At 63.6% G+C, this 56,085-nt stretch carries 56 protein-coding genes and 3 pseudogenes (2 of these 59 only partly in view); 33 read left to right on the plus strand and 26 right to left on the minus strand.

What is annotated here, in order from left to right:
* A pseudogene (locus OKW38_RS31025) lies at positions 1-761 on the minus strand (LysR substrate-binding domain-containing protein) (its annotated part extends 28 nt beyond the left edge of the window); the annotation flags it as partial.
* Between the two features lie 93 nt (positions 762-854).
* On the opposite strand from OKW38_RS31025, the gene OKW38_RS31030 reads away from it, so the two are divergent.
* From OKW38_RS31030 to OKW38_RS31040, 3 genes are all read left to right on the plus strand, one after another.
* Positions 855-1,010, plus strand: coding sequence for a hypothetical protein (locus tag OKW38_RS31030; protein WP_244144748.1), 156 nt, complete (start codon positions 855-857; stop codon positions 1,008-1,010).
* A gap of 187 nt (positions 1,011-1,197) precedes the next feature.
* The gene (locus OKW38_RS31035; protein ID WP_090808007.1) at positions 1,198-2,460 is read left to right on the plus strand and encodes a multidrug effflux MFS transporter; all 1,263 of its coding nucleotides are present in this window, start codon (positions 1,198-1,200) and stop codon (positions 2,458-2,460) included.
* 55 nt (positions 2,461-2,515) lie between these two features.
* Complete coding sequence (locus tag OKW38_RS31040) at positions 2,516-3,925, plus strand: DHA2 family efflux MFS transporter permease subunit (RefSeq protein ID WP_429364713.1); 1,410 nt, start codon at positions 2,516-2,518, stop codon at positions 3,923-3,925.
* 23 nt (positions 3,926-3,948) lie between these two features.
* Here the strand turns inward: OKW38_RS31040 and OKW38_RS31045 are convergent, their stop codons facing one another.
* On the minus strand, positions 3,949-4,668 hold the full coding sequence (locus OKW38_RS31045; RefSeq protein ID WP_429364714.1) for an SDR family oxidoreductase: 720 nt from the start codon (positions 4,666-4,668) through the stop codon (positions 3,949-3,951).
* A gap of 82 nt (positions 4,669-4,750) precedes the next feature.
* On the opposite strand from OKW38_RS31045, the gene OKW38_RS31050 reads away from it, so the two are divergent.
* Both OKW38_RS31050 and OKW38_RS31055 read left to right on the plus strand, forming a co-directional pair.
* Entirely contained in the window at positions 4,751-5,701 is a 951-nt protein-coding gene (locus OKW38_RS31050) for a LysR family transcriptional regulator (RefSeq protein ID WP_187614303.1), read from the plus strand.
* Positions 5,702-5,784: 83 nt separating this feature from the next.
* The gene (locus tag OKW38_RS31055) at positions 5,785-6,189 is read left to right on the plus strand and encodes a DUF3224 domain-containing protein (RefSeq protein ID WP_429364716.1); all 405 of its coding nucleotides are present in this window, start codon (positions 5,785-5,787) and stop codon (positions 6,187-6,189) included.
* Between the two features lie 88 nt (positions 6,190-6,277).
* Here OKW38_RS31055 and OKW38_RS31060 read toward each other — a convergent pair whose 3' ends face one another.
* Entirely contained in the window at positions 6,278-8,545 is a 2,268-nt protein-coding gene (locus OKW38_RS31060) for a beta-glucosidase (RefSeq protein WP_429364718.1), read from the minus strand.
* 224 nt (positions 8,546-8,769) lie between these two features.
* On the opposite strand from OKW38_RS31060, the gene OKW38_RS31065 reads away from it, so the two are divergent.
* From OKW38_RS31065 to OKW38_RS31075, 3 genes are all read left to right on the plus strand, one after another.
* A complete protein-coding gene (locus OKW38_RS31065; protein WP_429364720.1) occupies positions 8,770-9,789 on the plus strand; it encodes a helix-turn-helix domain-containing protein in 1,020 nt (339 codons plus the stop codon).
* Positions 9,790-9,796: 7 nt separating this feature from the next.
* Positions 9,797-10,411: a hypothetical protein gene (locus OKW38_RS31070; protein ID WP_429364722.1), complete on the plus strand. Its 615-nt coding sequence runs from the start codon at positions 9,797-9,799 to the stop codon at positions 10,409-10,411.
* Positions 10,412-10,816: 405 nt separating this feature from the next.
* Positions 10,817-11,422, plus strand: a complete 606-nt coding sequence (locus OKW38_RS31075) for a hypothetical protein (protein ID WP_187614296.1) — start codon at positions 10,817-10,819, stop codon at positions 11,420-11,422.
* 81 nt (positions 11,423-11,503) lie between these two features.
* Here OKW38_RS31075 and OKW38_RS31080 read toward each other — a convergent pair whose 3' ends face one another.
* Together OKW38_RS31080 and OKW38_RS31085 are read right to left on the minus strand one after the other, a co-directional pair.
* The gene (locus tag OKW38_RS31080) at positions 11,504-12,814 is read right to left on the minus strand and encodes an MFS transporter (protein WP_429364724.1); all 1,311 of its coding nucleotides are present in this window, start codon (positions 12,812-12,814) and stop codon (positions 11,504-11,506) included.
* 177 nt (positions 12,815-12,991) lie between these two features.
* Positions 12,992-14,086 carry a tartrate dehydrogenase gene (locus tag OKW38_RS31085; protein ID WP_429364726.1) on the minus strand — a complete coding sequence of 365 codons (1,095 nt, stop codon included), beginning with the start codon at positions 14,084-14,086 and terminating at the stop codon, positions 12,992-12,994.
* A 124-nt stretch (positions 14,087-14,210) separates the two neighbouring features.
* On the opposite strand from OKW38_RS31085, the gene OKW38_RS31090 reads away from it, so the two are divergent.
* The 7 genes and pseudogenes from OKW38_RS31090 (at position 14,211) to OKW38_RS31120 (ending at position 19,083) form a co-directional block, all read left to right on the plus strand.
* The gene (locus OKW38_RS31090; RefSeq protein ID WP_429364728.1) at positions 14,211-15,140 is read left to right on the plus strand and encodes a LysR substrate-binding domain-containing protein; all 930 of its coding nucleotides are present in this window, start codon (positions 14,211-14,213) and stop codon (positions 15,138-15,140) included.
* Between the two features lie 205 nt (positions 15,141-15,345).
* Positions 15,346-15,827: pseudogene (locus OKW38_RS31095) on the plus strand (DUF2778 domain-containing protein).
* Positions 15,824-16,102, plus strand: coding sequence for a hypothetical protein (locus OKW38_RS31100; RefSeq protein WP_184057796.1), 279 nt, complete (start codon positions 15,824-15,826; stop codon positions 16,100-16,102). The pseudogene OKW38_RS31095 and the gene OKW38_RS31100 overlap by 4 nt, the downstream one beginning before the upstream one ends.
* The gene (locus OKW38_RS31105; protein WP_429364730.1) at positions 16,092-16,562 is read left to right on the plus strand and encodes an Hcp family type VI secretion system effector; all 471 of its coding nucleotides are present in this window, start codon (positions 16,092-16,094) and stop codon (positions 16,560-16,562) included. Before OKW38_RS31100 ends, OKW38_RS31105 begins: the two co-directional genes overlap by 11 nt.
* Positions 16,563-16,741: 179 nt before the next feature.
* The gene (locus OKW38_RS31110; RefSeq protein ID WP_090808027.1) at positions 16,742-18,040 is read left to right on the plus strand and encodes a TAXI family TRAP transporter solute-binding subunit; all 1,299 of its coding nucleotides are present in this window, start codon (positions 16,742-16,744) and stop codon (positions 18,038-18,040) included.
* A gap of 235 nt (positions 18,041-18,275) precedes the next feature.
* Positions 18,276-18,479, plus strand: a complete 204-nt coding sequence (locus OKW38_RS31115) for a DUF3562 domain-containing protein (protein WP_090808029.1) — start codon at positions 18,276-18,278, stop codon at positions 18,477-18,479.
* 142 nt (positions 18,480-18,621) lie between these two features.
* Positions 18,622-19,083, plus strand: coding sequence for a GNAT family N-acetyltransferase (locus tag OKW38_RS31120; RefSeq protein WP_018423974.1), 462 nt, complete (start codon positions 18,622-18,624; stop codon positions 19,081-19,083).
* 95 nt (positions 19,084-19,178) lie between these two features.
* Here OKW38_RS31120 and OKW38_RS31125 read toward each other — a convergent pair whose 3' ends face one another.
* The 14 genes from OKW38_RS31125 to OKW38_RS31190 are packed head-to-tail and all read right to left on the minus strand — an operon-like array spanning position 19,179 to position 32,583.
* Complete coding sequence (locus OKW38_RS31125) at positions 19,179-20,582, minus strand: MFS transporter (RefSeq protein ID WP_429364732.1); 1,404 nt, start codon at positions 20,580-20,582, stop codon at positions 19,179-19,181.
* Between the two features lie 25 nt (positions 20,583-20,607).
* Positions 20,608-21,873, minus strand: coding sequence for an NAD(P)/FAD-dependent oxidoreductase (locus tag OKW38_RS31130; protein WP_184057786.1), 1,266 nt, complete (start codon positions 21,871-21,873; stop codon positions 20,608-20,610).
* Positions 21,866-22,831, minus strand: coding sequence for a VOC family protein (locus OKW38_RS31135; RefSeq protein WP_429364734.1), 966 nt, complete (start codon positions 22,829-22,831; stop codon positions 21,866-21,868). Before OKW38_RS31135 ends, OKW38_RS31130 begins: the two co-directional genes overlap by 8 nt.
* Positions 22,832-22,852: 21 nt before the next feature.
* Positions 22,853-24,343, minus strand: a complete 1,491-nt coding sequence (locus OKW38_RS31140; protein WP_429364736.1) for an aldehyde dehydrogenase — start codon at positions 24,341-24,343, stop codon at positions 22,853-22,855.
* A 42-nt stretch (positions 24,344-24,385) separates the two neighbouring features.
* A complete protein-coding gene (locus tag OKW38_RS31145) occupies positions 24,386-25,216 on the minus strand; it encodes an aspartate dehydrogenase (protein WP_184057780.1) in 831 nt (276 codons plus the stop codon).
* Positions 25,209-26,867, minus strand: coding sequence for a thiamine pyrophosphate-binding protein (locus OKW38_RS31150; protein WP_429364738.1), 1,659 nt, complete (start codon positions 26,865-26,867; stop codon positions 25,209-25,211). Before OKW38_RS31150 ends, OKW38_RS31145 begins: the two co-directional genes overlap by 8 nt.
* Positions 26,860-27,669 carry an SDR family oxidoreductase gene (locus OKW38_RS31155; RefSeq protein WP_090808043.1) on the minus strand — a complete coding sequence of 270 codons (810 nt, stop codon included), beginning with the start codon at positions 27,667-27,669 and terminating at the stop codon, positions 26,860-26,862. Before OKW38_RS31155 ends, OKW38_RS31150 begins: the two co-directional genes overlap by 8 nt.
* Positions 27,669-28,553, minus strand: a complete 885-nt coding sequence (locus tag OKW38_RS31160) for an IclR family transcriptional regulator (protein WP_429364739.1) — start codon at positions 28,551-28,553, stop codon at positions 27,669-27,671. Before OKW38_RS31160 ends, OKW38_RS31155 begins: the two co-directional genes overlap by 1 nt.
* Positions 28,550-29,455: an alpha/beta fold hydrolase gene (locus OKW38_RS31165; RefSeq protein WP_429364741.1), complete on the minus strand. Its 906-nt coding sequence runs from the start codon at positions 29,453-29,455 to the stop codon at positions 28,550-28,552. The genes OKW38_RS31160 and OKW38_RS31165 overlap by 4 nt, the downstream gene beginning before the upstream one ends.
* Before the next feature lie 49 nt (positions 29,456-29,504).
* Complete coding sequence (locus tag OKW38_RS31170; RefSeq protein WP_429364742.1) at positions 29,505-30,035, minus strand: cupin domain-containing protein; 531 nt, start codon at positions 30,033-30,035, stop codon at positions 29,505-29,507.
* 26 nt (positions 30,036-30,061) lie between these two features.
* A complete protein-coding gene (locus tag OKW38_RS31175) occupies positions 30,062-30,829 on the minus strand; it encodes an SDR family oxidoreductase (RefSeq protein ID WP_429364744.1) in 768 nt (255 codons plus the stop codon).
* A complete protein-coding gene (locus tag OKW38_RS31180; RefSeq protein ID WP_429364746.1) occupies positions 30,822-31,907 on the minus strand; it encodes a Rieske 2Fe-2S domain-containing protein in 1,086 nt (361 codons plus the stop codon). The genes OKW38_RS31175 and OKW38_RS31180 overlap by 8 nt, the downstream gene beginning before the upstream one ends.
* A 48-nt stretch (positions 31,908-31,955) precedes the next feature.
* Complete coding sequence (locus OKW38_RS31185; protein WP_429364748.1) at positions 31,956-32,267, minus strand: recombinase-like helix-turn-helix domain-containing protein; 312 nt, start codon at positions 32,265-32,267, stop codon at positions 31,956-31,958.
* A gap of 1 nt (position 32,268) precedes the next feature.
* Positions 32,269-32,583, minus strand: coding sequence for a non-heme iron oxygenase ferredoxin subunit (locus OKW38_RS31190; protein ID WP_429364750.1), 315 nt, complete (start codon positions 32,581-32,583; stop codon positions 32,269-32,271).
* A gap of 442 nt (positions 32,584-33,025) precedes the next feature.
* Here OKW38_RS31190 and OKW38_RS31195 point away from each other — a divergent pair, with 442 nt between their 5' ends.
* Positions 33,026-34,099, plus strand: coding sequence for a porin (locus OKW38_RS31195; RefSeq protein ID WP_429364752.1), 1,074 nt, complete (start codon positions 33,026-33,028; stop codon positions 34,097-34,099).
* A 108-nt stretch (positions 34,100-34,207) separates the two neighbouring features.
* Here OKW38_RS31195 and OKW38_RS31200 read toward each other — a convergent pair whose 3' ends face one another.
* Positions 34,208-35,182, minus strand: coding sequence for an IclR family transcriptional regulator (locus OKW38_RS31200; protein ID WP_429364754.1), 975 nt, complete (start codon positions 35,180-35,182; stop codon positions 34,208-34,210).
* A gap of 160 nt (positions 35,183-35,342) precedes the next feature.
* On the opposite strand from OKW38_RS31200, the gene OKW38_RS31205 reads away from it, so the two are divergent.
* The 11 genes from OKW38_RS31205 (at position 35,343) to OKW38_RS31255 (ending at position 45,138) form a co-directional block, all read left to right on the plus strand.
* Entirely contained in the window at positions 35,343-35,639 is a 297-nt protein-coding gene (locus OKW38_RS31205; RefSeq protein ID WP_184057758.1) for a hypothetical protein, read from the plus strand.
* A gap of 101 nt (positions 35,640-35,740) precedes the next feature.
* Positions 35,741-37,453: an acid phosphatase gene (locus tag OKW38_RS31210; RefSeq protein WP_429333188.1), complete on the plus strand. Its 1,713-nt coding sequence runs from the start codon at positions 35,741-35,743 to the stop codon at positions 37,451-37,453.
* A 217-nt stretch (positions 37,454-37,670) separates the two neighbouring features.
* A complete protein-coding gene (locus tag OKW38_RS31215; protein WP_090808065.1) occupies positions 37,671-38,030 on the plus strand; it encodes a DUF3564 domain-containing protein in 360 nt (119 codons plus the stop codon).
* A 320-nt stretch (positions 38,031-38,350) separates the two neighbouring features.
* A complete protein-coding gene (locus OKW38_RS31220) occupies positions 38,351-39,100 on the plus strand; it encodes a DNA/RNA non-specific endonuclease (protein WP_090808067.1) in 750 nt (249 codons plus the stop codon).
* On the plus strand, positions 39,093-39,353 hold the full coding sequence (locus OKW38_RS31225) for a hypothetical protein (RefSeq protein WP_184057752.1): 261 nt from the start codon (positions 39,093-39,095) through the stop codon (positions 39,351-39,353). Before OKW38_RS31220 ends, OKW38_RS31225 begins: the two co-directional genes overlap by 8 nt.
* Positions 39,354-39,662: 309 nt before the next feature.
* Entirely contained in the window at positions 39,663-40,778 is a 1,116-nt protein-coding gene (locus OKW38_RS31230) for a SpoIIE family protein phosphatase (RefSeq protein ID WP_429364756.1), read from the plus strand.
* Positions 40,779-40,790: 12 nt separating this feature from the next.
* Positions 40,791-41,354 (plus strand): SiaB family protein kinase, encoded by a 564-nt coding sequence (locus tag OKW38_RS31235; protein ID WP_090808073.1) that lies wholly within the window; start codon positions 40,791-40,793, stop codon positions 41,352-41,354.
* A gap of 19 nt (positions 41,355-41,373) precedes the next feature.
* Positions 41,374-41,769: a DUF1987 domain-containing protein gene (locus tag OKW38_RS31240; RefSeq protein WP_090808074.1), complete on the plus strand. Its 396-nt coding sequence runs from the start codon at positions 41,374-41,376 to the stop codon at positions 41,767-41,769.
* 1 nt (position 41,770) lies between these two features.
* A complete protein-coding gene (locus OKW38_RS31245) occupies positions 41,771-42,496 on the plus strand; it encodes a GGDEF domain-containing protein (protein WP_184073471.1) in 726 nt (241 codons plus the stop codon).
* Complete coding sequence (locus OKW38_RS31250) at positions 42,423-44,627, plus strand: putative bifunctional diguanylate cyclase/phosphodiesterase (RefSeq protein ID WP_429364758.1); 2,205 nt, start codon at positions 42,423-42,425, stop codon at positions 44,625-44,627. Before OKW38_RS31245 ends, OKW38_RS31250 begins: the two co-directional genes overlap by 74 nt.
* Positions 44,628-44,775: 148 nt before the next feature.
* On the plus strand, positions 44,776-45,138 hold the full coding sequence (locus OKW38_RS31255; protein ID WP_429364760.1) for a hypothetical protein: 363 nt from the start codon (positions 44,776-44,778) through the stop codon (positions 45,136-45,138).
* Positions 45,139-45,418: 280 nt separating this feature from the next.
* On the opposite strand, the gene ltrA is transcribed toward OKW38_RS31255, so the two are convergent.
* On the minus strand, positions 45,419-46,669 hold the full coding sequence (gene ltrA / locus OKW38_RS31260; RefSeq protein ID WP_429359465.1) for a group II intron reverse transcriptase/maturase: 1,251 nt from the start codon (positions 46,667-46,669) through the stop codon (positions 45,419-45,421).
* Positions 46,670-47,265: 596 nt separating this feature from the next.
* Between ltrA and OKW38_RS31265 the strand changes: the two genes are divergently transcribed.
* Entirely contained in the window at positions 47,266-47,583 is a 318-nt protein-coding gene (locus OKW38_RS31265) for a hypothetical protein (protein WP_090808082.1), read from the plus strand.
* Here OKW38_RS31265 and OKW38_RS31270 read toward each other — a convergent pair.
* Positions 47,580-47,888, minus strand: a pseudogene (locus OKW38_RS31270) (Crp/Fnr family transcriptional regulator); the annotation flags it as partial. The gene OKW38_RS31265 and the pseudogene OKW38_RS31270 overlap by 4 nt on opposite strands.
* 36 nt (positions 47,889-47,924) lie before the next feature.
* Here OKW38_RS31270 and OKW38_RS31275 point away from each other — a divergent pair.
* Positions 47,925-48,452, plus strand: a complete 528-nt coding sequence (locus OKW38_RS31275; RefSeq protein ID WP_090808084.1) for a DUF962 domain-containing protein — start codon at positions 47,925-47,927, stop codon at positions 48,450-48,452.
* A gap of 1 nt (position 48,453) precedes the next feature.
* On the opposite strand, the gene rarD is transcribed toward OKW38_RS31275, so the two are convergent.
* Positions 48,454-49,350, minus strand: coding sequence for an EamA family transporter RarD (gene rarD, locus OKW38_RS31280; protein ID WP_187630216.1), 897 nt, complete (start codon positions 49,348-49,350; stop codon positions 48,454-48,456).
* Positions 49,351-49,910: 560 nt separating this feature from the next.
* Here rarD and egtD point away from each other — a divergent pair.
* Positions 49,911-50,894, plus strand: a complete 984-nt coding sequence (gene egtD, locus OKW38_RS31285) for an L-histidine N(alpha)-methyltransferase (RefSeq protein ID WP_184052776.1) — start codon at positions 49,911-49,913, stop codon at positions 50,892-50,894.
* A 103-nt stretch (positions 50,895-50,997) separates the two neighbouring features.
* On the opposite strand, the gene OKW38_RS31290 is transcribed toward egtD, so the two are convergent.
* Positions 50,998-51,291 (minus strand): acylphosphatase, encoded by a 294-nt coding sequence (locus OKW38_RS31290; RefSeq protein ID WP_090808088.1) that lies wholly within the window; start codon positions 51,289-51,291, stop codon positions 50,998-51,000.
* 138 nt (positions 51,292-51,429) lie between these two features.
* On the opposite strand from OKW38_RS31290, the gene hpnA reads away from it, so the two are divergent.
* Positions 51,430-52,440, plus strand: coding sequence for a hopanoid-associated sugar epimerase (hpnA, locus tag OKW38_RS31295; protein ID WP_184057734.1), 1,011 nt, complete (start codon positions 51,430-51,432; stop codon positions 52,438-52,440).
* Between the two features lie 134 nt (positions 52,441-52,574).
* Positions 52,575-53,141, plus strand: a complete 567-nt coding sequence (locus OKW38_RS31300; RefSeq protein WP_429364762.1) for a hypothetical protein — start codon at positions 52,575-52,577, stop codon at positions 53,139-53,141.
* A gap of 94 nt (positions 53,142-53,235) precedes the next feature.
* Here the strand turns inward: OKW38_RS31300 and OKW38_RS31305 are convergent, their stop codons facing one another.
* Together OKW38_RS31305 and hpnC are read right to left on the minus strand one after the other, a co-directional pair.
* Positions 53,236-54,408, minus strand: a complete 1,173-nt coding sequence (locus OKW38_RS31305) for a glycosyltransferase (RefSeq protein ID WP_429364764.1) — start codon at positions 54,406-54,408, stop codon at positions 53,236-53,238.
* Positions 54,408-55,274 carry a squalene synthase HpnC gene (hpnC, locus tag OKW38_RS31310; protein ID WP_429364766.1) on the minus strand — a complete coding sequence of 289 codons (867 nt, stop codon included), beginning with the start codon at positions 55,272-55,274 and terminating at the stop codon, positions 54,408-54,410. The genes OKW38_RS31305 and hpnC overlap by 1 nt, the downstream gene beginning before the upstream one ends.
* Positions 55,275-55,650: 376 nt before the next feature.
* Here hpnC and ispH point away from each other — a divergent pair, with 376 nt between their 5' ends.
* Positions 55,651-56,085 carry the 5' end (the start) of a 4-hydroxy-3-methylbut-2-enyl diphosphate reductase gene (ispH, locus tag OKW38_RS31315; protein ID WP_429333181.1) on the plus strand. 510 nt of this gene lie beyond the right edge of the window, so only the first 435 of its 945 coding nucleotides appear in the window; it begins with the start codon at positions 55,651-55,653; its stop codon lies off the right edge, out of view.

Here is a 56,085-nt window from a genome sequence, read left to right on the forward strand (position 1 = left end):
TCGAGCACATGCTGAGTCGGACGCTCCACGGGACCCGCGCGAAAGGCCAGGCCCAGCTGTCGCCATAACGCAGGGCGCAGCGCCCGTGTGACGATGCGCGCGTCGGCCGACGAGCGGCTCGGTTCCTGCGGCAGCAGCGCGGCGCCGTATCCCGCTGCGACGAGACTCTTGATCGCATCCGAGTAGTTGAGCTGGATGCGCGGCGTGGGGTGCTGCCCCGCCGCGCTGAACCATTCCGTCGTCAAACGCGAAAGCCGTGTGGTCGCGTCGTTCAGAATCAGCGGCTTCGCAGCGATCCATTGCGGCGTGATGCGAGCTGGACACGTCCACCCGGCCGGCATGAACGCGACCACCGGATCGCGGCGCCATGTTTCGATCGATAGCCCTCGTAGCAGCGCTTGCGGCAGCGCCACGACGCCCACGTCGAGCGACTCCTGGGCGAGTCGCGTCAGCGTTTCCTGCGAAGTCAGCACGGCGATTTGCACATCGATGCCGGGATGCCCGGCGGCCAGTCGTTCCAACGCCTGCGGCAGCAGATTCGCGATGGCCGCGGTGGAAGCGCCGAGCCGAACCCGTCCGCCGAGCCCTTCCACCTGTCGCCGCACGTCCTCCAGTGCCTGCTCGGCATTGGCCAGCATCTGACGCGCATAGGCCACCAGCGTCTCGCCGATCGCCGAGGCCCGCACCTGACCGCGTTTGCGCGACAACAGCGGCGCGCCGACGCGGCTCTCGAGATCCGCGATATGCATTGCGGGCCGCGGGCGGCTTCGCATCGGCTAGACGCAATATCGGACGACGCCAGGTCCTTACTGCTCGGGCTCGTCTTTACAGGCGTCGTGCTGGCTTTCGCCGTGATGGCGATGATCTGGACGGCGTCTCGCCCCCCGCTCAAAGGCAAGGACTGCTCCGGCCGCATCGCAAACGACGAGCATGCGAGCTTCGTCGCGTTCTTCCAGGACCCGGCAGACCAGGGCGCGTTGCTGCGGTCGATCGAGGACTGCGCGAAATGAGCCTCGTTGCGGCGGGATAGCGCGCTCGTCGGCCGCGCCATTCCACACCCCCGCCAGGGACTATCCCACTTCCTGCCATACGACGGGCACAATACCCGGCGATAATGCCGGGGGCATTCGCGCCTTTTCCGTTCGATATCCGAACGCATCGATGCCCGCGCCGCCAGTGTTCCCTTTCGATGCGCCCATGAGCCACGCCACCGCCGACCACCCCGCTTCCGCCGACTCCGCCCCGAACTCGCCGCGCTTCCTGCTATTCCTGATCTGCCTGTTCGCGTCCGCCGGACAGCTCGCCATCGACATCTACGTGCCCGCGCTGCCCGCGATGGCGCGCTACTTCGGCACCTCGCCGCAAGCGATCCAGATCAGCGTCACCGGCTACATGGCCGCCTACGCGTTCGGTCAGCTGATCTTCGGTCCGATCGCCGACGCGTATGGCCGCAAGCGCGTGCTCGCGTTCGGTCTGACGGTCTATACGGTCGGCTGCCTGCTGTCGCTCGCGGCGCCCAATCTCGAGACGTTCATCCTCGCCCGCGCACTGCAGGGCTTCGGCATCGCGAGCACGAACCTGCTGGCGAAGGCGATCATCACCGATTCGTTCGCGGGTCAGGCCTTGCTGCATGCGTTCACGTACATGTCGATCGCGTGGGGGCTCGCGCCGATCGTCGCGCCGGTGATCGGCGCGCATCTGCAGACCGCGTTCGGCTGGCGCGCGTGCCTCGTGTTTCTGCTGATCTATTCGCTGGTGATGTGGGCGCTGCTGTGGCGTTATCGCGAGACCTTGCCGAAGCCCGTCCATCTCGAACCGCGCACGCTGACCGCGAACGCGCGCAAAGTGCTCGCGAGCCCCGTGTTCCAGAGCTGCTTCCTCGCGCAGGGCCTGTGCTACAGCATCCTGCTGGTGTTCAACATCGTCGGGCCGTTCATGGTGCAGACCACGCTGCACAAGCCGCCGACCTTCTTCGGCTACCTCGCGCTCGGCATCGGCATGATGTACTTCCTTGGCGGTCTGTCGAATCGCCTGCACGGTCCGGGCCTGCCGAGCGCCGAGCAGCGGCTGCGCATCGGCGCACGGCTGATGGCGGCCGCGTCGCTTGCGATGCTGCTGCTCGCGCTGACGGTCGGTCTGCGCGTGTGGACGCTCGCGACGCCTGTGCTCGTGATGGGCTTCTGCGCCGGCGCGATGTATCCGACGCTGATGGCGAAGGGCAACTCGCTGTTCCCGCACATCGCGGGTCTGACGAGCGCGATTCTCGGCTGCGCGCTGCTGCTGGTTTCATCGGCGATGATGGGGTTGGCCGGCTTCGTGTCGGTGCAGGTGCTCACACCGCTCGCGCTGTTCTTCGTGGTCCTCGCGTTCGTCGTCGTTGTGATGGTGACGAAGCTGCTGCGCCATCTCGAGCAGGTACAGCCTGCGGCCGCGGCGAGCGCGAGCGGCAAGGCAGCGTGAGCCGGCACATGAGCTCGACCGAACGCCAGACCTTCATCTGTACACGCGCGGACCGATGAGCGGCATGCGCGAGCGCGCCTGCGCATCCGCTTCCACGCGGATCGATCCGACCGTGTGGAAAGTCGCGGCGGTCGTGTCGATCGGCTCGTTCATGTCGCAGATGGACTCGACGCTGGTCAACGTGTCGCTGTCGGCGATCGGCCATACGCTCGATGCGTCGATCGCTACCGCGCAGTGGATCGTCAGCGGCTACCTGCTCGCGATGGCGTTGATGTTGCCGCTCAACGGCTGGCTGGTCGACCGCATCGGCGCGAAGCGGCTGTACCTGTTCTGCTTTTCGACGTTCACGATAGCGTCGATGCTGTGCGGCGCGGCGCAGACGATCGGCGAGCTGATCGGCGCGCGCATCTTCCAGGGCCTCGTTGCCGGTGTGCTCGGGCCGATGGCACAAATGATGATCGGACGCGTGGCCGGCAAGAACCTCGAGCGGGTGATGGGCTACACCGCGCTACCCATTCTGCTTGGTCCGATTCTCGGCCCGGTGCTGGCCGGCCTCGTGCTCGCGCACGCGAGCTGGCCCTGGCTGTTCTTCGTCAACGTTCCGGTGGGCGCTTTCGGCGTCGCGATGGCGGTGTTGCTGCTGCCGCGCGATACCACCGAGTCGCAGAAGCGATCGTTCGATTTCACCGGCTTTGCGTTGATCTCCCCTGGGCTCGTCGCGCTTGTCTATGGACTTCAGGACGCGTCGCGAGCGGTGGGCTTGGCGTGTCTGCTCGCGGGCGTCGCGTTTCTCGCCGGCTTCGGGCTGTACGCGGCGCGCAAAGGCCACACCGCGCTGATCGACGTGCGCCTGTTTGCGACACGTACGTTCTCGGTCGCCGCACTCGCCCAGTTCTTCGCGAACGGGATCATGTATGGACGGCAGCTCGCCGTGCCGCTTTTTCTGATCGCGGGCTGCGGTTTGTCGGCCACGCACGCGGGCGGCCTGCTCGCGGCAACCGGCGTCGGCATGATGTGCTCATTTCCGCTGCTCGGATGGTTGACCGAGCGGCTCGGCTGCCGCGCGCTCGCGGCGGGCGGCGCATTGCTGGCGTTTCTGAGCACGCTCGTGTTTCTGTGGCTGAGCGTTGATTCGTTCTCCGCCGGATGGGCCGCGGTCGGTCTGTTCTTTGCGGGCGTCGGTCAGGGGACGATCAGCGTGCCGTCGATCTCGGCCGCGTATTCGTCGATCGGGAGAGAAAGGCTCGCGGTTGCGAATACTGCGTTGAACATCGCGCAGAGAGTGGGCGGTCCGTTCGCGACGACGCTGCTTTCGATGGTGATAGCGTCGACGTTGCACGGTGTTTCGGGTGCACAGCCCGGCCGCTTTCTGCCGACGTTCGTGCTGCTGGCCGGGCTGCATTTGTCGTGCTTCGCGGCGGCGATGTTTCTGCCGGTTCGCGTTCAGCGGGCGAAGAACGCCTGACCACGCATTCCCGCGCCCGTACTTCACAGTAGCCGCAAGCCGCCATCACACTCAATCACCGCCCCCGTCATGAACGTGTTCTCCAGCAAAAACTGCAGCGCGTGCGCGACATCGTCGGCCTGCCCGACGCGCCGCACCGGTAGCGTTTCGCTCTGCTGCCGAAACAGCTCACTCTTCACGCTCGCGGGCAATCTGTCCCACCACGGCGTATCGATCACACCCGGCGACACCGCGTTTACGCGCAGCGGCGCAAGCTCGCGCGCCAGCGTGCCGATCATGCTTTCGAGCGCGCCGTTGATCGCACCCAGACCCGCCGTGCCCGGATTCGCGATGCGCGCCGAAATCGCGGTCAGAAACGTCAGGCTGCCGTCGCGACGCAGCGTGGGTAGCGCGGTCTGCGCGGCTTCGAGCTGCGGCCAGAACTTGGCCTCGAAGCCACGCCGCAGCGCGGCCAGATCCAGTTCGGCAAACGGCCCCGCGCCTTCGCCGCCCGACAGCGTCATCACCAGATGATCGATCCGGCCGAGGCCGCCGAAGAAGTGTCCGAGCGCTGCGCGATCGGCGCAATCGAGCGCCTCGCTCGTCACCTGTCCACCGATGCCAAGCAGCGCATCGTCCAGTTTGGCGCGGTCGCGCCCCACCGCGACGACGCTCGCGCCAGCCGTCACGAGCCGCTTCACCAGCGCGAGCCCAATGCCCGACGAGCCACCTAGCACCACGACCTTCTGATTTTGCCAGTCCATGTCATTGCTCCTGAGTGTGAACGGAAGACCCCGTGGCAGTAGAATGCGCGGTGCGAGCCCATCACTCAAATCGTTTAACGTCATGGCCAACATCATTGAAAATGATTTTCGGCGCTTCGACCTGAACCTGCTGCTGACCTTCCGCGCGCTGCTGGAAGAGCGCAGCGTCACGCGTGCCGCGCAGCGGCTGTTTCTTGGGCAACCGGCCGTCAGCGGCGCGCTCAAGCGCTTGCGCGAGACGTTCGGCGACGAGTTGTTCGTGCGCACGCCGCAAGGCATGACGCCGACGCCGCGCGCGCTCGAACTCGCGCGGCAGATCGAGCCGTTCCTGCAATCGCTGCATCAGGCGCTCACGCAGCCGTCCGTCTTCGATCCGGCCCGCGCGCAGCGGGTGTTCCGCATCGGCCTCAGCGATTCGCTCGAACTGCTGCTGATGCCCGAGATCATCGCGCGCCTCACCGACACCGCACCCGGCGTGAAGCTGATCGCGCGCTCCACAGATTCGACGCGCGCCGCCGCGATGCTCGACGATGGCGCGATCGAACTCGCGGTCGGCGTATTCCGCGAATGCGTGCCGTGGCAGCGATTCACGCCGCTGTTTTCATGGCGCTTCGTGAGCGTCTACAACCCCCAGCTCGTCAGGACGCGCCGCAAGCATCTGTCGATAGACGAGTTTCTGCGCCACCGCCATGTGCTGACTTCGTTCAGCGCCGAGCTGCGCGGCTTCATCGATGAACGACTCGAGATGCAGGGACTGAAGCGCGACGTCGTGTTTTCGAGCTCGAACTTCGCGACCAGTCCGTTCATCGTGCAACGCACGGCGGCGATCGCGACGGTGCCGGAGTTCATCGGCCGCGTCTGGCGCGATACGCTCGGTCTCGCGCTGAGTCCGCTGCCATTCGAGGTGCCGGGCTACGAGGTTTCGCTGATGTGGGCCGCGGCGCACGACCAGGACCCGGCGCTCGCGTGGTTGAAGCGCGAGTTCGCGGACGCGTTCGGCACGGCCGACAGTACTGCGCGTGCAGCGCCCTGACAGCGACGTGTGCTACGGTTCGGAAGCGTCACGGTTCGTTTCGCCGCTTCGCCGTCGCCCGTTCAAGCCAGGAGGAAATTCCGATGACTCACCACGTCGCAAAAGGCACCTTCATCGTCTCCCTTCACCCGATGCCGTTTGAAAACGCGGAGGCCGAATCGAAGCTCGGCCGCATGTCGATCGACAAGCAGATCTCCGGCGATCTCGCCGCGACCACCCAAGGGCAAATGCTGAGCGCGATGACGAACGTCAAAGGCTCGGCCGGCTATGTCGCGCTCGAACAGGTCACTGGCACGCTGGCGGGCAAGCAGGGCACGTTCGTGCTGCAGCATATCGGCGTGATGAATCGCGGCGCAGCGGCGCTGGCGGTGACGGTCGTGCCGGATTCAGGCACGGGCGAGCTGAGCGGCATTGAAGGCGAGTTCCGGATCGACATCGTCGACGGCGCGCATTCGTACGAGTTCGCTTATCGTCTGCCCGGCCACTGACATGCCGAACGCGTGCCGGCGGGATACGGCGCTCGACCCCGTACCCCGCTACCCGGCTACCAGGCTTTCCAGTTCAAAACCTCAGCGCTCAATGCCCCGCGATCGTCACCGACGCCGTCAACGCATTCGGATCGCGCGAAGAAGCCCCCGCGATCATCTGATAGACGCCGCCGTTGAGCTTCCACACGTGGTTGGTCGCGTCCCACGTCGACAGCAGCTTCGGCGCAATCGATACGCTGACCTGCTGCGACTCCCCCGCCTGCAGCGCGACCTTTTGCCAGCCGACCAGACGCTTCGGCGGTTCGCCCAGACCGCTCGGCAACGCGGCATAAACTTCGGCGATTTCCGCGCCCGCGCGCGAGCCCGTATTCTTGACGGTAAAGGTCACCTTCACGTTGCCGCTCGCATCCACTTGCGCGTTGAGGCCCGAGTAGCTGTAGCTCGTGTAGGACAGCCCATAACCGAACGGGAACAGCGGCGCGATCTGCTTGCCGTCATACCAGCGATAACCCATGAAGAGTCCTTCGCTGTAGGTAACGGTGGTATCGGTGGCCGAGATCGTCGGTTGCGGGAGATCCGCGTCCTGCATCGGGAACGTGATCGGCAATTTGCCGGACGGGTTCACGGCGCCGAACAGCAGATCGGCAATCGCCTGGCCGCCCTGCACGCCCGGATACCACGCTTCGAGCACGCCGTGCACGTTGGATAGCCACGGCATCAGGACCGGGCTGCCGTTCTCGAGCACGACGATCACGCGCTTCGCTTGCGCCGCGACCGCGCTGATCAGCGCGTTCTGATCGTAGCTCTGGTTATAGCTGTCAGTCGTATTGCTCGGCAGGCTCAGGCTCGGCAGATCCGCGCCCTCGCTTTCCCATTGCGTCGCGAACACGATCGCCACATCCGCCTTCGCGGCGGCGGTCGCCGCTGTCGCCGCGTTCGTGCCGTCGACGAAGGTCACGCTTGCGTTCGGCGCCTTCGCCTGGATCGCGGCCAGCGGTGCCGACTTGTACCACGTCGCGCAGGTGCTCAACAGCGGCGACGGCGACACGCAACCGGACACCGCGTTGCCCGCGGCCGCCGGCACCGCGCCCGAGCCGCCGCCCGACAGCACGCCTGCATCCGCGTGAGCGCCGATCACCACGATCGACGACAGCCCCGCCGCGTTCAACGGCAGCACCGGCTGCGAATCGCCGCTCGCCACCGCGTTCTTCAGCAATACCGACGATTGCTGCGCGACCTGCAACGCGAGCGCATTGCCCGCGGTCTGATCGACGCTTCCTCCGGTGGTTGGCGGCGAATCGAAGACGCCGTAGCGAATCATCGTGCGAAGCTTGCGCTGAACCATGTCGTTGAGTCGCGACATCGGCACGCTGCCGGCGTTGACCGCGCTCGTCAGCGCGGTGTTGAAATACGACGTCAGCGTAAAGCCCGGAATCGACGCTCCGCCGCCGAGATCGCCGGGCTCTTCTTCATCGAGGCCAGCCAATGCCGAGGCGACCGTACTGTGCGTGGCTGTCCAGTCCGACTGCACCACGCCCTTGAAGCCCCACTCGTTCTTCAGCACGGTGGTCAGCAGATACGGGTTTTCGCACGCATACACGCCGTTCACCAGGTTGTACGAACACATCACGTTGCCGGGCGTTCCCTGCGTGACGCCGAGCTCGAACGCGAGCAGTTCGGTTTCGCGCATCGTGCGTTCGTCGACGACCGAGTTGCTGGTCATGCGGTTCGTTTCCTGATCGTTCATCGCGTAGTGCTTGATCGTCGCGATGACGTTCTGCGCCTGCGTGCCGATCGTGCGCGCGGCGCTCAGCGTGCCGGTCAGTACCGGATCTTCGCCCATGTACTCGAAGGTGCGGCCATTGCGTGGTTCGCGCGCGAGATTGACGCCACCGCCGAGACCTTCGCCATAACCGAGCACGCGCAGCTCGGTCGCGATACGCGCGCCGTATTGGTTCGCCAGCGTGGGGTCCCAGCTTGCCGCGAGCGCCACCGGCGCGGGCAGCGCCGTCGCGTTCGAGTTGACGACATTGACGCCGCCGGCCGAATCGGCCATTGCAAGGCCCGGAATGCCGAGCCGCGCGATGCCGGGAATATAGCCGGCTCCGTTGACGCCGGCCGGATACGGACCGCCGAGTCCCGCGTTGGGGATGCCCACGCCGTGCACGAGCTGAATCTTTTCGGCGGTCGTCATCTTCTGGACGAGCGCGGCGGCACGCGCATCGGCGCGCGCATCGGGATCGGACGGCAACGGCGGGTCACTGATGTTGCTGCCATTGCCGCAGGCGGCGAGTACCAGCGCGACACCGCAGGCGATGGCGCTTGCGGCAAAGGGTATCGTCAGCTTCCTTCTCATCATCTCGCTCCGTGTTGTCGTTGTCGGTCATGTGATTTGCATTGCGTAACGTTGTATCGACGCGCTACCGGCATGTGACGCGTCCTGTTACGCTAAGCGCTCGTGGTAATGCGCCGAAAGAAATTCTAGGGATGCGCCCGAAACGCGCTTGACCGATAGGTGCAGCACTTGACCGATGAAGAGTCAGGAAAACCCGCAGACAGGTTTCGACCGGAGGAGGCAAAGTGGATTTGCGTCAGAAGTCCGTTTCAGCGCGCATCTATCGAGGGTTGCTCGACGCGGCGGAGCGCGAGGGCCTCGATCGCAGCAAAGTGGCCCACGATATCGGCATCGACGAGGCCGACATCGCCGCGGCCGATGCGCGCGTGCCGGGCGACAAGCACGTCGCAATGCTCCAGCTTGCGGAAAGCTGCCTGATGCGCGGCGCGCCGGAGGGCGACGTGTTCGATGGTCTGCTGTATTTCCCCGAGCTTGCGGGCGTGCTCTGCAATAGCCCGACGCTGCGCGATGCATTGCGCAATTACGTCACGTATCGTGACCTGATCGGTAATGTCGACTGGCTCGTCATGCAGGAGCACGGCGACGAAGTCGCATTCGAATATGTGACGGAAGGCGAGGGGCGCAACGCATCGAGCGCGCTCGGCAACTTCGCGCTGATAGCGGGTGTGGCAAAGCTCTACGACGTGCGACTGCGCGTGCGCGACGCGGGTGTCACCGATGCGCGGCTCGGGGCGATCGCGGCGCTTAGCGGGACGTTGGGCGTGCGCGTTCAACTCGATCAGGCGTGCAATCGGATGGTGTTGCAGTCGTCCGCGCTGGATCGCGCGTTCGAGGTCTACAACGCGCCGCTCGCGAAGATTCACATGCATGCCGCGCATGGAATCTTGCAGCGGATTCGCGAGCAGGGCCGCTTTTCTCCGACGGTCGAGCGATGTCTGCGTGACGTGCTGCGCGAGCACGCGGATGCGATCGAGCCGAAGAGCCTGCAGACGATCGTCTGCGAGCGGCTGTCGCTGACGCGCTGGACCTTGCAACGCAAGCTCGCGGCGGAGTGCAAAACCTTCAGCGAGGTGCTGATGCAAATGCGTATCGACGAAGCACGCATGCTGCTCGCGCATACACCGATGTCGATCAGCGAGATTAGCGAACGGGTCGGCTTTGCCTCGACGACGGCGTTTACGCGGTTTTTTACGCGTGCATGTGGGGCGCCGCCGGCGCGGTATCGGGGGCGATGCCGGGTGTGATCGTCCTATGATGAGCATCGATCAGGACATGACTCGACTGTTCGGTGTCATGGGATCGATCGTATCCTTGGTCGCGTTTCTGCCTTATGGACTTGCGATCTGGCGCGGCACCGTACGCCCTCATCTTTTTACCTGGTTGATCTGGTCGCTCGTCACGGCGATTGCGGCTGTGGGACAGTTCGTCGCCGGTGCGGGTCCTTCGGCGTGGTGTACGGCGGCGATCGCGGCCACCTGCTTCTTTGTTCTCGTATCGAGCGTCTTTCGGGGTGAACGGCAGCGGACCGCTTTTGATTGGCTTTGCCTTGCTGCTGCCTTGTCGGCCATTCCGCTCTGGATACTCACCAATGATCCGACGTTGTCGATCTGTCTTGTGACGCTGATCGAACTCGTCGGCCTCGCGCCGACGGTTCGCAAGACTATTCGTGATCCGTGGAGTGAGAGTCTTTTGTACTTCGCGCTCTGTGTTTTTAAATACGCGCTCGCGATTCTTGCGCTGCCGAAATGGAGTGTGGCCGTGGCGTTTTATCCGGCGGTGAATATTGTGGCGGCAAGTGGGGTTTGTTTATTGATGGTGGTGCGGCGTCGACGGGTGCGAGCGTATTCCGAGGACAAGGTTCGGTGAGGGGCTCCCGAAAGACAGCGCGACGACTCGCAGCGCGCGATCTGAATGTGCCTTCCTTTTGTCCGATATTCATCAGGTCGCCGCAAGTAGCATCGATTACACTGGTTTTCGCTATGCGACTTTCAGGCGTGGCTGACCCACGAAGTCACCATTGCGCGGACTTTCGTGCATCCCTTCCGCACGTATCCGCCGACACCGGGCGAAATACGACTGCTTGGTGAAAGCGTTTCGCCATTCACCACTTTGGCCCGCCCCTGGTCCCTCACACGACGGCGACCAGGTATCGCTGCGGCCATTTCAAATCGACTATTTTCGCTTGATTGAATCAGGCGCCTGATCCGGCAGCCGATAGGCCCCTTGCACGGCGCGATTTCACGCGCCTGATTCGCTGACAAGGAGATGAAGATGAAGACCCGCCAATTGAGCATTTGGTCGGCTGTAGCCGTTGCACTTCTGTCGCTGAGTGGCACCGCGCAGGCCGGTGGTGATGACGGCGACCGTGGCCGCGGCGGTGGCGGCGGTCTTTGCTCGAACGCAACGCTAAAAGGACCCTATGGGTTCATCGGTCACGGCGTGATCCTTGGGTTGCTGGATTCGAGCAACGTGCTGCATCCGTTCGCCACCCAGTCGATCCTCGATGACGTCGCTCTCGTGACATTCGACGGCAACGGCAAATTTACCCGCACCGATTTCGGGAGCATCAACGGCGTGCCGAAAGGTGGACAGATAACCTTCAATCCGGCGCAGACAGGCACTTATTCGGTGAACTCCGATTGCACCGGCACCATGTCGGTTGTCTATACCGCCGGAGGACCCGTGCCAGCCGGCGTCGTGACCGACCTGAACATCGTGGTCACTTCGGACGGCACGCAGGTCGAATCCGTCGTCTATCGGGCGAGCATCCCGTCGGCCGCGTCGGCCCCGGACGGCTACAGTTGCCCGATGGATTGCGTGCAAGGTGTGCAGGAGGCGTTCGAAGGGAAGAAGGTTCTGGTCTACGGCTTCCGGTAGTGGGGTACCGACTTATCGGATGGATTCACGCTTGCCGCCGGCATTTCAACCGGCGGCGCTCTCGTATCATCGATGTTTAGCTCAATGCCCCGGCCCTTCGCCCACTGCGACCGGCGCATGCTTCGTCTGACGGCTCAACATCAGCGTCACGACCGCCGACACCGCCAACGTCGCCCCGACCACATAAAGCCCTGCCGTATAGCCGCCCGTCACGTGCTTGAGCCAGCCGATCGCAAACGGCCCGACGAAGCCGCCGAGATTGCCGATCGAGTTGATCATCGCAATGCCCGCCGCCGCTCCGGCGCCCGACAGGAACATGCTCGGCATCGCCCACAGCGGCGCCTTTGCGGCACTGATGCCCACGTTCACGACGACGAGCGCAAGCACGATCATCAACGCGGTGGTCGCATTACCGGCGAACACGAAGCCGAAGCACGCAAGCGCGCACGGAATCACGACATGCCACGTCCGTTCGTCGGTGCGATCCGAGTGCTTCGCCCATAGCACCATCGCGATCACCGCGAGCACGCTCGGCACGCCGGCGAGCAGCCCGGTTTCGAACGTGCCGAAACCGTATTGGCGGATGATCAGCGGCGCCCACAAGCCGAGCGTATAAAGTCCCGCCGAGGTGCCGAAGTAGATCAGCGCGAGCGCGAGCACGCGCGGATCGCGCAACGCGCTGAGCGCGCCGGCCGTGTGGCCCGCATGCGCGTGCCGCGCGTCGGCTTCGAGCTTCAGCCTCGCGATCAGCCAGTCGCGCTCGTCGGGCTGCAGCCACTCGGCTTGCGCGGGCTTGTCGATCAGATACCTGAGCACGCAGAAGCCGAGGATGATCGCGGGCAATGATTCGAGTATGTAGAGCATTTGCCAGTCGACGAGTCCGGCAATCGGCGGCAGTTTCATGATCGCGCCGGAAATCGGCGAGCCGATCGCAGTCGAGATCGGCGCGGCGGCCATGAACCATGCCGCCGCGACCGCACGCTGCCGCGCCGGAAACCACAGGCTCAGATACAGGATGATGCCGGGAAAGAAGCCCGCTTCCGCGACACCGAGAATGAAGCGCAGCGCGTAGAAACTGGTCGGCCCGACGACGAACGCCGACGCGAGCGACACGAGCCCCCACGACACCATCACGCGAGCAATCCAGCGCCGCGCGCCGACCTTGTGCAGGATCAGGTTCGACGGCACTTCGAACAGAAAATAGCCGATGAAAAAGAGCCCGCCGCCGAGGCCGAACGCGGTCGGCGAAAGACCGATCGCCTTGTTCATCGACAACGCGGCGAAGCCCACATTCACGCGATCGAGAAAGCTCACGAAGTACAACAGCATGACGAACGGGATGATCCGCAGCATCAGCTTGCGGGACACCCGGCTTTCGAGTTCCGAAGTCATTGTCTCCTCCTGCGGCGCCCGGCTATTGACCGCGCGCGAGCCTCGCGCCGGCCGACGTTGGGCCGAGCTAGTCGAGTCAAGGTTGGGTGCCGGCCACGTCGTGGCCGGGGCGTAGACCGCGCGCCTGATTTGCGCGCGGTTCCGCTCAGTCCGGTTCAGTTCGCGCGAAGCCGGCGCTCAAGCCGCGTTCGCCGCGGGCGTCGCCGCCTGCTCGATGAACGCGCACACGGCCGCCGTCACCTGCGCGGTCGTGGCCGTGCCGCCGAGGTCGCGCGTGTGCAGCGTTTTGTTCGCGGTCACCGCTTCGACGGCCTGCATCACGCGCCTGGCCGCGTCGAATTCGCCGAGGTGTTCGAGCAGCATCACGACCGACCAGAACGTGCCGACCGGATTCGCGAGCCCCTTGCCCATGATGTCGAACGCGGAGCCGTGGATCGGCTCGAACATCGACGGATAGCGGCGCTCCGGATCGATGTTGCCGGTCGGCGCGATGCCGAGGCTGCCGGCGAGCGCGGCCGCGAGGTCGCTGAGAATATCGGCGTGCAGATTGGTGGCGACGATCGTGTCGAGCGTCGCGGGACGGTTGACCATGCGCGCGGTCGCCGCGTCGACGAGTTCCTTGTCCCACGTGACGTCCGGAAACTCCTTCGAGATTTCGAGCGCGATCTCGTCCCACATCACCATCGCATGACGCTGCGCGTTGCTCTTCGTGATCACGGTCAACAGCTTGCGCGGACGCGACTGCGCGAGGCGGAACGCGAAGCGCATGATGCGCTCGACGCCGGCGCGCGTCATGATCGACACGTCGGTCGCGGCTTCGATCGGATGGCCCTGATGCACGCGGCCGCCGACGCCCGAATATTCACCCTCCGAATTTTCGCGGACGATCACCCAGTTCAGATCCTCGGGCTTGCAGTACTTCAGCGGTGCGTCGATGCCGGGCAGGATGCGCGTCGGGCGCACGTTCGCGTATTGGTCGAAGCCCTGGCAGATTTTCAGTCGCAGACCCCACAGCGTGATGTGATCGGGAATGTCCTTGTCGCCCGCCGAGCCGAACAGGATCGCATCTTTGTTGCGGATCGCGTCGAGCCCGTCGGCCGGCATCATCACGCCGTGTTGACGATAGTAGTCGCCGCCCCAGTCGAAGTTCTCGAACTCGAACGTGAAGGCGCGCGTGGTCTTCGCGAGCGCCTCGAGCACCTGCGCGCCGGCCGGCACGACCTCCTTGCCGATGCCGTCGCCGGGGATGGTTGCGATGCGATAGGTCTTCATGTCTGCGTCCTGTGCTTGGTGAATGGCGTGAGTGGACTCTAGCGCGATCCCACGGGTAAAAACCGGTGCTAAACTCAAAGCATCTTTAACTTGCATTCACAAATGCGAAGACGCGGAAAAGACGATGCGCGACACCGTCCAGCCAGCCGATCTGGGCTTTTTCTCGACGCTCGCCGCGAGCGGCAGCCTCAGCGCGGCCGCACGCGAACTGGGGCTGACCGCGGCGGCCGTCAGCAAGCGCCTGACCCAGATGGAGCAGCGCGCGGGCGTCGCACTCGTGAACCGCACGACGCGCCGCATGATGCTGACGCCCGAAGGCGAGCTATACCTCGAGCGCGCGCGGCGGATTCTCGACGAGATCGACGAACTGGCCGAACTGCTCGGCTCGGCCAAGAAGACACCGAAGGGCTTGCTGCGCGTGAACGCGACGCTCGGCTTCGGGCGCAGCCATGTCGGGCCGGCGATCTCGCGCTTCGTCGCGCGGTATCCGCAGGTGTCGGTTCAACTGCAGTTGTCGGTCACGCCCCCGCCGCTTACCGACGACAGCTTCGACGTCTGCATCCGCTTCGGCGAGCCGCCCGATACGCGCGTGGTCGCGCGCCGGCTTGCGCCGAACCGGCGTCTGCTGTGCGCGGCGCCGTCGTATCTCGCGGCGCACGGCATGCCGCTCACGGCGCACGATCTGACGCGCCACAACTGCATCGGCATTCGTCAGGGCGACGAAGCGTACGGCGTGTGGCGGCTGACCTCGGGACGCGGCGCCGCGCGCAAGACCGAGGCGGTGCGGATCAAGGGCACGCTGACCACCAACGACGGCGAGATCGCCGTCAAATGGGCGCTCGAAGGACACGGCATCCTGATGCGCGCGGAATGGGACATCCGGCAGTATCTGACGGAAGGATCGCTCGTCCAGTTGCTACTACCCGATCACGACACACCGAATGCGGATATCTTCGCGGTGTATTCGCCGCGGCATCAGATGTCGAATCGTATTCGCGCGTTTGTCGAGTTTATTGCGCGGGAGTTGGGGGGTGAGGTGGGGGTGGGGGCGTAGTGCAGCACAGCGATCGTGCGCACTCATGATGTCATCAAAAGAGCGAGCAGCACATCGGCCAAATTTTGCCTCGCTTTCCGAGTCGTCTGATTGAGCATGGTTCCGTCTTCGCCGAAGCTGACTGTGTCACGAACGTTACCTCGAGTCACCCGTCTTCTCGCTTCCGTCGCCACCACGGAGTGAACGCCTTTTCGATGTGTAAACCATGCCCGCCGAGTGCTATTTCACGCTTAACCGTCGACTCATCTCTGTATTGACCTGCAAAGGCTTTGGCAACGTGTCTGCTTTTTCGGGCAAACCAGCCCATGTCAACACCCCGCAGATACAGCGGTCGCCGAAAGCGGTCCGCTTCCGCAAGGCCTGTACTACATCGTAGACCGACAGAGTGGCGGTCATCTGGGATGGCTGTATGACCTTGTCAAGGACGCATGGTCCGATGTCGATCATTCGATCTGGTTCGCGCTTTATCGAAACGACGGCGTGATTGACGATTGGACATTTATCAATGGCGTGAAGCGAGGCAACTTCCGCCTGCATCCGACTGGTCGCTGGGGAGAAAGTGAGGGATGCATCACGGTCACGGACCAGTCCCAGTTCGATCGCTTACGCTCGTTCTTGCTGTCGCACCCAACCCGGAAGATACCCGGCACCACACTGCAGTACTACGGTACGGTACTTGTGCAATGAAAACTGCGCTGCGGATTTTTACGGCCTTCGTGTTGACTGTCCCAGTCTGCATTGCGTTGTCGACGATCGACCCGCTTGCGCGCTGGGTGGGCAGCGAATCCACGTTAGAAATGCTTCGCCCCCTCTTCAAGCTCGTTGGCGCCGTCGGTGTGGAGGGCGAAGAGGACGTGGTGGTTACGCTGCTGCTCGCAGTCAGTTTCCTACTATGCTGGGGGCTCTCGTGGGGCGGGTCCGTGCTTTTTGTTAGAAAGAGGTGTCGCCTTGATGTCAAATGACGTTTTCATAAAAATCGACGGGATTACGGGCGAGTCGCAGGACGCGACACACCCGGACGAAATCGAGGTGATCAACTGGACATGGAAGATGGCACAGCGGCTCTCCATGATGGCCGGACCAGGAAGCGGCGTCAGCAAAGCCTCGGTCGACGACCTCGTGTTCTTCCACAACGTGGACCGGGCGAGTCCGAGCCTGATGTCCTATTGCCTGACCGGCACGCACGTTTCGAAAGCGGTTCTTACCATGCGCAGGGCGGGTGGCAGCCCCCTCGATTTCCTCAGGCTCACAATGAACGATGTATTCATCACGGGCGTAGAGATGACCGCACAACACGAACAGGTTCGCCTCTCTTTTGCCAGGTTCAAGCAGGAATACATCGTTCAAAATGCCCAAGGCGGCAGCAACGGCGTAGTTACCGGAATCTTCGACATCAGGGCCAACCGACCTGTGCCCCGATGACAGTGTCAGCCAGACCTTTTCAATGCACATCACTGACTATCCAATAAAACCCTCTGATATCGTAAAGTTGAGGAAATAGAGACCGCCTCCATCCCATCAGTCACCAAGGCCGGACCTGACCAAACCGGGTAACGATGCCGAGACCAGACCCCGCGCTGTACCGCAACCCGAGAACCCCGATGACGCGGCGGCGCCGGCGTCTTCTGATCGTCGGCGCGATCGTGCTCATCGCCGCATTCGGCTGGATGCTCGCGCTCGTGCTCGAGCCCGCGTTCCAGCGCACGATCGTCATCACCACCGGTGCGGACGGCGGCATCTATCGCGGCTTCGCCGATCGCTACGCGCCGCTGCTCAAGCGCGAAGGCGTCAAGCTCGACATCCGTAGCTCGTCGGGCTCGGTCGAAAACTACCAGCGGCTCGCGGACCCGAACAGCGCCTATCAGGTCGGCTTCATCCAGTCGGGCACGACCAGTCCGAATGACACCGACAATCTGGAAACCATCGCCGCCGTGTCGTACGAACCGATCTGGGTGTTCTATCGCGGCGATGCGACGATCGACCGGCTGTCGCAACTGCGCGGCAAGCGCATTTCGATGGGCGTGCCAGGCAGCGGATTGCTCAACGTCTCGCAGGTGCTGCTCGGCTATAGCGGCGTCACGAGTCAGAACTCGACGCTGCTGCAGATGGATGCGAACGCCGCATACCAGGGGCTCGAAAGCGGTCAGGTCGACGCGGCATTCTTCATTGGCCGGCCCGACGCCGACATGCAGCACACGCTGCTCACCAGCAACCTGAAGCTGATGAGCTTCGCGCAGGCCGATGCACTGGCGCAAAAATTCCCGTCGCTGTCGAAGATCATCTTGCCGCGTGCCTCGACGAGCGTCGCCGACGATCTGCCGCGCAGCGACGTCACGCTGCTCGCGGCGACGGCGCTGCTCGTGTCGAAGGACACGCTGCATCCGGCGCTCGTCTATCTGCTGCTCGACGCGGCGCGCACGGTGCACGGCGGCGAGGACTACTTCACGCCGCTCGGCACGTTCCCCAACCTGAACACCGAAGAATTCCCGATCTCCGACGAAAGCGTGCGGTACTTCAAATCGGGCCGGCCGTTTCTGTATCGCTACCTGCCGTTCTGGCTCGCGAGTCTGATCGAACGGCGGCTGCTGATTCTGGTGCCGTTCCTCGCGCTGCTGATCGGCCTCGCGCAGGCGCTGCCGCGCATGCTCGAAGCGCGGATGAAGAAACGCCTGATCGTTTGGTACCGCGCGATCAAGGCGCTCGAGGACGAAGTATGGAAGAACGCCGAGCCGTCTCGCGCGCAGATCGCGCAATGGAGTGAGGAGATTGAAAGCATCGACGCGAACGCTAGCCAGATCCGAATTCCGTACCGCTACTTTCAGGATGTTTACGCGCTGAAGCAGGCGATCGGCGTCGTGCGCGACCGGATCGCGCATGTAGCGCAGAAAGTGCAGAAGTAGAGACGGCGGTCGCTTAGCCCTGTGCGTTTCCCGGGTATTCACCACCGCGCACCCAGTTGATTTTCCGCACGTCCTCACCGCGTGGGTGCTTGCCGCAGCGCAAGAAAAAAATCTCTGTGAAATCAGTCGAACGATAGGTCGATTCAATTGGCGCGCTCGCGATTCGCATCCTGTAATGGACTCCTGCCGTCCGCGTACCGTCCATCCAGCCTGCCGTCCTACCCGGAGAGAGACCATGTCCCAGCCTGAGCCGAATGTAGACGAAGTGGTCCGAAGCATCGCCGAGGAAACCGACACGCCGGCAGAAACGGTGTCGCGCATGTACGCCGATACCCTCGCCGAATTCCGGAACGAGGCGCGCGTGTTCGACTACGTGCCGCTGTTCGCCGCGAAGAAGGTCCGCAACGAGTTGCGTCACAAGCAACGTCGCGAGCACTGACTCGCGGCATGCGGTGATGCATCGGCTCACCGCGCTGTCGCACGCGTCGTGGCTCCAGATTTTGCGAGCATGGTGGAGCTAACAATCGCGTCGCAAATTTTTTATGCTGGCGGTTCCACAGCTTTTCAAAGGAGCCGTCCACATGTCCGCCCCGCTGCAGATTCGCGCCGTCACCCGTGACGATTTCGATGCATGGCTCCCGCTATGGGACGCCTACAACGCGTTTTATGGCCGCTCGGGCGAGACCGCGTTGCCGCGCGAGATCACGCAAATCACGTGGAATCGCTTTTTCGATGGCTACGAGCCGATGCATGCGTTCGTCGCAGAACGCGCCGGGCAGTTGCAGGGCATCGTGCATTTTCTCTATCACCGTCATACGACGATGGCGGGGCCGATCTGCTATCTGCAGGACCTGTACACGCTCGATAGCGAGCGCGGCAAGGGTGTCGGCCGTGCGCTGATCGAGGCCGTCTATGCGCGGGCAAAAGCCGACGGCGCGCAACGCGTCTACTGGCAGACGCACGAGACGAATCACACCGCGATGCAGCTCTATGACAAGGTCGCGGATAAGTCCGGCTTCGTGGTATATCGCAAAGCGCTTTAGCGCTCAGCGCGTCATCAAGGCTCATCAAAGACGAAAGGCGCACTACCCGGTGCGCCTTTCGTTTTACTGCTCGAGCGGTCATCACGCAGTCCCGGTCAAGCCTCGAGCTGCTCCAGCACCTTGCCCTTGGTTTCGATACCGAGGAAGTGCACCGCGACCGCCGCGAGGAACGGCACGGCAGCGAGGATATAGAACGCCACTTCCAGGTTGCCGCCGATCATCGTCTTCGACACGATCGCCGGCGCGAAGATCGCCGCCACCTTCAGCCACGCGCCGCCGACGCCGCAGCCCATCGCGCGGATGCTGGTCGGGTACAGCTCCGGCGTGTACACATAGGCCGTGATGAAGCCGCTGGCGAGAAAGCCGAGCGCCAGCGCGCAGCAGGTTGCGACCACATACACCGACGAGCCGTGAAACACACCCGCCATGCCCAGCGACAACGCGCACAGCACGAACGAGATGCTGATGATCGGCTTGCGTCCCACCTTGTCGACCAGTAACGCGCAGGCCAGCGATCCGAGCACGCCGAGCACCGACGCCGCGACCGCCAGGTTCAGCGCGAGTTGCAGCGGCGCGTGATAGATCGTGCGGTAGATCGTCGGCAGCCAGGTCGACAGGCCGTACTGGATGAAGCCGCAGGTGACCCACAGCATCGCCACGGCGAGCGTGCGCTTCAGATAGGCCGGGCCGAACAGGTCCGCGACGCGGCGCTTCGGATGGCGATTGACCATCTCGTCGAACTCCGACGCCTGCGCGACCGGCGGCAGCGGCACCTTGGCGGCACGTTCGAACGCGAGCACGGCGGAATCGGCTTCGGCCATCCGGTCGCGCACGGCGAGCCAGCGCGGCGATTCCGGCACGAGCTTGCGCAGCACGAAGAACAAAATCAACGGCATGCCGCCGATGAAGTACATCGCCTGCCAGCCGAAGCGCGGCACGATCCAGGCACCGAGCGCGCTCGACGCGAGCAGCCCGATCGGGAACACGATTTCGTACAGCAGAACGAAGCGTCCGCGGCCGTGCGCGCGGCTGATCTCGTTGATATAGGTCGCGGCCACCGGCAACTCACCGCCGAGGCCCAGGCCCTGGACGATACGCAGCGCGACGAACACCGCGAAGGTCGGCGCAAAACCGCACGCGAGACTGGTGATGCCGATAATGCCCGAGCTCAGCGCGATCGCCTTCACGCGTCCGCCGCGTTCCGCGTACCACGGAAACAGGAACGCGCCGATCAGTTGTCCCACGGCGCCCGAGCCAAGCAGGAAGCCGACGTCCCACGGCGTCAGATTCCATTTCGCGATCAGCAAGGGCAGCGTCGCCGCGATCGCGATGACGTCGAAGCCATCGAAGAACGTCGCGAGACCGATCAGTATGCGCGCACGCACCTGCATCCGGTTCCTCGGCAAGCGCTCCAGACGCGCGATGATCGAGCCTTGCGTCACAGCGCCTGAAACACCGGCGCTGCTGCGGTCTCCTGTTGTGTTTTCGATGGTTCTCATGCCGAGGTGCCGTCCGTAGAAATGATTAGGCAAGCGCCGTGGAGGCGTCAGTCAGGGTGACAAGGTCGATGGTCCGGCCCTGGTTCATCCACTTGCGCGAAAGCTTCAGCTCACGCGGGGTGTTGATCGCGATCACGCCACGAATCGTGTTGTCTTCCAGATAGAACAGCGTTGCGCGTTTGCCGGGCAGATCACCGCGCACCGCGAGTTCCGCGTTGGCCGGAATGTCGCCGAGAATCTGCAGGTTCACGTCGTACTGATCGGACCAGAACCACGGAATATCCGCGTACGGTTCGAACGTGCCGAGCAAGGCCTTCGCCGTGGAGATCGCCTGGTTCTGCGCGTTGGCCCACGATTCGAGCCGCACGCGGCGCTTCAGCCACGCGCTCGGATGATTCGCGACGTCGCCGCACGCGAAGATGCGCGGGTCGTCGGTGGCGCCGAAGTGATCGACGACGATGCCATCCTCGACCTTCACGCCCGCCGCTTGTGCAATCGCCGTATGCGGTGCGAGACCGATGCCGGCCACCGCGAAATCGGCGTCGAGCGTCGAGCCGTCCTTAAACGTCGCGCGCAGCCGGTTCGCGTCGTTCGGATGATCTTCGAGCTTGACCAACGCCGCGTTCAGACGCACGTCCACGCCGTTCGCGCGATGCAGCTCCAGCAGGAAATCGGACACCAGCGGCGGCAGCGAGCGCACGCACAGACGCGGCGCGCCTTCCACCACGCACGCCTCGACGCCTAGCTTGCGCGCGGTCGCCGCGACTTCGAGACCGATCCAGCCGCCGCCGATCACGAGCACGCGCTTGCTTGAGCGCAGCCGTTCGCCGAGCGCGACCGCTTCGTCGAGCGTGCGCAGATAGGCGATATGCGAGGTCTTCACGAGCGCGTCGGGCAGACGGCGAGCCGCGCCGCCGGTCGAGATCACGAGGCGGTCGTACCGCACTTCGCGGCCCGACTTCGTGCGTACGATGCGCTGCTCGCGATCGATCGACGTCGCGCGATCCGGTTGCCATGCCTCGACGTTCAAGGCGTCGAAATCGTCGGGCTTCACGAGCCGCACCGTGTCGATGTCCGCGTCGCCGGCCAGCACGGCCTTCGACAGCGGCGGACGCTCGTACGGCAGATGCACTTCGTCGGCGATCATCACGAGGCGGCCGTCGAAGCCTTCCCGGCGCAATGTCTTCACGACCCAGCCGGCCGCCTGGCCGCCGCCGATCACGACGATCGTGCGCGGCGCCTCGAGCCCCGCATGCGCGGTCTGGGCCTTTTCCGCGGCAACGTCAGTCATTCTTGCGCTCCGTCATGAACTTGCCTTCCGGCGCCTTCGCGTCTTTCTGGCGCCGCGTGTTGCCGTCGATGCCGCCGTCGATCGCCCATTCGGCGAACACGGTCGGGCCCGGCTCGAAATCGCGTGGCTGCCAATCGGGCGTCAGTTGATCTTCGTCGGCGTAGTACTCGATCAGGCCGCCGGCCGGATTCTTGAAGTACCAGAAGTACGCCGACGACACCGGATGACGTCCCGGGCCGAGTTGCGTTTCCCAACCGCAGCGGCTGATGTGCATGCCGCCGCCGAACACTTCGTGGATGTCGCGCACGGTGAACGCGACGTGGTTCAGGCCGCGTTTGCCGTTCGGCAGCGCCAGCAGGAACAGGTCGTGATGGCCGCCGTGCGGCGCGCAGCGCATGAACGCGCCGCGGCCCGGATAACGGTCCGAGGTCTCGAAGCCGAGCAGTTCGTGATAGAACTTTTCCTGTTCGGCGAGCCTGTTCGTGAAGAACACGACGTGGCCCACTTCGACCGGCTCCGCGCGCTCATAGACCGGAGACGGCTGATCGACGCGCAGCGTCTGGCCCCACACGTTCGACGGCGAACCGTGCACGTCGACCGCCCACTTTCGCGTGACTTCGACGCGCACCGCCATGCCGTTCGGGTCGATGCAGCCAACCGCGTCGTCGGTTTCGTAGTGACCCGGCTGGCCGGCTAAGCGGCCCCGCAGCGCGTCGAGCTCCGCCTTCGTCGCGACGCCCCACGTCACTTCGCGCAAGGTCGGGCCTTCTTCGAACGCGGGCGGCAGCGACGCATCGTTCGCCTCGACGACGAGCACCGTGCAGCCGTTCAGCGTTTCGAAGCGCGCGTGGGTTTCGTCGTGGGCGGTCTCTTTCATGCCCCAGTCCGCGAAAAATTGCCGACAGGTGGCGAGATCCGTCACGCCGTAAATAATCTGTTCAATGCCGAGAATCGTCATAACGTGCCTCTTCGTCCCGCTTCAGTTCGCCCACGCCAACGGCGCGTCGTTCAAGCCCCAGTAGAGGCTCTTCTGTTGCATGTATTCGCGAATGCCGACACGGCCTTTTTCGCGTCCCATGCCGCTCTCCTTCCAGCCGCTGAACGGCGTGGAGATCGAGAACAGCTTGTAGGTGTTGATCCAGATGGTGCCGGCTTCGAGCCCGCGCGCGATCCGGTAGGCACGCTTGTAGTCGCGCGTCCAGATGCCGGCGGCGAGGCCGAACACGCTGTCGTTCGCTTCCTTCAGCAGCGACGCTTCGTCGTCGAACGGCATCGCGACGAGCACCGGGCCGAAGATTTCTTCCTGGCAGATGCGCGCGTCGTTGGTCAGGCCTTCGAGAATGGTCGGCTGGAAGTAGGTGCCGGCTTCGCGGTTATCGCCGACCGGACGTTCGCCGCCGCACAGCAGACGCCCGCCCTCTTCTAGACCGAGCGCGACATAGCGTTCGATCGTCTCGCGATGCGCCTGCGTGATCAGCGGACCCATCTGCGTGTTCTCGCGCGACGGATCGCCGACGCGCAGCTTGCGCGCGCCTTCGACCAGACGCTGCATGAACGTGTCGTAGATCGAGCGCTGCACGAACAGGCGCGAACCTGCGATGCACGCCTCGCCCGACGAGCTGAAAATGCCGTACAGCACGCCGTTCACCGCATGATCGAGATCGGCGTCGTCGAACACGATGGTCGGCGACTTGCCGCCGAGTTCGAGCGACACCGGCATCAGCTTGTCCGCCGCGATGCGCGCGATGCCGCGGCCCACTTCGGTGCCGCCCGTAAACGACACCTTCTTCACGAGCGGATGGCGCACCAGCACGTCGCCGATCACCGAGCCCTTGCCCGGCAGCACGCTGACCACACCCTTCGGCACGCCCGCTTCCTCGCAGATGCGCGCGAGCGCGAGCGACACCAGCGGCGTGACTTCGGCGGGCTTCAGCACCACCGCATTGCCGCCCGCGAGCGCCGGCGCGAGCTTCTGCGCGTCGGACGCGATCGGCGAATTCCACGGCGTGATCGCCGCGACCACACCGATCGGCTCGTAGATGCTCATCGTCAGATAGTCGCCGCGTGACGGCGTGACGTCTTCATCGAGCGTTTCGAGGCAGGCCGCGAAATAGCGGAACGTGTTCGCCGCGCTCGCGACCAGCACGCGCGTCTCGCCGATCGGCTTGCCGTTGTCGCGGCGCTGCAGATTCGCGAGCGCTTCGTGGCGCGCCATGATCAGATCGGCGATGCGATACAGGATCAATGCGCGTTGATGCGGCTTCAGACCCGACCAGTTGGACTTGCGCCACGCCGCGTCGGCGGCTTCGATGGCTTCGCGCGCGTCGTCGGCGCTGGCCGTCGAGATTTCCATGTTGACCGACTGATCCGCCGGATACAGGCTTTTGTACGGGTTGCCGCGCCCCTGCCGCCATTCGCCCCCGATGAAAATATCGCCGTTGGGCACGAGGCTGGTATCGAAGTGAGTCATGTCGGTCGTTCCGGTTCTTTCAAGCCAGGGGCTTAACGGGTCTTAGATCACGCAGCGCGCCGCGCGATTGCGCAGTGCGCGGATCGCGCTATAGGCGGTCAGCGCGGACGTCTTCGGGTTGTCCGGCAGCGGCTTGCCGCTCATTTCGAGCGCCATCTCGCCGAACGCGCCCCGCGCGACGATGCGATGCACGTTGCGCGTCACGTTCGGATCGGCGATCAATCGCACTGCCGTGTTGTCGAGGCCGAGGCCCGCGAGCGCGATCGTCGCGGCGACGTTCGCGTTCTTCGGATAGAGCCGCGCGGCCTCGCGCGCGCTGCCCTCGAAAATCACTTTCTCTTCGGCGAGCGTGGCCAGATCGCAAACCGCTTCGGCCGGCGTGCCGAGCCAGCCGACCGGCGGCTTGCGGCCCGTGTACAGCACTTCGTCGAGACCGCCGAAGCGCGCCGCCGAGATCGCGTCCACACCGCCGATTGCGCCCGACAGCAGCGTGACCGTCGCGTCGCCTTGATCGGCCGCGGCCGCGAGCGCATCGAGCAGCCCGACATCGGACAGCGCGCCGATCGACGCGACCGCACAATCGGTGCCCGCCTTCAGCAACGGCACGACGTGAGCGACGAGCGCGCTGTGGCCCGCGCATTCGAGCGCGAACTGCGGCTTCGTGCTCAGCGCCGCCACCGACGACACCACGTCGACGCTCGCGCCCACCACTTCACGCACCGACGCCACATGACTTTCAGGCACGATCACATGCGACACGCGCACCGCCGGATCGGCGGCGACCGAGCGGTACACCGCCTGGCCGATCGCGCCGAAGCCGATCATCGCGATGTCGATGGGCGCGTGATGTCCCGCGTAGCCGGCCTCATGCATGCTGCGGCTCCTCTTTCTTGACCGGCGGGCCCGCGAACGCGGTGGCGAACGAGCCGACCGACAGCATGTCCACTTCGACCAGCACCGGACCCGTCTTCGCCATGCCTTCGCGGATGATCGCGGCGGCGTCGTCGAGCGACTTGATGCGGTAGTGCGGGAGCTTCAGGCTTTCGCAGAACTGCGCGAAATCCGGCTGATGCAGTTGCACGTAGCAGCGGCGGCCGCCGTACTGCGCGTCCTGAATGTTGCGGATCACGCCGTAGCATTGGTCGTTCATCAGCACGATCATCACGTTGGCGTTTTCCTGCACGGCCGTCGCGAGTTCGCCGACGTTGACCATCAGGCCACCGTCGCCGCACAGAGCCACGGTCTTCGCCGCATTGCCCGCGAGCGCCGCGCCGATACCCATTTGCATACCCTGGCCGATGCCGCCGCCGAGCGCGTGCACGCCAGCGCGCGGCGTGAAGATCTTCAGCAGGCGGTTGCCCCACGTGCTGTTCGAGATCGTGACGTCGCGCACCCAGTTGTAGTCGCGGCCCACGGCTTCCTGCAGCGCGTCGACGAGACGCTTGTAGGGCCCAAGACCCTTGCTGACGTCGGCGACCGCGCTTTCGCGCGCGGCGGCCAGGTCTTGCGCGAACGCCGGATCGATCTTCAGCTTGCCTTCGAGCAGCGTCGCGAGTTCGTCGAGCACCGCGGCGGCGTCGCCGTGGATGAACATGTCGTTGCGATAGCCGCGGTTGTCGGCGAGCGCGTCGGCGTCGATGCGATACAGCGGCTGCGGCAGCGCGAGCTTGTACTTCAGTGTTTCATTGCCACGCAGACGCGAGCCGACCACGACGAGCGCGTCGCAGGTCTTGTAGAAGTTTTCGACCGCCGGGTGCACGTTGAACGCGCCGAGCGTGGCCGGGTGATCTTCGGGCAGCACGCCGCGACCCTGCACGCTGGTCACGACACCAAAGCCGAGCGCGACCAGACGTTCGACCGCCGCGCGCGCGTGGCGCGTGCCGCCGCCCAGCCACAACAGCGGGCGCTTCGCCTTCGTCAGGTGCTGCGCGAGTTGCGCGACGCGGTCCTTGCAATGCGTGAGCGTACTCACGTGCGGGGCGCCGAGATCGCTCGGCCATTCGACTTCGGCGGCCTGGATGTCGATCGGAATCTCGACGCTGACCGGGCCGCTCGGCGCGGCTCGCGCGACGCGCACGGCTTCGCGGATCGTCGGCAACGCGGTTTCGACCGAGCGCACCCGGAACGCGGCCTTCGAGATCGATTGCAGCATCGACAGCTGATCCGGTGCCTCGTGGATGTACGCGAGGTCCTGATCGAGATAATCGGTTTCGATCTGGCCGGTCACGTGCAGCAGTGCCGTGCCCGCCGTCAGCGCCTCGACCATCGCGCCCGCCGCGTTGCCCGCGGCGGTGCCGGTGCTCGTAAAAGCGACGCCGAGGCCGCCGGAAACGCGCGCGAGGCCGTCAGCCATGTTCACCGCGCCGGCTTCGCCACGCGCGCCGACATAACGGATCTTGCCGCGCGTGTTGATTGCGTCGAGGATCGGCATGTTGTGGATCGAGATCACCCCGAAGGCGGTTTTAACGCCGCATTGCTCGAGAAAGGCGGCGATCAGTTCGCCAACGGTGGTTTTGTTAGACATGTCGTGCAACGCCTCCAGAAACATCGATGTGACTGCCAGTCGTGTACGACGACAGCGGGGTAGCCAGATAAAAGAGCGCCTGTGCCGCTTCTTCGGGACGGCCGAAGCGGCCGAGCGGGATGTTTTTCTTGCGCGCGAGTTCCCCGGTCCAGTCTTCCCAGCTCTGTCCGGGCTCGGCCTGGGTGGCATAACGGCGGCGCCATTGACCCGATTCGACGATGCCGATCAGGATCGAATTGACGCGCACGCGCTGCGGCGCCAGTTCGACCGCGAGCGACTTCGTCAGGCTCAGCAGGCCCGCGCGCGCCGACGACGTCGCCACCATATGCGGCTCCGGCTGCAGCGCGAGCAGCGAGTTCACGTTGACGATCGCCGCGTTGCAGCCGGCGCCGGCCGTGTCGCGGAGCATCGGCAGGAACGCGCGGGTCGGGCGGATCACGCCGAAGTACTTGAGGTCGAGTTCCTCGCGCCAGGCCTCGTCGGTCGTATCGGCGAAGGTCGACACCCGGCCCTGGCCCGCGTTGTTCATCAGCATGTCGGTGCGGCCGAAGCGCTGCTGCACCGCCTGCGCGAACGCGTTGACTTCGTCGGCGTCGAGCACGTCGCAGCGCTGCGCGAGCAGTTGCGCGCCGGAATACTTCTTCGTGAGCGCGGCTTGCGCCTGGGCGAGCCGCTCGCTGTCGCGGCCGCAGATCGCGACCGAAGCGCCGGCGCGTAAAAACAGTTCGGCGGTTGCGAGGCCGATGCCGGACGAACCGCCCGTCACCACCGCTACCTGTCCGGTCAAATCGATTTGGATCATCAGAGCCCCAGTGCCTTCATGTACTTGTTGCCGCTATTCGGCCCAGACTTCGGCCGGTAATTGAGCCGCTGCGACAGCTCGTCGGCCGCGCGGCGCACCTTGTCGACGAGACCGCCGTCGAGCAGCGATGCATCGATCTCGCGGCGCGGAATCGTCGTCGTGATCACCGCGACGATGCGGCGCGAGTCGTTACGCACCGGCGCGCTGACCACCGAAATGCCGCGCTCGAACGAAGACTCGCTGATCGCGAAGCCGCGCCGCGCGTCGTCGCGAATCCGTTCGTACAGTTCGTCGACCGTGGCCGGCGTCTGCGTCGTGAAGCGCTCGAGTTCCGGCTCCGGATAGAGCTTCTTCAGTTCCTCGAACGTCAGATCGCCCATCAGCACCTGGCCATGGGTCGTCGCATGCGCGGGCAGGCGCGTGCCGACGTTGACCTTCACCGAACTGAAAATCGGCGCATGGCTTTGCGCCTTCGCGACGAACACGACGTCGCGTGCATCGCGAATCACGATGTGGCTCGTGAGGCCGGTCTCGTCGCGCAGCTTTTCGATGATCGGCAGACCGAGATCGGTCAGTTCGAGCGAGCTCAAATATTCGAAACCGAGTCGCAGCACCGCGACGCCGAGGCGATAGTTGCGGTCCTTGTCGGCGCGTTCGAGAAAGCCGAGGAATTCGAGCGTCTGCAGCAGACGGAACACCGTCGTGCGCGGAATGCTCAGGCGCCGCGACAGCTCCGGTGCGCCGAGCACCGGCTCGCGCGGCGAGAACTCCATCAGGATCTTCAAGCCGCGTTCGAGACCGGGCACCCGGTAGCCCGAATCGCTGCTCGTTTCGTTGCCCTCTGCGGCGAGATCGCGCTCTGGGTCAAGTGTGTCGGGCGTCATGCTTTGGCTCCGCTTTGGCTCAGTGGGCTGTCGCTTGCGCGGCAGAACGTATCGATGATCGTGGTGTACGCGGCGGGTGCCTCGATATAGCCGGCGTGGCCCGCGCGCGGCACGATCTGCAGGCGGGTCCGCGCGGCCAGAGCGATCTTTTTGCAGGCCTCGGGCGTCGTGACCGTGTCTTCGGCGCCGACCGCGACGTTCACGCGACCGTCGTAGCGCCCGAGGTCGGCCGCGAGATCCGCGTTGGCGAGCAGGTGCGTGGCCTGCGCGTAGCCATGCGGCATCACTCGTGACATGTTCCAGCGGACCCATGCGCGTGCTTCGTCGCTCGCGTGGGCGGACAGCATGTTTGCGCTGCGCGTGTTGGCGAGACCCTGGGGCCCCAGTTCGTTCAGCATCGCGAGCCGTTGATCGCGTTTGGCGTCGCGCACCTCGGGCGCGGCCGCACCGTAGCCGCCCGCGGGCGACAGCAGCAACAGACCCGCCAGATAGCGGGGATGCGCGGCGGCAAACGCGCCGGCGACGATCGCGCCGAGCGAGTGCCCGGCCAGCACGCAGCGTTCGATGCCGAGCGCGTCGAGCCATTCCTTCAGTACGACTGCGTAATCCTGCGCAACTGGCGAAGCTGCCGCGACCGGCGAGGAAGCGCCATACCCCGGCGCGTCCCAGGCCAGCACACGGCGCGTCGCGCCGAGCGCGTCGAGCTGCTGCACCCACGAAGCCGCGCCCGAACCGATGCCGTGCAGCAACACGAGCGGCAGCGCGTCGTGGCCAGCGCGATCGACTTCGCGATAGCTGAGCACGCGTTGCGCGGCGAGGCTGCCTTGCTGCGCCGGATAGCGTGCGAGACGCGCTTCGAGCGCGGCAAGCTGTTCGGCGTTGACGGACGGGACTGCGGACATGATTTCCTTCGCGGGTGAAGTGGAACGACGTGGACGGCGTGGCAGCGCGTTAGCCGCGCTTGATCTTCGCGAGCGGCGAATCCGGCGGATACGTGGGCGTAATCGGCTTCGGCGAACCGAGCATCACGCACATCAGCGCGTCTTCCTCGCCGATGTTGACTTCCGTGCGGTACACGCCGGGCGGCACCGAGATCAGGTCACGCTCGCCGAGCACCGCTTCCCACGTCTCACCGTCACGCTCGCAGATCACTTTCATCTTGCCGCGCAGCACGAAAAAGATTTCTTCGACGTCCCTATGAATATGGCTCGGGCCGATGTTGCCGGCCGGGATCACCATCGTCGAGAACGTGAAGTTGCCTGCGGGCACCGTGTTCATGTCCTTCGCGACGCCGGTACCGCCGGTACCGACATAGCGCATCTGCGCACGTCGATACTTCGGATCGTAGTCGGCCTGGAACTTCAGCGCGTCCCAGTCGTAGCGACGCGTCTCCAGGCGTGCGACGCGGCTGTCCAGCCATTGCTGGAAGCTTGCGTCCGCGGGTTGGTCCCAGGATTTGCGTTCGTTGTCGGCGTCCGCCATCTCTTTCTCCTTTCGATTCGACAAGATCAATTCATCACGAAGCCGCCGTTGACCGGCAGCAGCTGGCCAGTCACAAAGCGAGCGGCATCGGACAACAGAAACAGCACCGGCCCGGTCACATCGTCGGGCACTTGTGCGCGCGCGAGCGCGCGGCCTTGCAGGTAATACTGATGACGCTCGGCGGGCACGTACGCGGTTGCCTCCACTTCGGTCAAGCCCGGCGCGATCGCGTTGACGGTCACGCCGTACGCGCCGAATTCGCGCGCGAGCGAGCGGGTCATCGAGATCACGGCGCCCTTGCTCGCCACATACGCGAGCAGCTTCGGCGCGCCCCACATCGCCGTGTCCGACGCGATGTTGACGACGGCGCCGCGGCCCGATTCGCGCAGATAGGGCAGCGCGGCGGTGCTCATCAGCCAGGTGCCGCGCACGTTGACGTTCATCACGGCGTCCCACGTTTGAACGGACAGCTCATCGGCGAACTTGCCGCCGGAGTTCGTGATCGCCGCGTTGTTGATCAGCGCGTCGAGACCGCCGAGCTGTGCCGCGCCTTGCTCCGCGAACTGCTTAACGCTGGCCGGATCGGCGAGGTCGAGCGGCAGATAGGTCGTCGCGTGGCCCTGCTCGCGCAGCGATGCCGCGAGCGCGCGGCCTTCGTCGTGCAGCACGTCTCCGAACACGACCTGTGCACCAGCTTCGACGAGCGCACGGACGAACGCCGCGCCGAGACCGCGCGCGCCGCCCGTCACGAGGACGCGCCGGCCCTTGAGCGCTGCGAGTGCGTCGTTATGCATGGCTGTGACCGGCTTCGTTGGCGGCGGCCGTCGCGTTGGCCGCGCGATGCGTTCCGAGCGCGGCGAGATCCTGCTGTGCGCGTTGACGCAGCATGCGGCGCACACGCGTCATGCCGACGTCGTGCTGATAGAGGAACTCGTGATCGCGCGCGTTCGGGGCGAGGCTTTCGAGGACGTAGCGGTCCTGCTCGAGCACGTCCCAGTGCAGACCTTCGAGGCGGTTGCGATACAGGAAGCGCCATGCGTCGCGCTGCCAGCCCTGCACCTTGCGGGTACGCCAGAAGTAGACCTGGCAGTTGTCGCCGTCGACCGGAACCGCGAAGCCGATGATGCCGAAGCTGCCGCCCGGGCCGAACTTCTTCTTGTACGGAATCGCGAGACGCATCCACAGCGCGCCGGTGTCACCGAGTTCGACCCAGTCGAAGTTCACGTCGCGCTGGCCGATCTTCTCGAAGATCAGACCGGTTTCGGTCTTGCGCACGCGCATCTCGGCCTGCTTGTCGCCTTCGGCCATCGAGTGCGACGTCGCGTGCAGATAGGCGCCGTGCATCGGGTCCATCACGTTGTCGATTGCGTACTGGTAATTGCACTTCCAGTTCGACATGCACAGGAAACTTGCGTATTCCTCGCCGACGAGTTCGTCAGGCAGCACTAGCGGCGCCGGTTCTTTGTGCGCGTCGTCCCCGAACCACAGGAAGATCGCGCCGGCGTGTTCTTCGGCCGGGTACGACTTCACGCAGGTCTTGCCTTCGAGCGGACAGCTCGACACGGCGGGCACGTTGATGACGGTGCCGCTGCCGTTCACTTCGACGCCGTGATACCAGCACGCGACGCGATCGCCGAGGTTCCAGCCGAGCGACAGACGCGCGCCGCGGTGCGGGCAGCGGTCTTCGAGTGCGTGGACTTTGCCTTCGCTATCGCGCCACAGCACGATCTGGTCGCCGAGACGCGTGACGCCGATCGGCGCGTTGCCGACCTGCCAGCTCGGTGCGACGGGATACCAGTAGTTGCGCAGGCCGCGGTCCAGATACGACTTGACCGGATCGGCCGTGCCTTCAGTTGTAATGGGGGACGTCATGAAGAGACTCCAGTACGGATGCGGTGAAACGTGTTCTGAAAAGCGCGCCTAGTCGGCGAGCTGACGGAATTCGGCGGCCAAACGCTCGGCGTTCCACTGAGTGCCTTCCGGGGTGCGGAAACCGTCGCGATTCAAGCCCTCGACGACCTCCTGCAGTTCTGTTGCGCCGGCTTCGAAAACGCGTTCGAGCGCATCGCCAAAGTCGTTTTCGTACTGGGTCGGCTCGGCCTTGCGGTTCTGCCAGACCATGTTGCTGCTCTCGCCCGGCTTCTCGATCACGCCCTTGCCTGCGACGTTGTTCGGTTGCGGCGCGAGCCACGGCTGCAGGAAGGGATTGAAATTCACGGCTACCTCTCGCATGTCATTCCACCTTGATCTGGATTTCTTCGCCTGCGAGACGTACCGAGTACATCTTCAGGTCGCGGCCGCCCTGCTCTTTCAGGCACTTGCCGGTCGGGATATGGAACACGGCTTCGTGCAGCGGACATTCGACGGTGTCGCCGTCGACGAAGCCCTGCGTCAGCAACGCGTACGCGTGGGGGCAGACGTTTTCCATCGCGTAGATCTCGTCGCCCACCTTGTAGATGCCGATCTCCGTGCCGTCGAGCTTGAACTCGAGCGGGGAGTCTTCGGACAGGTCACCGGCATGTCCGGCACAGCGCCATGGTTCGGTCATTTCTCACGTTCTCCTGAGCCTTGACGTTCCATATACGGAACATCAGTTCGTGTATGGTCGATTATAGGAGTCGGTCTACGCCGAGAAAATAAAAAAATGGGCTCTTAGGGGAAAACACCGACTGTCGTTTTTGGCACACATCGGCATGCCATGCCGCGCGCACAGCCCTAATCCACGCGGGCCTTCGTCAAGCATGGCCTAGCCGGAATCCCAGACGGGGGACGATCGGCAACCACGGGTTTGTACCGATCTCAAAATCTATTTTGGATGAACTCAGCTTCACTATACTTTCCATAGGCGATACGTATGTCCATAGGTGGAACATATAACGTAGGACCGATGTGGTTCTGGCGCAGAAACCAGAACGGAATTAACCCCAGAGAACAGATCAGGGACGGCGCATTCGGCGAGTGTCTACGTCGTTTGATCAGGAGGACCAACGGTGAAGCAAATCATTGCGGCCGGTTTGACGGCAGCTTGCATGACCACGGGCGCGTGGGCGCAGAGCAGCGTGACGCTATATGGCAGCCTCGATGCAGGTGTCGCGTACATCAGCAACGTGGGCGGCAGTTCGAAGTGGATTCAGGAACAGGGCAACATGCAGCCTGACCGTTGGGGCCTGAAGGGCGTCGAAGATCTGGGTAATGGCCTGAAGGCGGTGTTCCAGCTCGAAAACGGCTTCTATACGAACACGGGCGCGATGGCGAAAGCGGGCGTGCTGTTCAACCGTCAGGCTTACGTCGGTCTCGCTTCCGACCGGATCGGAACGCTGAGCTTCGGTCATCAGACGCCGTTCAGCTTCGACGTGCTCGGCCCGTTCAGCACCGGCTACCAGGCGGCGAGCTGGTACGCGTTCCACCCGGGCAACATCGACGCGCTCGCCAACACCGCGGTCGTGCCGTACGACAACTCGGCGAAATTCCGTTCGGCGTCGTTCGACGGCTTCACCTTCGGCGCGATGATGGGCCTCGGCAATCAGACCAACTTCGCGATCGGCCGCTCGTATGGCTTTGCGGCGACGTACGCCAACGGCGGCTTCAAGGCAGGCGCAAGCTATTCGAACGAGAACAACCGCACGCCGTCTATCGTGACGACCGGCATCACGACCTTCCAGGGTCAGCCCGCCGCGACCTACACGGCCGACAACCTGCAGAACATGGGCCTGGGCCTGTCGTACCAGTTCGGCAGTGTGCTCGTACACGGCCTGTACACCCGCGTGAAGCTCGAAAGCGCCGGTCACTCGGACACCTATCAGAGCTACGACGCTGGCGCGAACTGGCAGGTCACGCCGTTCAACACGATCGCAGGCGGCGCCGCGACGACGACGCTGGCCGGCCATCGCTGGACGCAGTTCTTGATCGGCAACGTCTATGCGCTGTCGAAGTCGACGCAGGTGTATATCAACGCGCTGTATCAGCGCGCGGGCTCGAACACCGACGCGGCGTTCTTCACCGCGGGCGTCTCGAGCGGCCGCAATCAGGCGATCGTCCTGAGCGGCATCCATCACTCGTTCTGATGATTTGACGACGTGACACGGCGAGTCCGGCTGTGCAATGCAGCAGGACTCGCCGACAAATTATGAAATAAGTATTGGAAGTAGTAGCGCCGTGCAGTCAGCGCGCACTCAATGCGCGGCAACCGATCTGCGGCGTGCCTGCATCGCGGTCGGATCGTCCGGCCTCGGGTGATAGCTCAGGCGCTCGGACAGCTCCAACGCCGCCTGGCATACGGCGATGATCAGCGGCTCGCGCTCGGCGGTCTCGCCGATATCCGAACGCGGGATCGTCACCGTCAACGCGGCGGCGATCTTACCGCTCTGGTCACGCACCGGCGCGCTCACCACCGAAATCCCCCGCTCGAACGACGCCTCGCTGACCGCATAGCCAAGCGCCGCGCTCTCGCGTACCCGTCCATACAGTTCTTCGACGGTCGCCGGCGTGCGCTCGGTGAAGCGTTCGAGCTGCGGTTCCGGATACAGCTGGCGCAACTCTTCGAAGCTCAGATCGCCCATCAGCACCTGGCCATGCACCGTTGCATGCGCGGGCAGGCGCGTGCCGACGTGCACCTTGACTGAACTGTACATCGGCTCGTGCGTCTGCGCCTTCGCGACAAACACGACGTCGCGCTGATCGCGGATCAGCAGATGCGTGCTGAGCCCGGTCGCGTCGCGCAGGCGTTCGAGAATCGGCGTGCCGACGTCGGTCAGCTCGAGCGAGCTCAGATACTCGAAGCCGAGCCGCAGCACCGCGACGCTGAGCCGGAAATAGCGGTCGCCGTTGACGCGTTCGAGGAACCCGAGCGCCTCGAGCGTTTGGAGTAAACGAAACGTGGTGGTGCGCGGGATGCCGATCCGCTTCGATAACTCCGGCGCGCCGAGCACCGGCTCGCGCGCGCTGAATTCGGCGAGGATGCGCAGGCCGCGTTCGAGGCCGGGCACCAGATATGTGGATCCGCCGGCGCTGTCGTCGTCGTTGGCGGAAGCGGACACGTCCGCGCTTTGCGCGTGCGACTGCGCCGGTTCGTGTTGTGCCGCGGAGGCTGCCGCCGCACGGGGTTTGGCCTGCCTGCGTCCCACTCCTGTCTGCTCTTCTTTTGCCATCTTGGCTGCCGTCTCTATGCGGTTCATCGGGTTCAATTCAGGATCATAGCGCGAAGCACGCGGCGAATCGGCCATGGGCGGTGCTATGCTTTGATCCGGTCCGGCGGCGCGGTGTATTCCAGCCGCTCGCTCGCGCCGCCCAAGCGTAGGAGGCCACGTCATGTCCAGCGCGGTCCAGATTCAGGTTGCCGACTCGCATCTTTATCCGGGCTGCGCGGTGCGCATCGCGAATCTTCCCGAGCCGGCCTGCGCGTCAAACGTCGCCGAGGCGCGCGTCGAATTCGCGGACGGTTCCGGTGCGCACGCCACCTGCCATCGGCGCGCACATGACGAACTCGAATTGACCGTCGACCGTTATGCGACGCAAAAACGTCATCCGATCGACGCACGGCACTGGCTACTATTGGCCGTCGATGCCACGCATCACAGTTGGCGCGTCAAGCGTCGGCTGCCGTAAAGCCGCGAGGCCTGCCGCCCTCGGCGGACCCGTAACCGGTGTCGCGCGCGCCGCTTCGAGCGGCGCCGATGCGACCGTCACGTCTCCTTCGGAACTCACCGATGACCGACCACGATCCTCACCTGCCGCCGAAACTGGACAACCCCGATTCAATCGATAACACCAACGACGCCCCCGACGATCCCGAACGCCGGCGCGTACTGACCGGTCTCGCGGCGGTCGGCCTCGGCCTTGCGCTGACCGGCTGCAAAACAGGCGAGGGACTCGCTGGCAACGGGCCGCCGCGCAGCGCCGCCGACTTGCGGCTCGACGCTGCGCTGCACGATCAGGTGAAGAACATCGTGGTGATCTACGCCGAGAATCGCAGCTTCGCGAACCTGTACGGCAACTACCCGGGCGTCCAGCATCCGCTCGACGCGCTCACCGCCGAGCAATACGTCCAGCTCGACCGCGACGGCAAGACGCCGCTGCCGCGGCTGCCGGCGATCTGGGGCGGGCTCGTGCCGCAGGCGCAGGAAGTGGACGGCAAGCGCTACATGATCGGCGAAAAGGATCTCGATCATCTGCGCAACCGGCCGTTCCGCATCGTCGATGCGCACGGCGCGCCGCTGCCGACCGGCGTGATCACGCGCGACCTCATCCATCGCTTCTATCAGAACCAGATGCAGATCAACGCGGGGCGCAACAACCAGTTCGCCGCGTGGGGCGATTCCGGCGGCCTTGTGATGGGGCACTACCGCAATTCCGCCGACACGCTGCGTCTGTGGAATCTCGCGCAGCAGTACACGCTGTGCGACAACTTCTTCATGGCCGCCTTCGGCGGCTCCTGGCTGAACCATATCTTCCTGATCTCGGCGCAGGCGCCCTACTATCCGGACATTCACAACAGTCCGGCGAAGAAGATGGTGTCGGTCGTGGAAGGCGACGATCCGACCGGCACCCGTTTGAAGCTCGCGCCCAATTCGCCTGCGTCGGCGCTCGACGGTCCGCCGAAGTTCGTCAATGACGGCGCTTTCACCGCCGACGGCTACGCAGTCAACACGATGGCGCCGCCGTATCAGCCGAGCAGCGTGCGTCCGGCCGAAGGCGGCGACCCGGCTTTCGCGGATCCGTCGAACCCGCGGGTAATGCCGCCGCAGAATTACGCGACGATCGGCGACCGGCTGACCGGCAAGGGCATCGACTGGGCGTGGTACAGCGGCGCGTGGCAATTCGCGCTCGATCATCGCGATACGGGGTCGATGCCCGACTTCCAGTACCACCATCAGCCGTTTAACTACTTCGCCAATTACGCGCCGGGCACCGCCGCGCGCCGCCGCTATCTGCGCGACGGCGGCATGGGTAACGACGCGTCGACCAATCGCCTGATTGCCGACATCGACGCGGGACGTTTGCCGACCGTGACGTTCTATAAACCCCAGGGCGACCTGAACATGCACGCGGGCTATGCGGACGTCGCCTCGGGCGACCGTCACATCGCGACGCTGATCGAGCACATCCAGCGCGGCCCGCAATGGCAGAACACGGTCGTGATCGTCACCGTCGACGAGAACGGCGGTTGGTGGGACCACGTCGCGCCGCCGATCGGCGATCGCTGGGGTCCGGGTTCGCGCGTTCCCGCGCTCGTGATCTCGCCGCTGGCGAAGAAGGCTTATGTCGATCACACGGTGTACGACACGAACTCGATTCTGCGTTTCATTAACCGTGTGCATGGACTCGCGCCACTCGATGGCGTGGTCGCGCGCGACAAGGCATTCGCAAGCAACGGACTCGCGCCGCTCGGCGATCTGACCGCTTCGCTCGATCTCGCTTGAGCGCCTCTCGGCTGCGTTGATTTGTCGCGGCTCGCGGTCTGCATGTGGTCGTTACTGCATGCATATCGCGTACGCCGCGGCGCAGTAAGGATTCACCGTACCTCGCCACACCTTTTGGCGACCTGATTTTCCATTCGCACATCATGCCTTTGTCTTGCATAAAGCGCCGCGCCGCCTAGACTGATAAAGCGCTTCGCAATTTATGAACGGAACTGATATGCGACTGACCATCCTGATTAACGGTTCCGATCCCACCGTAAGCCATGATTACGCTGTGCTCTGGCTCGATACCGATGAACATCGGTGGTCGAGAGAAGCGCATCAAGGGATCGACCTGCCCCCATGGGGCGAACTGCGCGACGAAAACGGCGTGACCACGCTGTGCGCACCGAGCGCCGAGGCGCCGCTTTGTACGTTGCGCGGTCTGCACGTCGATCGCAAGGAGCGAGTGAGCGCCGCGCAAGGCGCCGCTGCATGGACCGCGCTGCAAACACGCAAGGCGACTAGCGGCTTCTGGCGTTTGCAGGCGGTGGATCGTCAAAAAGTGCGCGCTGAAAACAGCGTGTTCGGTAATTAAGTTCTGGCGCGATTCGTCGCGCTTCTCTTTTCCGGTCGAAACTTCCGGCTCATTGCACGAGCACTGTTCGTACGCGTAAATCTGTTCGTGCGCAATCGAACATAACGTGCCGCGATCTCGCAAGCCTTAAGACATTCTTAAGATTGCGTGCGTAGATTCGGAAGTCCACGCATTCGGGTCGCTGCAAAGCGGCCCACTTTTTTGTCCGGCGCACGCCGCCTCTGCCGTTTCCAATTCCCTTCCTTCGATTCGCATTGTGCAGTCGCTCGATGCGGGCCACGACGCTATACTTGCGTCCCCGTTCATCGAACCACCGACCCATGAAGAAGTGGCTTGCCTGTCTGTTACTCGCCGTCGCCGCTCATGCGAGCGCGGCGCCTTCCTGCACCGGATTCACGCCGAATGCGCAATGGCCCGTCCTCACCAATCAGAAGATGGCGCCGAAAACGCGCCTGCTTTGTTATAGCGATTTCGCGGTGCTGCATTCGGGTATCACGCACGGTCCGCTGTGGTCTGCCGAGCATCTGACGCGTGAGCACATCGAAGAAGCGAAGGACATGGTGCGCACCAACAAGTTCTTCGAAGACGCGCGTCTGCCCGAAGGCGAAGGCGCGACACTCGCCGACTACAAACGCAGCGGCTTCGATCGCGGTCATATGAGTCCGGCGGGTAATCGGTGGAACGACGAGGCGATGGCGCAATCGTTCTCGCTCGCGAACATCGTGCCGCAAAATCGTCAGAACAACCAACGATTGTGGGCACGCATCGAAACTGCCGTGCGCAAGATCGCACTCGCCTACGACGACACGTACGTCGTCACCGGCCCGCTGTTCACCGGCCAGCAATTGCAGACGATCGGACCGACGCGCGTGTTCGTGCCCACCCAGTTGTACAAGGTCGTCTACGTGCCGTCGCGTCAACTGGCCTTCGCAGTCGTGGTTGATAATGTAGCGACCAACCGCTACGACATCCGCACGATTCACGAACTCGAAGCGATGTCGGGCATCCGCTTTCCGGGCATTCCGGACAACCTCAAGGACCAGCGGCCAGGAGGACTGAAAGGTGTTTAAGCCCTATTCGAACGATGACGACGTGCTCAACATTCAAGGCGATGCGCTCACGCTCAGCAATGGCACGACGCGTGTCGTGCTCAACGGCACGCTCGAATTGACGCGCGATCAACGCGGACTGAAGGCGGCGCTCGCGTTGAAGGAAGCGCTCGATGCGATCGTCGCGAGCCTGCAGGCGCAGAAGGATTTACCGGCAAAGGTGCAGGACGAGCCGGATGCTAAACCGGGTATCGTGCAGAACCCGTTTCAATAACGGATTCGGCAGCGTTGCATTTGCGCAACTTCGCAGATCGCAATTTTTACTGATGTCGGTCACGCAAACCTTTGCGTGACCGCTAGTTTTCTAATCTCGCGCCAATAGAGCGGATCGCCTCGCCTCTGTCACATAATGTACATAGAGAAACCTTAGCGTGCGAGGTTTCTTCACACATCGACTGGCGTCGCCATGCATGCTGCGTTCTCGAGATTTCGCCGTTCTTCCGCACAGGGTAATCCGCGCACTGCCGGAGACTTGTGCCAGGAAGTTCCATCCGTAGACGTTGAAGATCCCAATTCCGTGGTCATGGAGATCTTCTCGGCACGCCGCGACATGCAGAGTCTCGCTGTCATCGACGACCACCGTCCCATCGGCCTGATCAACCGCGATATCTTCATGTCGCAAATGAGCAAGCCGTTCCATCGAGAGCTTTACGACAAGAAGAGTTGCATCGCGTTCATGGACAAGGAACCGCTCGTCGTCGACGCCGACGTGAGCATCGAAGCGCTGACCTTCAGGACCGTCGAGGCGGGAGAAAAAGCGCTGGTCGATGGTTTCATCGTGACACGTGACGGACTCTTCTCGGGTCTCGGCAGTGGTCTGCAGCTCATCAGTGCGGTCGCGGAAATGCAGGCGGAGAAGAACCGCCAGATCATGCAGAGTATCGAGTACGCCAGCGTGATACAGCGCGCCATGTTGCGTGCTTCCAGCGAGACCCTGTCGATGAAGCTGCGCGACGCGGCGATGGTCTGGGAACCTCGCGACGTCGTCGGCGGCGACTTCTATCATTTCGCGGCCTTTCCGAACGGCTGGTTTGGCGCTGTTGCCGATTGCACCGGCCATGGCGTACCGGGCGCCTTCATGACCTTGCTTGCTTCGGCGTCACTGTCGAAGGCGCTCGAACAGATCGGTCCGCGCGACCCCGCCGCGCTACTGGCGGCCGTCAATCAAAACGTCAAGGGCTTGCTTGGGCAAGTGAACAGTGCCGACGAAGGAACCCAATCCAACGACGGTCTGGATACCGCACTCTTCTGGTTCGACGCCACGCAGAGCGTGCTGCATTTTGCCGGCGCGAGGATCGCTCTGCACATCCTGTCGCCCGATGCCGCGGAGTTCGAAACGATCGGCGCCGACCGCATGGGTGTCGGTTATGTGGACAGTCGCGCCGACTATGCGTGGAGCTTGCGCTCGATTCCGATCACGGCGGGCAGCCTGCTGTTCATCTATACCGACGGCCTCGCCGATCAGATCGGCGGCCCGCGCAACATTTCTTTCGGCCGGCGCCGTGCGCTCGACCTGATACTCGAAAACCGCGCCGAAACTCCGGCGACGATTTGCGAGCGCGTCCGGCTCGCGCTCGCGGATTGGCAAGGCCAGCAACCGCGCCGTGACGACGTCACGCTTTTCTGTGCCCGTATTTAGCGAATTCCCAGAATGTCCCAACTATTAGAACAAGACAGCGCCTTTTTCGAACTCGCGCAGCGGCGCAACGTGCTCTTCTATCACAAGGGCTACTTCTCCCATAACATCGTCGCGTCGATGGGCGAAGTCGTGAAACTGCAGCTCGAAGTCGCCGGCGTCAGCGGTCCTACTCGCCGCAAACTCTTCTCGTCCTTTATCGAGCTGGCACAGAACATCGTTCATTACTCGTCGAACGCGCTGGAGCCCGGTGGCGAACGGGCAGGCGAGATACGCGAGGGCGCGGTGTGCATCTCCAGGCACGGCGAACATCACGTAATGTTGTGCGTCAATCCCATCGCGACCGCCGAAGTCGAGGACCTGCGAAGCAGGTTGGAGCCTCTGCGCAACATGTCACTCGAAGAAATCAAGCAAGCGTACAAGGTTTCATTGCGCACCGATGCTCCGAAAGACAGCAAGGGCGCCGGGCTCGGCTTCCTGACGATGGCGCGCGATGCGAGCGCGCCGCTTGAATTCGCTTTTCATCCGCGTGCCGACGAACCGGGCACCACGCTGTTTTGCCTCATGGCCATCATCTGAGCAGGAAGGCACACGAACAATGGAAAACCTACACATCCCGGCGACGACGACGTCGCCCGAAGTCGATTTTCGCTTCGACCAACACGCGTTGTCGATCAGGGGAGAGTCTTACCCCGAAAACGCAGCCGCCTTTTACGCGCCGATCATCGAGCAGATGCGCAAATACCTCGCCGCGAACGCCGGGGCCGAGATCACCATCGACGTCGCGCTGACGTACTTCAATAGCTCGAGTACCAAAATGCTGTTCAGCATCTTCGACGCGCTCGATCAGGCGGCGGAATCGGGAAGCCGCGTGTCGATGAACTGGTATCGCGACGAGGAAGACGAGACCATTGCCGAATTCGGCGAAGAACTGAAAGCCGATTTCCGCGCGATCGAGTTCACCGATCGTCCCATTGCGCAGCAGGGAAAGTAAAGTGCGTTCGACCTCTTCCCTTGACGTGTCCTCGGGCGGCGCACCCGATCTGTTCCAGAACGAAAGCACCGCGCTGGCAAAGGCTCGGGCCATGCATTCGATCATCGATGCGGACCCCGCGGAGTATCGCCAGTCGTTGGGCGAACTGATCGAGCACTTCCAGCGCCTGATGCGCGAGACACGGCGCCTGATCGGCCGCAGCGACCGGGCCGAACGCGAGATGCAGGCGCTGGCCCAGCAGTTGGCGTATCGCGCATCGCACGACGCGTTGACGGGCGTACTGAACCGCAGTGCCGTGATCGAACGGACCACCAAGGTCTTGCGCATCAGCAGCGCGGTGATGATCATCCTCGACATCGACGAATTCAAGCGGATCAACGACGACTACGGCCACCCCACCGGAGACGCGGTCATTTCGGGGGTCGTCGATTGTCTGCGCAGAATCGTCGGGGAACAAGGCTTCATCGGGCGAGTGGGCGGTGAGGAGTTCACCGTGCTGCTGCCCGGTCATGAACCGGCCAGCGGTGCCATTCTTGCCGAGCGCATGCGAGAAGCCATCGGTGACTCGCTGGTCGTTCCACCCGTCGAGCGCCGCATCACGGCCAGCTTTGGCGTCAGCATCAACGAGGTCGGAACCTGTTTCGACACCGCATATGGCCTCGCCGATGCGGCTCTGTACCGCGCCAAGCGAAGCGGGCGCAACCGCGTGGAATTTGCCGATCGATAGGCGGATAAGCAGACCCATCGCGCGCCGTTACAGGCAGATCCGCAGCGCCCTAAGGCAAGTCATGCAGCCACCTAAACATTCACTATCCGGGCGGGTCGGTGTTCGCCCGCGCCGGGTTGACGGAAAGGGAAGGGCCTTGGGACAGGAAGCAACGCGCAAAGCCGGTACTGTCATAGCCGTACTTGCCATTCTCGCTGTCATTGCGACGAGTACCTTCCTCGCAATCCGCCAGAGCAGCGAGCAGGACAGTTCGCTTCGGACGATCCAGGCTTCCGGGCGGCTGCGCCACGACCTCGACCGGGTTCAGCAAGTCATGCTCGATGAGCATGCGACGCTCTACACCTCGATCGCAACGGTGCCGCTTTACAACCGCGCCGCTTATAGCTTTCCGATGCTGGAACTGCTCGCGTTGACGCGCGACGCGCGCGAGAGCTGCAGCGAGAATCAGGAATGCATATCGAGGCTGTCGGATCTGGACGACATGATCGGCAGACTTAGCGAGCTGAGCTTTGGTCTTGCGCGCAAGATCGCGGAACATCCCGGCAGTGTGGCAGTGGGCGACCCCAGACTCGAACAAATCGACGCCTATTTCTATAGCGTTCTCGGGCGGGTCGTCGACGTACGACTCGCGGCCGACGCCAAGGTCGCTTTAGTCGTCAGCAAATCCTCGTTGGATGGGAAGTGGTTTACGCGCATGCTGTTGAGCTGCGGCGTCGCTTCGGCCTTGTTGCTGCTTTCGCTGATTCACTGGAACGGGCGCATCGGAGCGCATCTTCGTCGTTCGCTCACAAGACTCGAGCATCAAGCCAGATACGACGCCCTGACCGATCTGCCCAACCGGGTGCTGCTCGGCGAACATCTTTCAGAGTCGCTCGTACGCGCGGCAGCGACAGGTCAGAACGTTTCCGTCCTGTTCCTCGATCTCGATCGTTTCAAGGACGTCAACGATTCGCTCGGACACCGCATTGGCGATTTGCTGCTACAGGCCGTGGCGCGAAGGCTTCAGCGTCTGCTGCGCGCGACGGATTTCGTCGCGCGCTACGGGGGCGATGAATTCGTCATCGTCGCGGAACGGGCCGACGCGAAGCAACTCACCGAAATGCTGGACACGCTGATTCACGAGATGAGCGAGCCGTATCGCATCGGCGAGCACGAGCTTTATCTCGAAGCAAGCATCGGCGTCAGTACTTTTCCACAAGACGGCGCCCAGCCGGAACTGCTCACGCGAAATGCCGATGCCGCGTTGTACGTGGCGAAATCGCGCGGGAGAAACGGCTATCAATTCTACGAACCGGAGCTGAGCCGGGCGGCCGCCGAGAAGTTGCGGCTCACGACGCGACTGCGGCGCGCGGCGAAAGCCAATGAGTTGTATCTGGCGTATCAGCCGCAAATCGACATGAAAACCGGATGCATCGTCGGTGCCGAGGCACTTTTGCGGTGGCACGACGACGAACTCGGTGAAGTCTCGCCGGCCGTCTTCATCCCGCTTGCCGAAGAAACCGGTCTGATCCAGAGCATCGGCACGCGGGTATTGCGGCAGGCGTGTCTGCAGGCGAGCGCATGGGTACGCTCGGGGCTTCCGCCCGTGCGCATATCGGTCAATGTTTCGCCACTTCAACTCGAACGGGCAGACCTTCCAGGCGTAGTGCGCTCGGCACTCGACGATGCCCATTGGCCCGCCGAACTGCTGGAGCTCGAAGTCACCGAGGGCACGTTGATGCGCAACGCTGAAGAAGCGCAACGGGCTTTTCGCGAACTGCGCGAACTCGGTGTGTCCATCGCTATCGACGACTTCGGCACCGGTTATTCGAGCCTCAGCTATCTGAAACGCTTTAGCGTCGATCGCATCAAGATCGATCGCGCCTTCGTTTGCGAAATCGGCAGAGACAAGGAACTCGAAGCTCTGTCGCTTGCCATCATCGCGATTGCTGAAACGCTGAGCTTCGATGTCGTCGCTGAAGGGGTCGAGCTCGATGTCCAGCGCGAGTTTCTGGTCCGTCACGGATGCACGGTGGCCCAAGGGTTCCTGTTTAGCCCAGCGGTCTCGCCGGAGGCTTTAGCGCAATTGCTCGTCAAGACCGCGGTCGCGTCTTCATTGAGCGTGGCGCCTTTCCGGGGATTCGCTTGGTGAGTCGCAACATGTATCCGCGCTGACGCACTACTTACGTTTTGTCACCAGCGCGGCGTCAACTCCTGTATTCCGCCCTACGTTAAACCGGCAGCGCTGAAATGATTCAGCCGCGACAAACGAATCCACCGATTCAACCTGGAGTCACATCATGAAGACGCTTTTCGCCGCTGTTGCTTCCGCACTGCTCGTGTCGACCGCCTTTGCTCAAACGGCCGCACCGTCTGCCGCACAACCCGCGCAAACCACGCAGTTGCCAGCCACCGGCCAGGCGAATCTGAAGGCAAGCACCGCGGTACAAGCCGGCGCGACCGCAACGAAAGCGCCTGCCGAAGCCGCTACGCAAAAGCACGTGAAAAAGACTTCCGCCCATACGAAGAAGGCCCACAAGTCCACGGCCAAAAATGCCGTCGAAACGAGTGCCGCGAAGACTAAAACGGAGAGTGCGAAAGAGGCCAGCAGTGCCCCGGCGAAAGCCGACGGCGCACAAGCCGACACGACCAAAACGCAATAACACGTGATCGGTTTCGGCGCTGACCGGCCATGCAGGTGCTGTTCAAATAGAAGTTGATCGAAGCCGGACTGTGCCGTTCAGGGAGGGCGAGTCTTATGACTCGCCTTTTTTTATGCCGCGTGTCATTCCCCGTCGTATCTTTTTGCCGACAAACGCGCGAATTTTTGCACCGTCTTTACTCGCGGCCGACTACTCTCGAATTGGGTGAGTAGGCCGCAGGAATCTCACCTCCAGCCTCTCGCAGAACGGTGCGTGAGCCTCTCGACTCACACCGCTCCCATCAAGCGAACGCACCTGTCATCCCCCGTTGCCAGTGTACGAACAGTCGCGGTTGCCGCTTCGCAATGCCTTCGACGAAGAGAGCTGCCCGCGTTCTGTGTCCTTTCAGACGCTTATACTTCCGCATTGCCCAAGCGATCAACGTCCTGTTGAAGTGTCTGAGCACCGGATACATCGCTGACGGACTGAATTTCCCGTAATAGCTCAACCAGCCTCGCAGGACTGGGTTGTGCATACGGGCGATGTCAGCCACGCTGAGATATGTCCGGGTTTGGAAGCGTGCCTCGCGAGTCGTCTGCCGCATGGACTTTAGGGCCGCCGCACTGACGGCTGGCGTGAAGTTCACAAATATGCTGTTGCGTTTGCGATTCCTCACGATTCGCCGTCGAAAGCAGTATCCGAGAAAGTCAAACTGCGTGTTCGGATACCGCCCTTTGCGACTGCCATCCTTGCAGTAGACGATTTTGGTCTTGTCCGGATGCATTTCCAGATGGCACTCCGCCAACCTTGCCTGAAGCGCCGCCTTGACGGCTTGCGCTTCCTGCTCAGTCCGGCAGTGAACCAGTCCATCATCCGCATACCGGCACCAGGGAAGATCAGGAAACGTCCGGCCCATCCAGACATCGATCGTGTAGTGCAGGAACAGATTTGATAGCACTGGGCTGACGACCCCGCCCTGCGGTGTCCCCCGGGTGCGTTCCACCCGGGTTCCGTCCGACAGTTGCAGCGGGGCCTTCAGCCACCGGTCGATGTACAGCATGGCCCAGTCGCTCTTCACATGCCTTCTAAGAGCGCGCTGTAACAGGTCATGGTCGATGTTGTCAAACAGGCCTTTGATATCAAACTCAAGAACCCAGTCATATTTCCAGCACCGCTCCCGGGTTACCCCGACAGCATCCAGCGCCGATTTCCCGGGCCGGTAGCCATATGAGTCCGGCAGGAAGATCGATTCGATCTCCGGTTCAATGACCTGCTTGACCACCATCTGTGCCACACGATCCGATACAGTTGGCACCCCTAGAATTCTCTCCCCGCCATTCTTTTTCGGAATGGCGACCGCTTTGACCGGATCGGGGAAGTAGCTACCCGAGGACATCCGATTCCAAACCTTGTACAGATTGCCTTTCAGGTCCGCCTCGAAGTCCGCGAGCGACTGTTGATCCACCCCAGCCGATCCCGCATTGGCTTTAACCGCCTTGAAAGCCTCGTACACCAGCCACTTGTCAATGACAAACGGTTTTGTCGTGCTCATGAGTTTCCTCCTGTTGCCAGTTGAACCCCAAGCACGACTGCCTGACCCAACCCCTTTGCTCCAGCCGCATTACCAGCCTTCATCGCTCGTACGGGTTGGTCCGTCCCAGTGCTCCGCATCGGTACTCTCGCCTCGTGGCTTCTACCACTTGAGCTTCTCCCTTCACATCGGAACGACTGGTTCCCGCAGTTCCACACAAGAGCCTGGATCAGCTTCACGCCCCCTCTACGCCGGCCGCCGCCTGCCCAGTAATCAGGTTTCCGGCAGGCTTGTCCCAGAAGATAGAAACGCCCCTGGTTTTGACGACAAGTCTCTGGATTACGACGCGTGATCGGAAGGTTCACTTTCGTTCGTCTCTCTGATCCATACCTGCCCGAGGTATATCCTCAGCGCTTTGACCCCAACGCTCACCACCACGGCTCTTTACCGCAGCAGCTTGGGGTGGTTTGAAGCCCGCGCCTGAACGCCGACTCCGAGGGGCCTGCCCTCATCTCTCATGCAGCTTGTACACAGTCCATCAGTTCATACCGAACCTCTTTCCTGTGTGCTGCGGCACACTTCCAATTCACCATCGCGTCGCACCAACGCCGCATCACATGGCTCTTACCCAATCGCTCGACAAACTCTCGCCGCAACCTGCCAGCAAGCAGGTTCAACACAGCAACGTCATTGCGTTTCCGTCGGCGCGCGCGGCTCTACTCGTGACGCTGCCGCACGCTCACTTGCGCGCACTGCTTCATTCGCCGCTCGGCGTCTATGTAATCAACACGGAAACCGTGCGCGAAGAAGACCGCGTGCAACTCGACATCGCGCGCGAAGATCTCCACTTCACGTTGCACATGCTGCTCACCACGTTGCCCGCCGCGACGATCGGTCCATTGAAACGTCGCGTCAGGCACCCGAGCGCGCGTTAAATGCGCTCGACGAGAGACTGTTCACGCAGCTTGTCGGCATCGACGATTTCGATCTCCGCATAACGCAGCTTCAACGCGCCCTGCGTCTCGAAGTGCTTGAGCACCTGATTGATCGTCTGCCGCGACAACGCGAGCATCATCGCCAGGTCTTCCTGCGGGACCTTCAGCACGTTGCGCAATGCGCCGGGTTCGCCATAGCCGCCCGCCATCAGCAACAGGCGCCGCGCGACACGCGGTGCGGCCGGCAATAGCGCGGCTTCCTCGATCGCCTCGAACGCCAGACGCAACTTGTGCGCGAGCAGCACCGCGATTATGCTGGCTTTGACACAGGAGCGGCACTGATGAGAACGCTGACGCAGCAACTGACGCAATACGCGGCCTACCATCGCGACCGGCGCAATATCGCCACGCACTTCGTCGGCATTCCGATGATCGTGCTCGCGCTCGCGGTGTTGCTGAGCCGCCCGTCGTTTGGCGCCGGGATGTTCCCGGTCACGTTGTCGCCGGCGTGGCTGCTGTTCGTGGCGGCGACCGTCTACTACCTCGCGCTCGACGTGCCGCTCGGCGTGCTGATGGCCTGTGTCTCGGCGCTCTGTGTCGGGTTCGGCGAGTGGATCGCCGCGCAAACGACGCTCGTGTGGCTCGCGACCGGCATTGGGCTGTTCGTGGTCGGCTGGGTGTTCCAGTTCGTCGGCCACGTGGCCTACGAACATCGCAAGCCGGCATTCGTCGACGACGTGATCGGCCTGTTGATCGGCCCGCTATTCGTGCTCGCCGAAGCGCTGTTCGGTGTCGGCTGGCGTCCCGAGCTGCGCGATGCGATCGAGGCTGAGGTAGGCCCGACGCGCATCGCTGAGCGAGCGCCGTAGTTCAGTTTGACGCGAACCGAACGAAGCGCACGCTGTGCAGCGCGGTCAGCGCGACGGCGATCCAGATCGGCACATAGGTCGCGAGTTGCGCGACGCTCAGCGTTTCGCGCAGCAGCGTGATCGACACGAACACGAGCAGCACCGGCTCGACGTAGCCGAGAATGCCGAACAACGCGACCGGCAACAGTCGGCTCGCCTTCAGATACGAAGCGAGCGCGAGCGTGCTCAACGCACCGAGCCCCGGCAATAGCAGACACCACATTTCGGCGCGGCCGGCGATCGCTTGCAGCGAGCCGCCGCTGAGAATGCACACGGCGGCCACCGGCAGCAGCAACGCCATCTCGACGGTGAACATTGCAAGCGAATCCTGATTGATCTGACGACGCACCACGAAATAAGGCGGATAACCGAGCGCGACGACGAGCGTCGGCCACGAGAACGCACCCGTCACCCACAGTTCGTGAGCGACGCCAACCGCCGCGCACGCGACCGCGAGCCACTGCAACGCGTCGAGCCGCTCGCGATAGTGGAAGCGCCCGACCAGCACCATCGCGAGCGGCAGCAGGAAATAGCCGAGCGACACTTCGAGCATGCGTCCATGCAGCGGCGCCCACAGAAACAGCCAGAGCTGTACGCCGAGCAGGCCCGCAGCCACGGCCATCGCGGCACCGAGCTTCGGCTGCGTCATCATTTGGACAACGAGCGCGCGCAGAATCGGCAGGCGCTTGCGCACCGCGACGAGCAGCAGCGCGCCAGGCACGGTCCACACGATGCGCCACGCGAAGATGTCGAGGCCCGACAGCGGTTTGAGCAGCGTCGCGTAAGCGGACAATAATGCGAACATCGCCGACGCGCCGACCGACAATGCGATCCCGCGCCTGAAGTCGTTGTGATTCATTGCGCGGTCGGGGATCGGTGTGACGCGTGGGCGTGCGGCGCGCGACGCAGGCTCGCGGCGTTCGTTGTCGTCATGAATATGATGTCTCGTGAGCAGGCGGCCACGCGGGGAAAGCGGCAGACGCTGCGTTGTTGTTCTGAAGCGGCGGTGCAAAACCGTAGGAAAACGGGCATTCTAGACGGGTTATTCGCCAACGGGCTTGCGCTTTTTCGTCAGTCGGCTGCAATTAGTCGTGCGCGTCGCGCGTCGATGCACTAGAACATAACTTCGTGCGCCGCGGCCGGCGAAGCCATTCCCGGTTCGTCCTCGCCTCGCGCGAATCTTGCTACCCAAGTTTTGCACGCTGTGGCCGGACCACTCGCGACAACGACGTCCACAGCGGCACGCAACGAGCAGCAGCCACGAGCCGGGTCGGCGAATGCAGCCTCGAGCGCAGTCTGTCAGGCCGCCACGAATCACCGCCCGCGCATCTCGCCCACGGCATGCCTCAACTGCGTTTCGTCGCGCATGCCACCGCCCGGCAGCAATCCCGCTCATCGAATGTGACTACTGGAGCCAGCATGACCCAGCCAGCCCTATCGCTCAGCAACTCGCCTTCCGAACTGCGTCGCGCCTTCGCCGCCGACGTGTACGCCGGCCTCACCCATACGCCGCAAAAAGAGCTGCCGTCGAAGTATCTGTACGACGAGGTCGGTTCCGCACTTTTTGAAGTGATTACCGTATTACCCGAATATGGCGTCACGCGCGCCGAAGAACGTCTGCTCGCGAAGCACGCGGCCGACATCGTCGAGCATTTGCCGCATGACGTCACGGTCGCCGAACTCGGCAGCGGCAGCGGCCGTAAAACGCGGCGCATTCTCGAGGCGCTGTGTAAAAAACGCCCTACTTCCTACTGCCCGATTGAAATTTCGCGCAGTGCGTTGCAGTTGTGCCGGCGCGAACTCGGTGACATCGAGCGGATTTCGATCGTCGGTTATGAGCGCGACTATCTGGCCGGTCTGGCCGAAGTGAGCCGGCAGCGCGCGCCCGGCGACCGCTTGCTCGTGCTGTTCCTCGGCAGCACGATCGGCAACTTCGGCAGGCTCGCGGCGACGCGTTTTCTGCGCGAGATCCGCAACATGCTCGCGCCCGGCGACGCGCTGCTGCTCGGCACCGATCTGATCAAACCGACGCCGGTGCTGGTCGCAGCCTATGACGACGCGATCGGCGTGACCGCGTCGTTCAATCTGAACCTGCTCGCGCGCGTCAACCGCGAACTCGACGGCGACTTTCCGCTCGATGAGTTCGAGCACGTCGCGCGCTTCAATCCGGACGCGCGCAGCATCGAGATGCATCTGCGCGCGAAGCGCGATATCACCGCTCACGTGCGCGCCGCAAAGCTGACGGTGTCGCTGAAGGAAGGCGAGACGATCTGGACCGAAAGCAGCCACAAGTATCGCGCGGAAGAGCTGCCCGCGATCGCCGATGGCGCCGGCTTCGTGTGCAGCCATCAATGGATCGAGGATGAGTGGGGATTCGCGGAGAGTTTGTTGGTGGCCCGGTAAGCGCTGACCACGCGGCCAATAACGGCCGATAAAGGCATAAACGAAAAAGCGGCGCGCCCTCCTCTGGACGGCGCGCCGCTTTTTTAACTCGCGCAGCTTGAGCTCAATGCTGCTCGAAGCGCTCGTAACGCCTGTCCGTCACGCGCTCCTCGCCGCTCACTTCGGTCACGCGCGCCGCCGGCGGTCCGTGACGCAGCCAAGACAACATCCTGTCGATCTGATTGGCCGGTCCCTGCAACATCGCCTCGACCGAACCGTCGTCGAGATTCGCGACCCATCCCTTGATGCCGAGCGCGTGCGCCTGGCGCACCGTCGCAAGGCGAAAACCAACGCCCTGCACGGTGCCGCGCACCCGCGCGTAATACGTTTCGATCCGCTCATCCAGATCCGGGGCCATGCCGCTACCTCCTTTTAATGCCTGACAATCTTTCAAGCCGGCATTCTAGTCGCGTCGCGGCGAGCGCGCTCGGCAACGCCCATCCTTTGCGCGCGCCACGTACAATCCGTCGACCGTCACGCCGGAAATGGAAACAGAATGACCGAACAGAATCGCGATCTCGTGCTCGTGACCGGCGCGTCCGGCTTCGTCGGATCGTCGGTGGCGCGCATCGCGCAGAGCAAGGGCTTTCGCGTACGCGTGCTGGTGCGCGCGACGAGTCCGCGCAAGAACGTCGAATCGCTCGACGCGGAAATCGTCGTCGGCGACATGCGCGACGAAGCATCGATGCGCAACGCGCTGCGCGGCGTGCGCTATCTGCTGCACGTGGCCGCCGATTATCGGCTGTGGGCGCCGGACCCCGGCGAGATCGAGCGCGCCAATCTCGAAGGCACCGAGGCGACGATGCGCGCGGCGTTGAAGGAAGGCGTGGAACGCATCGTATATACGAGCAGCGTCGCCACGCTGAAGGTGACGAGCTCCGGCCAGTCCGCCGACGAAACCTCGCCGCTTCGCGCCGACCAGGCGATCGGCGTCTACAAGCGCAGCAAGGTGCTCGCCGAGCGCGCGGTCGAGCGCATGATCGCCGAGGACGGTCTGCCCGCGGTGATCGTCAATCCATCGACGCCGATCGGCCCGCGCGACGTGAAACCGACGCCCACCGGGCGCATCATTCTGGAGGCGGCGCTCGGCAAGATTCCCGCATTCGTCGATACGGGGCTGAACCTCGTGCACGTCGACGACGTCGCCGCCGGTCATTTCCTTGCGCTCGAACGCGGCAAGATCGGCGAGCGCTATATTCTGGGCGGCGAAAATCTGCCGTTGCAGCAGATGCTCGCCGATATCGCGGCATTGACCGGCCGCAAGGCACCGACACTGAGCCTGCCGCGCTGGCCGTTGTATCCGCTCGCGATGGGCGCGGAAGCGGTCGCCAAATTCACGAAGCGCGAACCTTTCGTCACCGTCGACGGACTGAAGATGTCGAAGAACAAGATGTATTTCACGTCGGCGAAGGCGGAACGCGAGCTGGGGTATCGGGCGCGGCCTTATCGCGAGGGGCTCGCCGATGCGCTCGAATGGTTCCGGCAGGCGGGGTATCTGAAGCGGTGATCAAGGGATAAGTGAACGGTCAAGTGAAGGGCTGAACAGCGGCCGTAAGCATTTTGTTACAAGTCCCGCGCCGGCGACGGGTCCAAGCCTGCGCGCAGCGGGTAAAATCGCGGGTCCTACCTGAGAAACCTCGCATGAACCTTCACGAACAGCTCGGCGCGCTGGAAATGGGCGTCGATCAGCTCATTCAGGCTGTCGTGGCCACGCAGGCCGAGAACACTCTCGAGACAAGCGCTGACGCTGCGGCATTGCCCGCGGCGGTGGAGCATGCCGCGCACGAAGCAGCGGCGCAAGCAGCGGCGGAACAGCCCGCGAGCACCGAAGCAAACGCAGAAACGCACGCCGAAGCGATCGATACGCCGGCCGCCCCGCAATTGCAGCCGACGCTCGAAATCAACCGCCCCGCGCGCGACGAAATCACGATGACGATCGGCGATCAGACCGTCGCGCTACGCCCGGACCAGATCAGCCGGCTGATCGAGGAACTGTCGAACGCACGGGCGTCGATGACGCCGGAGCAGCCGCAAGGCATCCCGCCGGGCTGGCAATTTGTCTCGACGAAGAATCCGATGATGGCCGTGCAAAAGCAATCGAACGGCGACCGCTTGCTGGTGATGCGCCACACCGGCCACGGCTGGGTGCCGTTCACGTTCTCGCCGGACATCGTGATCCAGATGTACATGATGCTGACGAACGCGTGATGAAACGCGCTACGTAGAAAAAGCGGCCTGGAGCCGCTTTTTTTTTTTACGTCTGCCTTCTGCATCCGACGAGCGCATCGGCCATCGACAGACTTCAGCGCTCCTGCACTGGTGCCTGCACGCGCGCCTTCCACTGCCCACCCTTGCCACGCCAGTAGCGCACCGCCGATGCGAACGTTGCGCCGACATAGAACAGCGCCACGAGTGGCAGAAACGGCGCCCACAGCGGTGAGCGCCGGTAGTAGACGAGCATCGGCGCATAGGCGCAGCACATTGCCGCCCACGCGATCCAGGCCGGCCAGCCGAGTGGCCCGAGGATCAACGCCGCGACCGGCGGCAACAGATAGATGATCGCCATGCCGACGAGCGTGCCCGCGAGCAGCAGCGGCGAGTAGCGCAGCTGCGTGAACGCAGTGCGCGCGATCATGTTCCAGATGTCGCGCCAGCTATCGTAGGGACGCAGCGACACGCTCTTCGCCGCCACATCGAGCCGGATCGGATGACGGCCGGTGCCACGATGCTTGATGCGCGCGGCAAGACTGCAATCGTCGATCAGCTCGGCGCGAATCGACTCGATGCCGCCCGCTTCCTCGAGCGCCGCGCGGCGCACCAGCATGCAGCCGCCCGCCGCGGCCGCGGTGCGGTTGCGTGGATTGTTGACCCACGCGAACGGATACAGCTTCGCGAAGAAGAACACGAAGGCCGGAATCAGCGCCTTTTCCCAGAACGAATCGCAGCGCAGCCGGACCATCAGCGAGACGAGGTCGCGCTTTTCGGCATCCGCGCGCGCGACGAGCTGCGTCAACGCCTCGGCGGGGTGGCCGATGTCGGCATCGGTCAGCAACAGGAATTCGGCCGGCAGATCGAGCGTGCGCACCGCCTCGATGCCCTGCGACTGCGCCCACACCTTGCCGGACCAGCCTGGCGGCAACGGCTTCGCGCTCAGCACGGTGAGGCGCTCCGGACATTGCAGCCGCAGCGCTGCGGCACGCACGGCGTCGGCGGTGCCGTCGGTGCTGTGATCGTCGACGACGATCACGTGGAACGCGCCTGCATAGTCCTGCTTGAGCAGCGACGTAACCGCCTCGGCGATCACGTCGACTTCATTGCGCGCCGGTACGACGGCCGCGACGGCCGGCCATGCGTCGCGCGCCGCGATGGCCAGCGGCGCGGCGGGACGCGCGCGCCAGAAGCCGCCACGCGCGAACAGCAGCACGCACCAGATCAGCAGGGAAACACACGAAAGAACGAACAGGACCGCCGCCATTAAGCATTACCCTCGATTGAGCGCGCCGCCATGCCGACGCGTCTGGATAGTCGCATTTTCAGGGTGCGCGCCGCCACCACGCACCAGTCGAACAGATTGAGGACCGGGCGCGCGCGGAACACATCGTAATCCGCGCGCTCGATGCGCTCGAGAAACCGAAGGCCTGCATGCACCGCGCCGCACAGCTCGATGCCGAGCCGCCCCGGCATGCGCAGCGCGAGCGGTGCGCCGCGGACCAGCGTGGCGCGCACGAACGCGATTTCATACGCCATCAGCGCGCGCCACGCATCGTCGACGACACCATCGGCAATCTGCGCCTCGGTCACGCCGAAGCGGCGCAAATCGGCTTGCGGCAGGTACACGTGCTGTCGTTGCCAGTCGGCGGCGACGTCGAGCCAGAAGCTGATCAGCTGCGACGCCGTGCAGATCGCGTCGGCGTCGGCAAGATTGTGCGGCGTCGCCGCGCCGACCAGACGCAGCAGCAGATGCCCGACCGGATGCGCCGAGCGGCGGCAATAGTCGACGAGCGCGGCGCGATCCGCATAGCGATTCGTATCGATGTCCTGCGCGCAGCCCTCGAGCAGATCGTAGAACGGTTCGAGCGGCAGCTCGTATTGCGCGATCACGCCAGCGAGCTTGCCGAACAACAGCGCATGCACGGGCGCGGCGCGCCGTTGCGCGATCGCGTCAAGCCCGGCGCGGAAATCGGCCAGCCGGGCATGCCGCTCGGCGGCGCTCCACTGGCCTTCGGCGGAGATATCGGCCGCAGTGCGCACGACCTGATAGATAATACCGACAGGCGCGCGTAGGGCCTTAGGCAGCAACACGCTCGCGATCGGAAAGTTTTCGTGCTGATCGACGTCCATCCAGCGAGCCTCGAAACCATTCTGTAATACAGCGCGATGTCCGCGCGGCAAGGATCGGTAGTTTAAGGGTTCCGCCGTGACGGTGCAGTGTGCGGTCATGGTCGGGCGCGTTACGAGGCAATCCCGCGCTGACTCCTTACATCGTTGTAACGCTCGCCGCCCCGGTCGTCCGCACGGCCCAGCGGGTGCGGCAAGCGGCCAACACACGGGCCGCAGCAAAAAGCAAAGTGGCCCCGATAGCGTTAGAATGCGCGTTTGGTTTTGCTGTACCGGCCGGTCGCCGGGGCTCAAGACGTCAACTAATCAAGATGAGCGCGGCGATAAAGTCAGTTTCACGACTTCTTCGAAACCCGCGTTAGTCGGAGTTCGCCAACTTATGCGAGTCATCCTTGCTCAGCCGCGCGGCTTTTGTGCGGGCGTTGTCCGCGCAATCGAAATCGTCGATCGTGCGTTACAGCAACACGGCGCGCCCGTGTATGTCCGCCACGAGATTGTCCATAACCGTCACGTGGTCGACAATCTGCGCCAGAAGGGCGCGCGTTTCGTCGAGGAACTCGATGAAGTGCCGCAAGGTGCCGTCGCGATATTCAGCGCGCACGGTGTTGCGCAAACCGTCGAACGTGATGCCGAAGCGCGCGGCCTCGACGTGCTCGACGCAACCTGCCCGCTCGTGACCAAGGTGCACGTACAAGGTCGTCAGTACGTGGCCGCCGGCCGCACGCTGATCCTGATCGGCCACGCCGGCCATCCAGAAGTGGAAGGCACGATCGGCCAGATCCCCGGCACGGTGATGCTCGTGCAGAGCGAGGCA

The sequence above is a fragment of the Paraburkholderia sp. MM5496-R1 genome (genome assembly GCF_050436205.1).
Classification (GTDB): domain Bacteria; phylum Pseudomonadota; class Gammaproteobacteria; order Burkholderiales; family Burkholderiaceae; genus Paraburkholderia; species Paraburkholderia tuberum.

Bases quoted from the DNA above. Each gene is read 5' to 3' on its own strand.
- OKW38_RS31030 (WP_244144748.1), top strand. From the start codon at position 855: ATGGCGATGATCTGGACGGCGTCTCGCCCCCCGCTCAAAGGCAAGGAC.
- OKW38_RS31035 (WP_090808007.1), top strand. From the start codon at position 1,198: ATGAGCCACGCCACCGCCGACCACCCCGCTTCCGCCGACTCCGCCCCG.
- OKW38_RS31040 (WP_429364713.1), top strand. From the start codon at position 2,516: ATGAGCGGCATGCGCGAGCGCGCCTGCGCATCCGCTTCCACGCGGATC.
- OKW38_RS31045 (WP_429364714.1), bottom strand. From the start codon at position 4,668: ATGGACTGGCAAAATCAGAAGGTCGTGGTGCTAGGTGGCTCGTCGGGC.
- OKW38_RS31050 (WP_187614303.1), top strand. From the start codon at position 4,751: ATGGCCAACATCATTGAAAATGATTTTCGGCGCTTCGACCTGAACCTG.
- OKW38_RS31055 (WP_429364716.1), top strand. From the start codon at position 5,785: ATGACTCACCACGTCGCAAAAGGCACCTTCATCGTCTCCCTTCACCCG.
- OKW38_RS31060 (WP_429364718.1), bottom strand. From the start codon at position 8,545: ATGAGAAGGAAGCTGACGATACCCTTTGCCGCAAGCGCCATCGCCTGC.
- OKW38_RS31070 (WP_429364722.1), top strand. From the start codon at position 9,797: ATGATGAGCATCGATCAGGACATGACTCGACTGTTCGGTGTCATGGGA.
- OKW38_RS31075 (WP_187614296.1), top strand. From the start codon at position 10,817: ATGAAGACCCGCCAATTGAGCATTTGGTCGGCTGTAGCCGTTGCACTT.
- OKW38_RS31080 (WP_429364724.1), bottom strand. From the start codon at position 12,814: ATGACTTCGGAACTCGAAAGCCGGGTGTCCCGCAAGCTGATGCTGCGG.
- OKW38_RS31085 (WP_429364726.1), bottom strand. From the start codon at position 14,086: ATGAAGACCTATCGCATCGCAACCATCCCCGGCGACGGCATCGGCAAG.
- OKW38_RS31090 (WP_429364728.1), top strand. From the start codon at position 14,211: ATGCGCGACACCGTCCAGCCAGCCGATCTGGGCTTTTTCTCGACGCTC.
- OKW38_RS31100 (WP_184057796.1), top strand. From the start codon at position 15,824: ATGAAAACTGCGCTGCGGATTTTTACGGCCTTCGTGTTGACTGTCCCA.
- OKW38_RS31105 (WP_429364730.1), top strand. From the start codon at position 16,092: ATGTCAAATGACGTTTTCATAAAAATCGACGGGATTACGGGCGAGTCG.
- OKW38_RS31110 (WP_090808027.1), top strand. From the start codon at position 16,742: ATGACGCGGCGGCGCCGGCGTCTTCTGATCGTCGGCGCGATCGTGCTC.
- OKW38_RS31115 (WP_090808029.1), top strand. From the start codon at position 18,276: ATGTCCCAGCCTGAGCCGAATGTAGACGAAGTGGTCCGAAGCATCGCC.
- OKW38_RS31120 (WP_018423974.1), top strand. From the start codon at position 18,622: ATGTCCGCCCCGCTGCAGATTCGCGCCGTCACCCGTGACGATTTCGAT.
- OKW38_RS31125 (WP_429364732.1), bottom strand. From the start codon at position 20,582: ATGAGAACCATCGAAAACACAACAGGAGACCGCAGCAGCGCCGGTGTT.
- OKW38_RS31130 (WP_184057786.1), bottom strand. From the start codon at position 21,873: ATGACTGACGTTGCCGCGGAAAAGGCCCAGACCGCGCATGCGGGGCTC.
- OKW38_RS31135 (WP_429364734.1), bottom strand. From the start codon at position 22,831: ATGACGATTCTCGGCATTGAACAGATTATTTACGGCGTGACGGATCTC.
- OKW38_RS31140 (WP_429364736.1), bottom strand. From the start codon at position 24,343: ATGACTCACTTCGATACCAGCCTCGTGCCCAACGGCGATATTTTCATC.
- OKW38_RS31145 (WP_184057780.1), bottom strand. From the start codon at position 25,216: ATGCATGAGGCCGGCTACGCGGGACATCACGCGCCCATCGACATCGCG.
- OKW38_RS31150 (WP_429364738.1), bottom strand. From the start codon at position 26,867: ATGTCTAACAAAACCACCGTTGGCGAACTGATCGCCGCCTTTCTCGAG.
- OKW38_RS31155 (WP_090808043.1), bottom strand. From the start codon at position 27,669: ATGATCCAAATCGATTTGACCGGACAGGTAGCGGTGGTGACGGGCGGT.
- OKW38_RS31160 (WP_429364739.1), bottom strand. From the start codon at position 28,553: ATGACGCCCGACACACTTGACCCAGAGCGCGATCTCGCCGCAGAGGGC.
- OKW38_RS31165 (WP_429364741.1), bottom strand. From the start codon at position 29,455: ATGTCCGCAGTCCCGTCCGTCAACGCCGAACAGCTTGCCGCGCTCGAA.
- OKW38_RS31170 (WP_429364742.1), bottom strand. From the start codon at position 30,035: ATGGCGGACGCCGACAACGAACGCAAATCCTGGGACCAACCCGCGGAC.
- OKW38_RS31175 (WP_429364744.1), bottom strand. From the start codon at position 30,829: ATGCATAACGACGCACTCGCAGCGCTCAAGGGCCGGCGCGTCCTCGTG.
- OKW38_RS31180 (WP_429364746.1), bottom strand. From the start codon at position 31,907: ATGACGTCCCCCATTACAACTGAAGGCACGGCCGATCCGGTCAAGTCG.
- OKW38_RS31185 (WP_429364748.1), bottom strand. From the start codon at position 32,267: ATGCGAGAGGTAGCCGTGAATTTCAATCCCTTCCTGCAGCCGTGGCTC.
- OKW38_RS31190 (WP_429364750.1), bottom strand. From the start codon at position 32,583: ATGACCGAACCATGGCGCTGTGCCGGACATGCCGGTGACCTGTCCGAA.
- OKW38_RS31200 (WP_429364754.1), bottom strand. From the start codon at position 35,182: ATGGCAAAAGAAGAGCAGACAGGAGTGGGACGCAGGCAGGCCAAACCC.
- OKW38_RS31205 (WP_184057758.1), top strand. From the start codon at position 35,343: ATGTCCAGCGCGGTCCAGATTCAGGTTGCCGACTCGCATCTTTATCCG.
- OKW38_RS31210 (WP_429333188.1), top strand. From the start codon at position 35,741: ATGACCGACCACGATCCTCACCTGCCGCCGAAACTGGACAACCCCGAT.
- OKW38_RS31215 (WP_090808065.1), top strand. From the start codon at position 37,671: ATGCGACTGACCATCCTGATTAACGGTTCCGATCCCACCGTAAGCCAT.
- OKW38_RS31220 (WP_090808067.1), top strand. From the start codon at position 38,351: ATGAAGAAGTGGCTTGCCTGTCTGTTACTCGCCGTCGCCGCTCATGCG.
- OKW38_RS31230 (WP_429364756.1), top strand. From the start codon at position 39,663: ATGGAGATCTTCTCGGCACGCCGCGACATGCAGAGTCTCGCTGTCATC.
- OKW38_RS31235 (WP_090808073.1), top strand. From the start codon at position 40,791: ATGTCCCAACTATTAGAACAAGACAGCGCCTTTTTCGAACTCGCGCAG.
- OKW38_RS31240 (WP_090808074.1), top strand. From the start codon at position 41,374: ATGGAAAACCTACACATCCCGGCGACGACGACGTCGCCCGAAGTCGAT.
- OKW38_RS31250 (WP_429364758.1), top strand. From the start codon at position 42,423: ATGGCCTCGCCGATGCGGCTCTGTACCGCGCCAAGCGAAGCGGGCGCA.
- OKW38_RS31255 (WP_429364760.1), top strand. From the start codon at position 44,776: ATGAAGACGCTTTTCGCCGCTGTTGCTTCCGCACTGCTCGTGTCGACC.
- ltrA (WP_429359465.1), bottom strand. From the start codon at position 46,669: ATGAGCACGACAAAACCGTTTGTCATTGACAAGTGGCTGGTGTACGAG.
- OKW38_RS31265 (WP_090808082.1), top strand. From the start codon at position 47,266: ATGGCTCTTACCCAATCGCTCGACAAACTCTCGCCGCAACCTGCCAGC.
- OKW38_RS31275 (WP_090808084.1), top strand. From the start codon at position 47,925: ATGAGAACGCTGACGCAGCAACTGACGCAATACGCGGCCTACCATCGC.
- rarD (WP_187630216.1), bottom strand. From the start codon at position 49,350: ATGAATCACAACGACTTCAGGCGCGGGATCGCATTGTCGGTCGGCGCG.
- egtD (WP_184052776.1), top strand. From the start codon at position 49,911: ATGACCCAGCCAGCCCTATCGCTCAGCAACTCGCCTTCCGAACTGCGT.
- OKW38_RS31290 (WP_090808088.1), bottom strand. From the start codon at position 51,291: ATGGCCCCGGATCTGGATGAGCGGATCGAAACGTATTACGCGCGGGTG.
- hpnA (WP_184057734.1), top strand. From the start codon at position 51,430: ATGACCGAACAGAATCGCGATCTCGTGCTCGTGACCGGCGCGTCCGGC.
- OKW38_RS31300 (WP_429364762.1), top strand. From the start codon at position 52,575: ATGAACCTTCACGAACAGCTCGGCGCGCTGGAAATGGGCGTCGATCAG.
- OKW38_RS31305 (WP_429364764.1), bottom strand. From the start codon at position 54,408: ATGGCGGCGGTCCTGTTCGTTCTTTCGTGTGTTTCCCTGCTGATCTGG.
- hpnC (WP_429364766.1), bottom strand. From the start codon at position 55,274: ATGGACGTCGATCAGCACGAAAACTTTCCGATCGCGAGCGTGTTGCTG.